58 protein-coding genes and 3 pseudogenes are annotated in these 55,357 nt (G+C 53.5%); 23 read left to right on the top strand and 38 right to left on the bottom strand.

Features of this window, described 5'->3' with window-relative positions; genetic code table 11:
* The 7 genes from cphA to IGQ16_RS10190 all read right to left on the bottom strand — a co-directional run bounded on the left by cphA (window position 1) and on the right by IGQ16_RS10190 (window position 8,098).
* On the bottom strand, window positions 1-2,691 hold the full coding sequence (gene cphA / locus IGQ16_RS10220) for a cyanophycin synthetase (protein WP_297061393.1): 2,691 nt from the start codon (window positions 2,689-2,691) through the stop codon (window positions 1-3).
* Window positions 2,692-2,784: 93 nt separating this feature from the next.
* Window positions 2,785-3,651, bottom strand: coding sequence for a cyanophycinase (locus IGQ16_RS10215; RefSeq protein WP_024125180.1), 867 nt, complete (start codon window positions 3,649-3,651; stop codon window positions 2,785-2,787).
* Window positions 3,652-3,809: 158 nt separating this feature from the next.
* A complete protein-coding gene (locus IGQ16_RS10210; RefSeq protein WP_297061392.1) occupies window positions 3,810-4,085 on the bottom strand; it encodes a Uma2 family endonuclease in 276 nt (91 codons plus the stop codon).
* Window positions 4,086-4,268: 183 nt separating this feature from the next.
* Window positions 4,269-5,078 (bottom strand): phosphate ABC transporter ATP-binding protein PstB, encoded by an 810-nt coding sequence (pstB, locus tag IGQ16_RS10205; protein WP_024125178.1) that lies wholly within the window; start codon window positions 5,076-5,078, stop codon window positions 4,269-4,271.
* Complete coding sequence (gene pstA / locus IGQ16_RS10200; protein WP_297061390.1) at window positions 5,072-6,001, bottom strand: phosphate ABC transporter permease PstA; 930 nt, start codon at window positions 5,999-6,001, stop codon at window positions 5,072-5,074. The genes pstB and pstA overlap by 7 nt, the downstream gene beginning before the upstream one ends.
* Window positions 6,002-7,015 (bottom strand): phosphate ABC transporter permease subunit PstC, encoded by a 1,014-nt coding sequence (gene pstC, locus IGQ16_RS10195; RefSeq protein WP_297061388.1) that lies wholly within the window; start codon window positions 7,013-7,015, stop codon window positions 6,002-6,004.
* Between the two features lie 72 nt (window positions 7,016-7,087).
* Window positions 7,088-8,098 (bottom strand): PstS family phosphate ABC transporter substrate-binding protein, encoded by a 1,011-nt coding sequence (locus IGQ16_RS10190; protein WP_297061385.1) that lies wholly within the window; start codon window positions 8,096-8,098, stop codon window positions 7,088-7,090.
* Window positions 8,099-8,396: 298 nt separating this feature from the next.
* Between IGQ16_RS10190 and IGQ16_RS10185 the strand changes: the two genes are divergently transcribed.
* Window positions 8,397-9,284: an alpha/beta hydrolase gene (locus tag IGQ16_RS10185; protein WP_297061383.1), complete on the top strand. Its 888-nt coding sequence runs from the start codon at window positions 8,397-8,399 to the stop codon at window positions 9,282-9,284.
* Here IGQ16_RS10185 and IGQ16_RS10180 read toward each other — a convergent pair.
* From IGQ16_RS10180 to IGQ16_RS10170, 3 genes are read right to left on the bottom strand one after another with little or no spacing between them, the layout of a single operon-like run.
* Window positions 9,281-10,075, bottom strand: coding sequence for a YdcF family protein (locus IGQ16_RS10180; RefSeq protein ID WP_297061380.1), 795 nt, complete (start codon window positions 10,073-10,075; stop codon window positions 9,281-9,283). The genes IGQ16_RS10185 and IGQ16_RS10180 overlap by 4 nt on opposite strands.
* Window positions 10,076-10,079: 4 nt before the next feature.
* Entirely contained in the window at window positions 10,080-10,811 is a 732-nt protein-coding gene (locus IGQ16_RS10175) for a photosystem II S4 domain protein (protein ID WP_297061378.1), read from the bottom strand.
* Entirely contained in the window at window positions 10,812-11,210 is a 399-nt protein-coding gene (locus IGQ16_RS10170; RefSeq protein ID WP_024125172.1) for a hypothetical protein, read from the bottom strand.
* Between the two features lie 65 nt (window positions 11,211-11,275).
* On the opposite strand from IGQ16_RS10170, the gene rpmI reads away from it, so the two are divergent.
* The 3 genes from rpmI to lgt are packed head-to-tail and all read left to right on the top strand — an operon-like array spanning window position 11,276 to window position 12,694.
* Window positions 11,276-11,473, top strand: a complete 198-nt coding sequence (gene rpmI / locus IGQ16_RS10165) for a 50S ribosomal protein L35 (protein WP_024125171.1) — start codon at window positions 11,276-11,278, stop codon at window positions 11,471-11,473.
* A 49-nt stretch (window positions 11,474-11,522) separates the two neighbouring features.
* Entirely contained in the window at window positions 11,523-11,873 is a 351-nt protein-coding gene (gene rplT, locus IGQ16_RS10160) for a 50S ribosomal protein L20 (RefSeq protein WP_024125170.1), read from the top strand.
* Between the two features lie 14 nt (window positions 11,874-11,887).
* On the top strand, window positions 11,888-12,694 hold the full coding sequence (gene lgt, locus IGQ16_RS10155) for a prolipoprotein diacylglyceryl transferase (RefSeq protein WP_024125169.1): 807 nt from the start codon (window positions 11,888-11,890) through the stop codon (window positions 12,692-12,694).
* Here lgt and IGQ16_RS10150 read toward each other — a convergent pair.
* The 3 genes and pseudogenes from IGQ16_RS10150 to IGQ16_RS11770 all read right to left on the bottom strand — a co-directional run.
* A complete protein-coding gene (locus IGQ16_RS10150) occupies window positions 12,691-13,281 on the bottom strand; it encodes a chromophore lyase CpcT/CpeT (protein ID WP_024125168.1) in 591 nt (196 codons plus the stop codon). The genes lgt and IGQ16_RS10150 overlap by 4 nt on opposite strands.
* A gap of 71 nt (window positions 13,282-13,352) precedes the next feature.
* A complete protein-coding gene (gene cobA / locus IGQ16_RS10145; protein ID WP_297061375.1) occupies window positions 13,353-14,873 on the bottom strand; it encodes a uroporphyrinogen-III C-methyltransferase in 1,521 nt (506 codons plus the stop codon).
* A 3-nt stretch (window positions 14,874-14,876) separates the two neighbouring features.
* Window positions 14,877-15,308 (bottom strand): annotated as a pseudogene (locus IGQ16_RS11770) (M23 family metallopeptidase); the annotation flags it as partial.
* Window positions 15,309-16,813: 1,505 nt separating this feature from the next.
* On the opposite strand from IGQ16_RS11770, the gene IGQ16_RS10135 reads away from it, so the two are divergent.
* Window positions 16,814-17,284 (top strand): hypothetical protein, encoded by a 471-nt coding sequence (locus IGQ16_RS10135; protein ID WP_024125165.1) that lies wholly within the window; start codon window positions 16,814-16,816, stop codon window positions 17,282-17,284.
* On the opposite strand, the gene ribD is transcribed toward IGQ16_RS10135, so the two are convergent.
* Both ribD and IGQ16_RS10125 read right to left on the bottom strand, forming a co-directional pair.
* Entirely contained in the window at window positions 17,256-18,395 is a 1,140-nt protein-coding gene (gene ribD / locus IGQ16_RS10130; protein WP_024125164.1) for a bifunctional diaminohydroxyphosphoribosylaminopyrimidine deaminase/5-amino-6-(5-phosphoribosylamino)uracil reductase RibD, read from the bottom strand. The genes IGQ16_RS10135 and ribD overlap by 29 nt on opposite strands.
* A gap of 9 nt (window positions 18,396-18,404) precedes the next feature.
* Window positions 18,405-18,719: a DUF6679 family protein gene (locus tag IGQ16_RS10125; protein WP_024125163.1), complete on the bottom strand. Its 315-nt coding sequence runs from the start codon at window positions 18,717-18,719 to the stop codon at window positions 18,405-18,407.
* 288 nt (window positions 18,720-19,007) lie between these two features.
* Between IGQ16_RS10125 and dnaK the strand changes: the two genes are divergently transcribed.
* Genes dnaK through IGQ16_RS10105 form a run of 4 tightly spaced genes read left to right on the top strand, consistent with a single transcriptional unit; the run spans window position 19,008 to window position 23,711 of the window.
* Window positions 19,008-21,032: a molecular chaperone DnaK gene (dnaK, locus tag IGQ16_RS10120; protein WP_024125162.1), complete on the top strand. Its 2,025-nt coding sequence runs from the start codon at window positions 19,008-19,010 to the stop codon at window positions 21,030-21,032.
* A gap of 50 nt (window positions 21,033-21,082) precedes the next feature.
* Window positions 21,083-22,063 carry a DnaJ C-terminal domain-containing protein gene (locus tag IGQ16_RS10115; RefSeq protein WP_024125161.1) on the top strand — a complete coding sequence of 327 codons (981 nt, stop codon included), beginning with the start codon at window positions 21,083-21,085 and terminating at the stop codon, window positions 22,061-22,063.
* A 3-nt stretch (window positions 22,064-22,066) separates the two neighbouring features.
* Window positions 22,067-23,152 (top strand): acyl-CoA dehydrogenase family protein, encoded by a 1,086-nt coding sequence (locus IGQ16_RS10110; RefSeq protein WP_297061371.1) that lies wholly within the window; start codon window positions 22,067-22,069, stop codon window positions 23,150-23,152.
* A complete protein-coding gene (locus IGQ16_RS10105; RefSeq protein ID WP_024125159.1) occupies window positions 23,133-23,711 on the top strand; it encodes a DNA-3-methyladenine glycosylase in 579 nt (192 codons plus the stop codon). Before IGQ16_RS10110 ends, IGQ16_RS10105 begins: the two co-directional genes overlap by 20 nt.
* Here IGQ16_RS10105 and IGQ16_RS10100 read toward each other — a convergent pair.
* Complete coding sequence (locus IGQ16_RS10100) at window positions 23,708-25,393, bottom strand: SulP family inorganic anion transporter (RefSeq protein WP_297040421.1); 1,686 nt, start codon at window positions 25,391-25,393, stop codon at window positions 23,708-23,710. The genes IGQ16_RS10105 and IGQ16_RS10100 overlap by 4 nt on opposite strands.
* 293 nt (window positions 25,394-25,686) lie before the next feature.
* On the opposite strand from IGQ16_RS10100, the gene IGQ16_RS10095 reads away from it, so the two are divergent.
* Window positions 25,687-25,986: a DUF6825 family protein gene (locus IGQ16_RS10095; protein ID WP_024125157.1), complete on the top strand. Its 300-nt coding sequence runs from the start codon at window positions 25,687-25,689 to the stop codon at window positions 25,984-25,986.
* Here the strand turns inward: IGQ16_RS10095 and IGQ16_RS10090 are convergent.
* Genes IGQ16_RS10090 through IGQ16_RS10080 form a run of 3 tightly spaced genes read right to left on the bottom strand, consistent with a single transcriptional unit; the run spans window position 25,983 to window position 27,700 of the window.
* Entirely contained in the window at window positions 25,983-26,738 is a 756-nt protein-coding gene (locus IGQ16_RS10090) for a DUF429 domain-containing protein (RefSeq protein WP_297040866.1), read from the bottom strand. The genes IGQ16_RS10095 and IGQ16_RS10090 overlap by 4 nt on opposite strands.
* A complete protein-coding gene (locus IGQ16_RS10085) occupies window positions 26,719-27,483 on the bottom strand; it encodes an EI24 domain-containing protein (protein WP_297040865.1) in 765 nt (254 codons plus the stop codon). Before IGQ16_RS10085 ends, IGQ16_RS10090 begins: the two co-directional genes overlap by 20 nt.
* Window positions 27,484-27,523: 40 nt before the next feature.
* Window positions 27,524-27,700, bottom strand: coding sequence for a hypothetical protein (locus IGQ16_RS10080; protein WP_024125154.1), 177 nt, complete (start codon window positions 27,698-27,700; stop codon window positions 27,524-27,526).
* Between the two features lie 231 nt (window positions 27,701-27,931).
* Between IGQ16_RS10080 and IGQ16_RS10075 the strand changes: the two genes are divergently transcribed.
* Window positions 27,932-28,357: an NfeD family protein gene (locus IGQ16_RS10075; protein ID WP_024125153.1), complete on the top strand. Its 426-nt coding sequence runs from the start codon at window positions 27,932-27,934 to the stop codon at window positions 28,355-28,357.
* Here the strand turns inward: IGQ16_RS10075 and IGQ16_RS10070 are convergent.
* The 4 genes and pseudogenes from IGQ16_RS10070 to IGQ16_RS10060 all read right to left on the bottom strand — a co-directional run.
* Entirely contained in the window at window positions 28,350-28,760 is a 411-nt protein-coding gene (locus IGQ16_RS10070; RefSeq protein WP_024125152.1) for a ferredoxin, read from the bottom strand. The two genes, IGQ16_RS10075 and IGQ16_RS10070, sit on opposite strands and share 8 nt — an antisense overlap.
* Before the next feature lie 24 nt (window positions 28,761-28,784).
* On the bottom strand, window positions 28,785-29,171 hold the full coding sequence (locus IGQ16_RS10065) for a DUF1257 domain-containing protein (protein ID WP_024125151.1): 387 nt from the start codon (window positions 29,169-29,171) through the stop codon (window positions 28,785-28,787).
* Window positions 29,172-29,174: 3 nt separating this feature from the next.
* Window positions 29,175-29,255, bottom strand: coding sequence for a hypothetical protein (locus tag IGQ16_RS11765; protein WP_225871802.1), 81 nt, complete (start codon window positions 29,253-29,255; stop codon window positions 29,175-29,177).
* Window positions 29,243-29,401, bottom strand: a pseudogene (locus IGQ16_RS10060) (DUF2997 domain-containing protein); the annotation flags it as partial. The pseudogene IGQ16_RS10060 and the gene IGQ16_RS11765, both read right to left, overlap by 13 nt.
* A gap of 428 nt (window positions 29,402-29,829) precedes the next feature.
* Here IGQ16_RS10060 and IGQ16_RS10055 point away from each other — a divergent pair.
* On the top strand, window positions 29,830-30,525 hold the full coding sequence (locus IGQ16_RS10055) for a Crp/Fnr family transcriptional regulator (RefSeq protein WP_297061368.1): 696 nt from the start codon (window positions 29,830-29,832) through the stop codon (window positions 30,523-30,525).
* On the opposite strand, the gene IGQ16_RS10050 is transcribed toward IGQ16_RS10055, so the two are convergent.
* The 10 genes from IGQ16_RS10050 to IGQ16_RS10005 form a co-directional block, all read right to left on the bottom strand.
* Entirely contained in the window at window positions 30,522-31,019 is a 498-nt protein-coding gene (locus IGQ16_RS10050) for a hypothetical protein (RefSeq protein WP_297061365.1), read from the bottom strand. The genes IGQ16_RS10055 and IGQ16_RS10050 overlap by 4 nt on opposite strands.
* Window positions 31,020-31,021: 2 nt before the next feature.
* Complete coding sequence (locus IGQ16_RS10045; protein ID WP_024125148.1) at window positions 31,022-31,612, bottom strand: HAD-IIIA family hydrolase; 591 nt, start codon at window positions 31,610-31,612, stop codon at window positions 31,022-31,024.
* Complete coding sequence (locus IGQ16_RS10040; protein WP_024125147.1) at window positions 31,605-32,567, bottom strand: glycosyltransferase family 9 protein; 963 nt, start codon at window positions 32,565-32,567, stop codon at window positions 31,605-31,607. Before IGQ16_RS10040 ends, IGQ16_RS10045 begins: the two co-directional genes overlap by 8 nt.
* 13 nt (window positions 32,568-32,580) lie before the next feature.
* The gene (locus IGQ16_RS10035) at window positions 32,581-33,009 is read right to left on the bottom strand and encodes a hypothetical protein (RefSeq protein ID WP_024125146.1); all 429 of its coding nucleotides are present in this window, start codon (window positions 33,007-33,009) and stop codon (window positions 32,581-32,583) included.
* Complete coding sequence (locus IGQ16_RS10030) at window positions 33,006-34,256, bottom strand: competence/damage-inducible protein A (RefSeq protein ID WP_041429703.1); 1,251 nt, start codon at window positions 34,254-34,256, stop codon at window positions 33,006-33,008. Before IGQ16_RS10030 ends, IGQ16_RS10035 begins: the two co-directional genes overlap by 4 nt.
* 4 nt (window positions 34,257-34,260) lie before the next feature.
* On the bottom strand, window positions 34,261-35,307 hold the full coding sequence (locus tag IGQ16_RS10025; RefSeq protein ID WP_297061360.1) for a glycosyltransferase family 4 protein: 1,047 nt from the start codon (window positions 35,305-35,307) through the stop codon (window positions 34,261-34,263).
* 28 nt (window positions 35,308-35,335) lie between these two features.
* A complete protein-coding gene (glyA, locus tag IGQ16_RS10020) occupies window positions 35,336-36,613 on the bottom strand; it encodes a serine hydroxymethyltransferase (protein WP_024125143.1) in 1,278 nt (425 codons plus the stop codon).
* A 133-nt stretch (window positions 36,614-36,746) separates the two neighbouring features.
* Entirely contained in the window at window positions 36,747-37,889 is a 1,143-nt protein-coding gene (locus IGQ16_RS10015; protein WP_024125142.1) for a CO2 hydration protein, read from the bottom strand.
* Complete coding sequence (locus IGQ16_RS10010; RefSeq protein ID WP_041429702.1) at window positions 37,886-39,361, bottom strand: NADH-quinone oxidoreductase subunit M; 1,476 nt, start codon at window positions 39,359-39,361, stop codon at window positions 37,886-37,888. Before IGQ16_RS10010 ends, IGQ16_RS10015 begins: the two co-directional genes overlap by 4 nt.
* Before the next feature lie 5 nt (window positions 39,362-39,366).
* Entirely contained in the window at window positions 39,367-41,196 is a 1,830-nt protein-coding gene (locus tag IGQ16_RS10005) for an NAD(P)H-quinone oxidoreductase subunit F (protein ID WP_297061359.1), read from the bottom strand.
* Window positions 41,197-41,294: 98 nt separating this feature from the next.
* Between IGQ16_RS10005 and ggt the strand changes: the two genes are divergently transcribed.
* Both ggt and IGQ16_RS09995 read left to right on the top strand, forming a co-directional pair.
* Window positions 41,295-43,022 (top strand): gamma-glutamyltransferase, encoded by a 1,728-nt coding sequence (gene ggt, locus IGQ16_RS10000; protein ID WP_297061357.1) that lies wholly within the window; start codon window positions 41,295-41,297, stop codon window positions 43,020-43,022.
* 9 nt (window positions 43,023-43,031) lie between these two features.
* Window positions 43,032-43,616, top strand: coding sequence for an L-threonylcarbamoyladenylate synthase (locus IGQ16_RS09995; RefSeq protein WP_024125138.1), 585 nt, complete (start codon window positions 43,032-43,034; stop codon window positions 43,614-43,616).
* Here IGQ16_RS09995 and IGQ16_RS09990 read toward each other — a convergent pair.
* From IGQ16_RS09990 to IGQ16_RS09985, 3 genes and pseudogenes are all read right to left on the bottom strand, one after another.
* A complete protein-coding gene (locus tag IGQ16_RS09990; protein ID WP_024125137.1) occupies window positions 43,613-43,798 on the bottom strand; it encodes a hypothetical protein in 186 nt (61 codons plus the stop codon). The genes IGQ16_RS09995 and IGQ16_RS09990 overlap by 4 nt on opposite strands.
* A gap of 70 nt (window positions 43,799-43,868) precedes the next feature.
* Window positions 43,869-44,152: pseudogene (locus IGQ16_RS11760) on the bottom strand (DUF29 domain-containing protein).
* Between the two features lie 289 nt (window positions 44,153-44,441).
* Window positions 44,442-45,245 carry an inositol monophosphatase family protein gene (locus IGQ16_RS09985; RefSeq protein WP_024125136.1) on the bottom strand — a complete coding sequence of 268 codons (804 nt, stop codon included), beginning with the start codon at window positions 45,243-45,245 and terminating at the stop codon, window positions 44,442-44,444.
* Window positions 45,246-45,315: 70 nt separating this feature from the next.
* Here IGQ16_RS09985 and proB point away from each other — a divergent pair, with 70 nt between their 5' ends.
* From proB to IGQ16_RS09945, 8 genes are all read left to right on the top strand, one after another.
* Window positions 45,316-46,425, top strand: coding sequence for a glutamate 5-kinase (proB, locus tag IGQ16_RS09980; RefSeq protein ID WP_297061354.1), 1,110 nt, complete (start codon window positions 45,316-45,318; stop codon window positions 46,423-46,425).
* A 158-nt stretch (window positions 46,426-46,583) separates the two neighbouring features.
* On the top strand, window positions 46,584-47,591 hold the full coding sequence (locus IGQ16_RS09975; RefSeq protein ID WP_024125134.1) for a GntR family transcriptional regulator: 1,008 nt from the start codon (window positions 46,584-46,586) through the stop codon (window positions 47,589-47,591).
* Between the two features lie 589 nt (window positions 47,592-48,180).
* The gene (locus IGQ16_RS09970; RefSeq protein WP_297061352.1) at window positions 48,181-48,933 is read left to right on the top strand and encodes an RNA methyltransferase; all 753 of its coding nucleotides are present in this window, start codon (window positions 48,181-48,183) and stop codon (window positions 48,931-48,933) included.
* A gap of 5 nt (window positions 48,934-48,938) precedes the next feature.
* Window positions 48,939-49,985: a serine hydrolase gene (locus IGQ16_RS09965; RefSeq protein WP_297061349.1), complete on the top strand. Its 1,047-nt coding sequence runs from the start codon at window positions 48,939-48,941 to the stop codon at window positions 49,983-49,985.
* Entirely contained in the window at window positions 49,986-50,756 is a 771-nt protein-coding gene (locus tag IGQ16_RS09960) for an ABC transporter ATP-binding protein (RefSeq protein WP_024125130.1), read from the top strand. It abuts the gene before it with no gap.
* A complete protein-coding gene (locus tag IGQ16_RS09955) occupies window positions 50,749-51,603 on the top strand; it encodes a DUF6671 family protein (protein WP_297061346.1) in 855 nt (284 codons plus the stop codon). The genes IGQ16_RS09960 and IGQ16_RS09955 overlap by 8 nt, the downstream gene beginning before the upstream one ends.
* 99 nt (window positions 51,604-51,702) lie before the next feature.
* Window positions 51,703-52,023 carry a hypothetical protein gene (locus IGQ16_RS09950; RefSeq protein ID WP_024125128.1) on the top strand — a complete coding sequence of 107 codons (321 nt, stop codon included), beginning with the start codon at window positions 51,703-51,705 and terminating at the stop codon, window positions 52,021-52,023.
* A 12-nt stretch (window positions 52,024-52,035) separates the two neighbouring features.
* Window positions 52,036-52,962: an NAD(P)H-dependent glycerol-3-phosphate dehydrogenase gene (locus IGQ16_RS09945; protein WP_024125127.1), complete on the top strand. Its 927-nt coding sequence runs from the start codon at window positions 52,036-52,038 to the stop codon at window positions 52,960-52,962.
* Here IGQ16_RS09945 and IGQ16_RS09940 read toward each other — a convergent pair.
* Entirely contained in the window at window positions 52,946-53,476 is a 531-nt protein-coding gene (locus IGQ16_RS09940) for an anti-sigma factor (protein ID WP_024125126.1), read from the bottom strand. The genes IGQ16_RS09945 and IGQ16_RS09940 overlap by 17 nt on opposite strands.
* 41 nt (window positions 53,477-53,517) lie before the next feature.
* Complete coding sequence (locus IGQ16_RS09935) at window positions 53,518-54,183, bottom strand: sigma-70 family RNA polymerase sigma factor (protein WP_024125125.1); 666 nt, start codon at window positions 54,181-54,183, stop codon at window positions 53,518-53,520.
* 253 nt (window positions 54,184-54,436) lie between these two features.
* On the opposite strand from IGQ16_RS09935, the gene IGQ16_RS09930 reads away from it, so the two are divergent.
* Window positions 54,437-55,300 carry a phosphatidate cytidylyltransferase gene (locus tag IGQ16_RS09930; protein ID WP_024125124.1) on the top strand — a complete coding sequence of 288 codons (864 nt, stop codon included), beginning with the start codon at window positions 54,437-54,439 and terminating at the stop codon, window positions 55,298-55,300.
* Window positions 55,301-55,357: the final 57 nt, after the last annotated feature.

Raw genomic sequence — 55,357 nt, 5'->3', positions numbered from 1 at the left:
CTAATGAGAGATGGAGGGGTTGAGATCACCACTGGTGGGCATTCCCTCACTGTGAAAGCCATTGGTCGTTTCCCCTTGGAGTCGTTGCTGATGCTGGCGAATCAGTTGAATCGTGCGGCTCACTTCCGCTGGAAAGATCACCACTAAGGATCCTTTGGGAGCCCGATCAAGGGCAAATTGAATCGCTGCCACCTCGTCATGGATGATATCGTATTGCCGCTGGACACTGTGGTGATGTACCCCCCGCTCAATCCAATAGGCGGCATCGCCACGGGGCCGGCCACGGGTATCATCATCTTCCTTAATGATGATCCAATCAAAAATTTTCGCCGAGAGTTCCCCCAGTTGTTCCAAGTCTTGATCGCGGCGATCGCCCGGTCCTCCAATGACACCAATGCGCTGCCCCGGCCATTTTTGGACAAATTCACCAATGGCCTCATACCCTGCTGGATTGTGGGCATAATCCACCAAGACACTAAATTGCCCCAAATCAAAGAGGTTCATCCGACCGGGGGTTTGCTCCACCGAGCTTCGGAACGTGGTCAAGGCAGCGCGAATATGCTCAATACTGATGCCTTGGGCAAAGGCGGCTAGACTGGCAGCGAGGGCATTGGCAATCATAAAGCCCGCTCGAGCCCCAAGGGTAATGGGCACATTTTCTGCCTGCTCAATCCGCAGCGTCCAGTCCCCTTTCAAAATTGAGAGATAGCCATTTTCATAAACAGCGGCGAGTCCCCCCTGCTGGATATGCTGCCGAATGATTGGATTGTGGGGATTCATCGAGAAATAGGCCACTTGCGCTTTGACTTGGCGTGCCATTCCCGCCACTAGGGGGTCATCGGCATTCAAAACAGCGTAGCCATTTGGCCAGGCGGATTCCACCACCACTGCCTTTAAGTCCGCCAATTGCTCAACGGTGTCAATATCGCCAAGGCCAAGGTGGTCGGCCTGCACATTGAGCACCACCCCGACATCACAGTGGTCAAAGCCCAAGCCGGAGCGGAGAATACCGCCTCGCGCCGTTTCGAGGACGGCAATCTCAACGGTGGGGTCCTGCAGGATTAGTTGAGCACTTTGGGGGCCTGTGGTGTCTCCTTTTTCCACCAGATAATCCCCAATATAGATGCCATCTGTGGTGGTGTAGCCAACGGTTTGCCCCGTTTGTTTGCAGATATGGGCAATGAGACGGGTGGTGGTGGTTTTACCATTGGTGCCCGTAATGGCAAAGATCGGGATGCGGCAAGGCGTTCCCGGTGGAAAGAGCATATTCAACACTGGTTCAGCAACATTGCGGGCAATCCCTTGGCTGGGGTTCGTGTGCATGCGAAAGCCGGGAGCGGCATTGACTTCCACAATCACACCGCCAACTTTAGGCAGGGGCTGACTAATATCGGGGCTGACAACGTCAATACCGGCAATATCCAGACCAATAATCCGAGCGGCCCGCTGGCAAATCCAAACATTTTCCGGGTGAATTTCATCGGTGCGATCAACGGCAATGCCACCGGTACTCAGGTTCGCCGTGGCCCGTAGATAACAAATTTCCCCCGGTTGCAAGACCGTATTCAGGGTATAGCCCTGTTTTTCCAGGAGTGTCCAAGTGTCGTGGTTGACCTCAATGCGGGTGAGGATATTATCGTGACCGTCTCCCCGCTGCGGGTCTTGGTTTGTTTGCTCAATGAGTTCTTCAATGGTAGAGCGGCCGTCGCCAATGACATGGGCGGGCACCCGTTCAGCAGCAGCGACCACTTTGCCATTGACCACTAGAACCCGGAAGTCGCGACCCGCATGATAGCGTTCCACAATGACTGATTTGGAGATGCTGCTGGCAATTTCAAAGGCTTCTTCAGCGTCTTCTAGGGTGTTGATGTCAATCGTAATCCCCCGACCGTGGTTGCCGTTGAGGGGCTTAATGACAATAGGGTAGCCACCGATCTCCTCAATGGCTTCGGGGAGGTCTTCAATGTAGCGGACCACGGTTCCCTTTGGCACGGGAATTCCCGCATCCTGAAGCAGTCGCTTTGCCCCTTCTTTGTCCCCTGCAAGTTCAACTGCCAAGATGCTACTGCGATCGCTCAACGTGGCTTGTATCCGATGACTGCGGGCACCATAGCCCAATTGAATAATCGAGCGACTGCTCAACTCAAACCAAGGGATATTGCGGGCTTCGGCTTCGCGGACAATCGCTTCCGTACTCGGGCCAAGGGAGGCCTTTGCTTTCAACTGCCGGAGATCGGCGAGATCCTGATCCAGTTCTCGCTGGGGATAGGTGCCCGTATCGATAATGCTTTGGCACAGTCGCACGGCTGCTCGGCCGGCATAGCGGCCTGCTTCTTCCACTTGGTATTCGTAGACTACTTGATACACCCCCGGCGTTGAGGTCTCCCGTGTGCGGCCAAAACCAACGGCCATCCCTGCCAGTTCTTGGAGTTCGAGGGCGACATGTTCGACCACATGACCCAGATAGGTGCCTTCTCGTAGGCGGGTGAGAAAGCCCCCGGCGTGGCCAAGGGAGCAAAAATGATTGTAAAGACTGGGTAAAACCCGCACCAACCCGTCCACAAACCCGGGAATCTGGTTGGAGGGGGTATTGGCCACCTCTTCTAGATCTAAACGCATGACAATCAGCTTATGACGCCGAATGCTCCAGTAATTGGGACCCCGCAGCGTTTGTAATTTCAGAATCTTCATAGAAGAGTGGCTTTTTTAAGGACAACTTACCATTTTTAGTTTTGAGGGGAGTGACGCAATAAGCTGTATCTTAAGCAACACTTTCCCAAAAACTTAGTTTAGGGGAGGCAAAATGCACTTATGCTGCACTTGATGGGTGCGGAGATCGTAGCAGTCACCATCACTAAGAATATGTAGGCGCAAGTTGTAGATACTCAGAGGTTCGTTGACATCCACATGGGCGTAGTTCGTGTAGCTGACATCCCGAGGATCAACAATAGTGACAGAGCCACGACCAAGAACCCGCAGCGTACCATCGGCTTCAAACATGGCACAAGTATCTTCATCAATGCCAACACCTAGCTTGTCGGGATAAGCAGAAATGGCGCTAATCAGGCGCGCCAAACGATTGCGGTTGTGGAAGTGCTGATCCACTAAAATATCGGGAAGAATACCCAAGCCTGTGGCCAAATCTACTAGGGAGCGGTTTGGGGCTTCATTGCTGCCCCCACTGGCAATCATGCACTCACCCATGACAGCGGCACCGGCACTGGTACCCCCAAGGATGGATTTGCCTTCCCAGACTTGATGGCGCAATTGGTACAGGAGGCGGGTTTCATCCAGCAGCGCCGACAAACGCAGTTGATCGCCTCCAGACATAAAGATTCCAGTACAGCGACTCAAGCGAGTCAGCATCTCTTCCTGTTCAGCATCGGCGCGATCGCCTACCAATAGAACGTCCACTTCCCGCACGCCAATATCGCGGAAAATATCGTGGTAGAGCCGCCCCATGGCATCGGGTTCACGGGAAGCAGAGGGAATAACACCAATGACGGCATCTAGGCCGCCAGCCCGTTGACAAAAAGTGGTGAGAATTTGTCGCCCACGTACTTTGTCCTCCGCTCCCCCGATCGCCATCACTAAACCTTTGTGACCAGAATGTTGATTGGTCGTTTTGGAAATGGGGTCTAATTGCAACATAGGGCTACGGTGAATAAAACGTTCAATCGGCAGACAGACAGAATTCCTGGGTTTGGCAAGGGCGATGCCAATACGCCACTATTGACACGGGGATTCTATACAGCATAATGCCAGATTAGGGAAAATTTTTAAGTTTCGATCCAGATTTCTACAAACGCTTAATGTTCAGGAGTGGCCATTCCCTGTTGTAGTCCCCGCAAGACAGTACCCAACTCATGGACAAGTAATGCCTCAGGGGCAAGCCAAAGTCCGGGGAAGTGGCGGCTGCCGATAATCCCCTCAGTATCAGCAGGGAGTGACGGGTATTCCCCTGCTTCTAAGCAAAACCAGTGAATCTGGCGATCGCGGGGACACCAGAGGAGGTATGCCTGAACACCATTGCGGCGGTTCCCCCTGAGCTGATCAGGGCGGTTGTAGGCAGCACTGGCAACCACCAGTTGCGGTGCGCCCTGGATATAACCCTCCTCACTCGTGCAGCAGTTGACCCCAGCGGTGCCAACATCCCTGCGCCCCTAGAGCGAGAAGGAATAACCATTAGCCCTAGGACGGCCATCCATGGGCAATCCCACGTCCCCCTTAGACCCCCTTCTTAAGCAGACTTGCAGTGGCCCAGGGAATCAACCGAAACGACCATTGACGTAATCGGCGGTCTTCTGCTCCACGGGCTTCGTAAAAATAGACATGGTGTCGTTGTACTCCACCAGCTCGCCGAGGTACATAAAGGCGGTGAACTGGGAAATGCGAATGGCCTGCTGCATATTGTGGGTCACAATCAAAATAGTGACTTGATCCTTCAGCTCCGTAATCAGGTTCTCAATACTGACTGTTGCAATTGGATCCAAAGCAGAAGTGGGCTCATCAAAGAGAATCAGCTCCGGATTAGTAGCAAGAGCACGGGCAATACAGAGCCGCTGCTGCTGTCCTCCCGAAAGAGAAGTACCCGGCTCTTTGAGGCGATCTTTAACTTCATCCCAGAGGGCAGCATTGCGGAGCGATCGCTCCACTACCTCATCAAGAACAGCGCGGTTAGTGATGCCACGGATGCGCAGGCCGTAGGCAACATTCTCGTAAATAGACTTAGGGAAAGGGTTTGGCTTTTGGAAGACCATGCCAATCTGCATGCGCACTTCAATGGGATCCATCTCCAAGAGGTTACGCGGGTTTTCATCCCCTAGCCAGATTTCCCCTTCGTAGCGATTACCAGGATACAGATCATGCATGCGGTTGAAGCAGCGCAGCAATGTTGTCTTGCCACAACCGGAAGGGCCGATCAAAGCTGTTACTTGCTTTTCATAAACCGACAGGTTGATATTCTTCAGTGCTTGGTTGCTCTTGTAGTAGAAGTTCAGATTCCGCACTTCAGCCAGCTTTTTTAAGGACTGCTTCGTTGGCGGAACTCCCTGTCCTGAATCTGTTGGTTTTACCATTTGATGCTCTTCCTAAAACGATAACGAAGATAAATAGCTGCCGCGTTGACACCCAAGGTCAAAACAAGCAGCACAATCCCTGCCGCCGCTGCATTTACCTGAAACTCTTCTTGCGGGCGTGACACCCAGTTAAACATTTGAATTGGCAACACGGTAAAGGGTGACCAGAGCCATTTGAACGAAATATAGGGAAACTCCCCCTTTAATGGCGCTTCCGGCAAAAACGTGATAAAGGTTAACGCACCAATGGTTACTAGTGGAGCCGTTTCTCCCAAGGCTCGCGACACCCCCACAATCACACCAGTGAGAATCCCACCCATTGAGTAGGGCAAGATATGATCGGCAATGGTTTGCCAACGGCTGGCTCCCACAGCATAGGCGCCCTCACGAATACCTTGGGGAATCGCGCGAATCGCTTCCCGTGTGGCGACAATGATCACCGGTAAAATCAACAAGGCTAGGGTACAGCCAGCGGTAAGAATACTCTCACCCCACTTGAGAATATAAACAAAAAACCCTAGAGCCAACAGGCCATAAATGATGGAAGGAACACCGGCCAAATTAGTGATATTGATTTCAATGAAATCAAGAATCCAATTCTTCGGCGCGTACTCCTCAAGGTAGATACCGGCTGCCACTCCCAGTGGTACAGCAACCGTAATTGTAACTAGAATAACCAGTAAGCTACCTACCCATGCCGTTAAAATGCCTGCTTCAGCCGCATCTCCACTAGGAGGTGACATGAAAAACCTCCAGTTCAGGAGTGGAGCTCCCCGTAGGAGCAAATCTCCCACTAGGAGTACCAGTGTCAGTAGGGCAATGAAGACAGAAAAGAAGCCCAAGAAAATAAAAAACTTTTCCCAGCGCGTTCGTACCTCTATAGAGGCTCGAATTGCCAGCGGATTCCGTAATATGTCAATCATTTAGTACACCTCCCGATAGCGGCGGCTGATAAAGTAACCGGCCACATTCATGAGGAATGTCACCAAAAAGAGCATGATGCCTGCTGCAAAAATAGATTGGTACTCCAAGGAACCATGGGGCAGGTCTCCAAGACTCGCCGAGACAATATAGGCCGTTGTTGTTGCTGCCCCTTCAAGGGGATTGAAGGTAAATTTAGGCTGCAAACCAGCAGCTACAGCAACAATCATTGTTTCCCCGACCGCCCGTGCTAAACCCAAGATGTAGGCGGCAATTAAACCTGAGGTTGCCGCAGGTAATAGTACCCGCAAAGCTGTTTGTAGGCGAGTTGCCCCCATAGCATAAGAACCTTCCCGTAGGTGTGAAGGAATAGCTTGCAGGGCATCCTCAGACATACTCATAATATAGGGAATGACCATCAAACCAACCACAATGCCAGCGCCCAGCATATTAAATCCGGGTAGCTCGTAGTATTCCCATGGTTCCTTCCCGGGTGCATACCATTGCTGTACACCCAAAATGATTTTCTGGAGCAATGGCGTAACAAATAGGAGGGCAAAATAGCCATAGACCACTGTGGGTACAGCAGCCAATAGTTCCAAAATCGGCTTCAGAATTTCTCGCACCTTTGCCGGAGCAAACTCACTCAGATAAATTGCACCAATCGTGCCAAATGGGATCGCAACAAAGCTGGCAATAGTACAGGTCGTAATTGTTGCCGATAGCAGTGCCCACACCCCAATGCTGACCGGCTCAATTAAAGGGGACCACTCTGTGGTTGTTAAAAATTCTGCAAGGGCACCTATTAGGGACTCCTGATGCACCGCCATCACTTTCTGGAAAAAGATGACAGTTTCACTAAAAAGAATGTAGATGATGATGGCGGTGATCATCACCGATGAAAATGCCGCCACAAAGAGGCCAGACCCAATAATGCGCTCTAACCAGATACGTTTTTGTCGAGCACTTGCCGAAATGGGCAGTTCAATGCGCGGGGCCAGGGGTTGATCGACCATAGGTAGGATTCTGCTACACAAAATCAATTGGGGAAAGGCGCCAAAGTTTGGCTTCCTTCCCCCTATCTTAGACTACTCCTTGGCCTCTAGACTCAGTAACTCATTGATGGTGAGACCAACTGCCTCTTTACCGCCAAAAATGGTGCCAATGCGATTCTTGCTAAAGTTGGCAAGAATTTTTTTATAGGCACTAGCGGGAAGAGGAACATACTTAACTTTCTTGACCATCGCAGGAGCGTTGTTCAGGTAGTAGGTGACAAATTTTTTCACCTCAGGACGTTGTGCAGCTTTAGCGTTGACATAGATAAAGATGGGTCGGGAGAGTGGCTGATAGGTACCGTTAACTACTGTTTTTTCAGAGGGCATCACCGGACCTTTGCCGTTGTCAATGGCCACTGGCTTCAGCTTGTTTTTGTTTTCTGCGTAGTAAGCATAGCCGAAGTAGCCGAGGGCTCCCCGCTCGCGGGATACCCCTTGGACAAGAACATTATCATCCTCGCTGGCAGTGTAATCCTTGCGGCTAGCTTTTGCTTTACCGTTGATGGCCTCAGTGAAGTAGTCAAAGGTACCGGAATCTGCTCCTGCACCAAAGAGTTTTAGAGGAAGATTCGGAAACTCTTTGCGCACTTGGTTCCAGTTGTTGATTGTAGAGCCTGGTTCCCAAATCTTTTTCAGTTCAGCAACAGTCAGGCTTTTCGCCCAAGTATTTTGGGGGTTCACAACTACGGTGAGGGCATCATAGGCAACTGGCAGCTCAATGTACCGGACGCCAGCTGCTTTGCAGGCCTCCATTTCCTTGGCCAAAATGGGGCGGGAGGCATTGGAGATGTCGGTTTCACCGCGGCAAAACTTTTTGAAGCCGCCACCGGTACCGGAGATGCCTACAGTAACACGAATTTTGCCCCCTTCAGCTTTTTGAAAAGCTTCGGCAACTGCTTCAGTGACAGGGTAGACTGTGCTGGAGCCATCGATACGAATCGTGGGGGCTTCTTGGGACAAGGTAGGGGGTATTAGGCTAGCGGAAAGGGCCGCCACAGCGGCAAATATCCCCAGAGGGGCATAGCGTTTTGCAGATGTCAACATGGTACTGTTTCCTAGCGGAGTAAACAACCCTTTACGGTGTACAGTAGCTTCGGGGTGGCGGTTACCCACACGTTTCCAAGTGGTAAGCCGCTACGATGTCCCCATCGCCAGCATAGTCAAACATTTACGGGATGGAGTTAAGAGAAGGTAAAAGTCTGTTTAAAATACCACTGCATATTGGGGATCAACCCTGTTGTTCACGCAGGCCACTTATCTGCTGGGTTCAGTGTTAGACGTTAACTCTGGGCTACGGAAACATTGAAGAAACACTGAAGAAACTATTGAAGGATTGTTTGCAATGCCGTCATTCATCTCTAAAATCTATCAGTGGCAGGGCTTTTCCTGCGCCTATCGCTTCAGTTCTCAAGCAGGAGGCTCCCCCATTCTCTTTATCCATCCCGTGGGGGTGGGGCTTTCTGGGCAGTTTTGGGAGCGCTGTGTCAGCTATTGGCAATCTCAAGGGGCAAGTTATTCATTTTATATTCCTGATTTGCTGGGCTGTGGCCAGAGTGATTTGCCCCATTGCGCCTACTATCCGGAAGATTGGGCAGCTCAGTTACATTTCTTCATTACATCTGAGATCTGCCAACCAGTGATCCTTGTTGTTCAAGGGGCATTGTTTCCCGTAGCGATGGAGCTAGTACATCTTAATCCTCAAGTAGTAAGAGCACTGATCCTCAGTGGCCCACCTGCCCCTGCTTTGGTGTCTGAAAATACTGACCCTAGGTGGCAGAAGGTACGTTGGAATCTTTTTGACTCGCCATTGGGTCGCGTCTTCTATCGCTATGCGCGTCAGAAAAGTTTTCTGCGTCGGTTTTCAATCAATCAACTGTTTGCTAAGGGGGAGGATGTGGATGACGAATGGCTCAGGATGCTGGCGGTGGGGGCTGCTGATCTTGAGAGTCGCCATGCAGTGTACTCTTTCCTCGCGGGTTTTTGGCGGCGGGATTACCGTCAGAAAATGCGGGATATTCGTCAACCGGTGCTTGTGGTGATGGGGGATCAGGCTTCCAGTATCAGTCGCGATGGTGGGGCTGAATCACCTGCAGAACGCCTAGAGTTTTATGCCAAGACATTTCCCAATGTGCAAGGGGAGGTAATTCCGGGGCGCAATGTCCTGCCCTATGAGTCAGCCCCTGCCTTTGTGGAGGTGTGTCAGGCGTTTCTGCGTGCCCAAGCCCTCTAAAGCCAACCGCGCAGCCTATAAATGAGAAGACCTTGATATTCCCGCAGGGCAATAGTGGTGATGTCCACGTTGTAGGGATTGGGGATCAGGCTGAGGAACAGGTTTTGCCAGCTGGGCGATCGCGCGATCGAGGGGTAGCGATAGTCTGTGGGTGCTGGAATGATGTTCATCCCCAAACGATGAAAAATGGCGACGGCGCGGGGCATGTGGTAGGCGGATGTCACCAGCAGTAGCTCTCCCTGAATGGAATGTTTTTCAAGAAGGGCTTTGACGTTCACGGCATTTTCATAGGTATTTAGGGAGGTGGTGTCCAGCAGAATCTTGTCCATTGGCACGCCGCAGGTGGTGGCAATTTCCGCCATATCTGTCGCCTCGCCCCGCTGAAAGGGTTCGCTGAGCCAGTCAATGCGGCCACCACTAAGGATGAGGTGGGGGGCATAGCCTTGGCGAAAGAGGTGGGCACCGTAGAGAATGCGATCGCCTTTTTCTGTGACTTCGATCCAAGGGCGCGGGGCGCTTTGGGGAACAACAGCACCACCGAGAACAACGATGGCTGCAGCTTTGGGCATCGGATCAGGGGGTAAATAATACTGCCGCTCTAGGGAAGCAATAAGAGCGGCTGCCACATAGTCATTCCCGCTCAAGAGTAAAATACCTAGGGCAATGACCAGGGCGATCGCTGCCTGTTTGGGGGCACGCCAAAAGCGCACAATGGCAAAAACTAGCGCCCAACAGGCCAAAGACAATGGATACAGCAGCGGTGGCAGCAATTTCGATAGCAGTAGATCCATCGCTTTAGCGAATCCGCTCCATCTGAATGCGGTAGCGCTCCTTCTTGGTGACTTGAATGGCTTGAATCTGCAATCGCCCTTTGCCGCGAATGGCAATGAGGTCATTGACCTTAAGGAGATGCCGCGGTTGCTGCACCATTTGCCAATTGACCCGCACTAGCCCTTGGCTAATCCACTCGCTCATCTTACTGCGGGAAACCCCAAATCCGGCTGAGGCCACGGCATCCAAGCGCAATGATGCTTCGACGGTACTGAGGGATTTCCGTTGGGGGGGCGCTACGGCCAGTTCTGACCAGTCACAGAGATCAACAGTCACCGGTACTGTGCGCACTTGTTTTAACTCTTTTTGTAGGGTGGAGACTTTCTCAGGGATGAGAATGACCTGTGCTCCCCGTTCTCCCAGGAGAATGACATCCCCATAATCCCCTTCTTCGAGACCCCCATTGGCGATCGCTTGCTCAAAATCACTGTAGGTAGCCGCATCAAAGAGAAAGTTGCCGGTGATTCGCACCAAAGCCAGGGGAGGCTGTTGCTCCTCAAGACGAAGTTCAATGGGGGCGATCGCCAGCCGACAGCGCTCCGCTTGAGGATACCCTCCCCAGGCTAGGCCATGGACATCGGCTCGTTGCTCAAGGGTGCCTAGTACCTCCACCACCCGATCTGGGGGCAAAAAGGGGGTATGCACCACCGACCAGATTTTAATGGCTGTGTCAAGGGCGGTTCCTAGGTCAAACATTTAGGCCTCGAGAAATTGCGGCAGTTCCAGCCATTGGGCTAAGTAGGCTTTCACCTGTTGGCAAAATTGGGGGCGATCGCCAAATTTTTCAGTGCGGATGGTTTTGCGCTGTGCATCCAATGTCCAGCCGTAGTCACTGCTGAGGCGGATTTTCCCCTGCCAGTCGGCAATCGAAAGGATTAATTGCGGTGCCGGACTATTGTCAACCCCCTTGACCCGAAAGACATAGTTAAAGGTGTTTTGCTTGGCAGCAGCCACAGTCGAGGCCTGACCAAACCGCTCTTGCAAGCGCGATCGCACCCGCTCCACAAATGCCGCATCGCCCAAATCTTCGAGGGTACGCATGGCCAGTGTAAGGGCAAAATAAAACTCTTCGACAGGAATAAACTCCAGTTCCATGCAGCTTGCCAAGACTCTCTTCAAAATAGTACACTAGTAAGCTGTGTCTAAAATAGGGCAAAGCTATGCCAAAGCTAAAAACACGTCGCGCTGCTGCTAAACGATTTCGGACGACGGGCAGTGGTAAGTTTGTCCGCCGCAAGGCCAACAAAAATCACTTACTCGAACACAAGGGGAGCGATCGCAAGAATCGTCTTTCCCATAAAGCCCTGGTCGATCCACGGGATATTGAGCGAGTATCGCTGATGCTGCCCTACGCTTAATTTATCAATTTTCAGTTTTTCAGTTTTTGATTAAGGGTGAAGTTGAACTATGGCAAGGGTCAAGCGGGGTAACGTTGCCCGCAAACGGCGTAAAAAAATTCTCAAGCTCGCCAAGGGCTATCGGGCGGGGCACTCGAAGCTCTTCCGCACGGCAAATCAGGTGGTCATGAAGGCACTGTGCAATGCCTATCGCGATCGCCGGCGGCGCAAACGCGACTTTCGGCGGCTCTGGATTGCCCGCATTAACGCTGCTGCGCGTCAACATGGCATGAGCTACAGTCAACTCATGGGTGCCCTGAAAAAAGCAGACATTCAACTGAATCGCAAGATGCTGGCTCAATTGGCTGTCCTGGATGCCGATGCCTTTGCCACTGTCATTCAGACTGCTCGCGCCGTTTAGAACTTGCCCTAGGCATGATCGCCACTTTCCAATCCCCCGGTGCCACCCTTGAGCTAGGGTTTATCACCCTTCGGTGGTACGGGTTATTGATTGCTGTCGCTGTTTTTATTGGCCTCTGGCTGAGTCAGCGCTTGGCACGCCAGCGGCAGATTGACCCTGATCAGATTGCGGATCTATCCATTTGGCTTGTGGTTGCAGCTATTCCCGCTGCACGACTCTATTACGTCGCCTTTAACTGGGGCTTTTATCAAAAACATCTAGATCAAGTGCTTCAAATATGGAAAGGCGGCATTGCCATTCACGGCGCCATTCTCGGTGGCATGGTGGCGATGGCTATCTTTACCTATGTGCAGCGGCTTTCCTTTTGGCAAGTGGCGGACGTGGTTGCCCCTTCATTGGTTTTGGGACAGGCCATTGGTCGCTGGGGTAATTTTTTCAACTCTGAGGCCTTTGGTGCCCCCACTGATTTGCCGTGGAAACTCTATATCCCTGCGCCGCAGCGTCCTCCTCAGCTAATCAACGAAGCCTATTACCACCCCACGTTTCTCTATGAGTCTCTTTGGAATTTGGGGGTTTTTCTGCTCCTGCTGTGGCTCTTTCGTCAACCTCGCTATCAAAAGCCGGGGACGCTTCTGATGGTCTATGCCATCGCCTACAGCTTGGGTCGCTTTTGGATTGAAGGGCTGCGCATGGATAGCCTGATGCTGGGCCCTCTGCGAATTGCTCAAGTGGTCAGCTTGGTAGCGATCGCCCTAGGAGCTTGGGGACTCTTTCGCCTGTATTATCAAGGCAAGCCGTTGCCAGATTGGCAAGCCACCTAGGCAATAATTTCATCGGCAAAGCTCTGCCAGCGGACAAAGTGAAAGGGGCCGGCTACGGATCCCCAAACGTGCTCATCGGTTTCGGGATCCCGTCCGCGATCGTGGCTAATGAAGCGATCGCCGTCAATTTCAAACGTGCTATCGAGATAGGTTTCCCGTCCCTTACGCACGACTTTACAGGCTTTGCCCGGCTCCACTTCACCGCGAAAACTATGCCCTGTCCAGTAGGTGAGCATATTGCAGCCACAGAGGAGTTCAAGATCATCGGCTCGCATGGCCTGAAGCCGCTGGCGATCGCGAGCTGCCCCAAAGAAGCGTTTTTCATCCTTGAGTACATAATTTTTAATGACAATGTGATCATTGGCGGGCACTAGTTCCAAAACCCGTGTGCGGTAGGGGACGCCTAGGAGATAGTCATAGGCCTGTTCCACATAAAGGGCAATACCCTCCAGAACACCACTGGGAAGGGGACGCATACACACCCGAATATGGGCATAGAAGGGAGGATTCTCAAAGGCTTGCGCTTGGTTACTAAAATCCGCCGCCATCCAACGGCCAAGCGTCAACACATCGGTTGCGTGGGTCATGCTCCACAATTGCTTTACAACAGTCCTTTTTTCACACTAGCGGATTGAGGTACCTTCTTTATCCCCAAGTCCTAAGCTATCCGTAATAATGCCTGAAGGAGTCCCTCCAGGGTATGCTCTGTGGCTTCAGTATCCACTCGTCCCAAGAGCTCACGGCAAGTTTGGGAGGTTTGCGGCCCGATACTGGCAATCTGCACATTCTGAAGTAACTCTGCCGCCTGAGGACCCACTAATTGGCAAAAGTGTTTCACCGTCTTAGAACTGGTAAACGTGACCATATCCACTTGACCCGCTTGCAGCGCTCCTAAAACTTGGGCATCAACGGTTTGGGGACAGCATGAATTGTAGGCAGGCACCTCAACCACCTCAGCCCCAGCCGCCGTAAAGGCCTCCCCTAGGACGGGTCGTCCGCCCTTTTCAACCCGTGGAAAAAGAAAACGCAACCCGGCCACAGGTTCTGGGAATTCTACCACTAGGGCATCGGCGACAAATTCCCTGGGGGTGAAGTCAGCCCCTAAGCCGTAACTGCTAAGGGTTTGGGCAGTTTTTTCACCGACGACAGCAATCTTGAGACCCGCGAGGGCACGGCTATCCTTGCCATGACTGTGTAACCGTTTCATAAAAAACGTAACGGCATTGTGGGAAGTCAGAATCAGCCAGTCAAAGGTATCGAGTTCTGCCAGGGCCCGATCGAGGGGCTGCCAAGAACTAGGGGGAACGATTTCCAGTGTCGGCATTTCTAAAACGGTGGCACCGGCTGCTATAAGTTGCTGAGTAAACTCACTCGCTTGAGCTGCCGCACGAGTGACGAGAATCGTTTTGCCGTAGAGGGGAGACATTGATGATGGGGAAATCCTCAAAAATTCAGGAAAGACCAGATCTAGACTAGCCAACGGGTAGCGTTTTTGGGCGATCGCGCCAATGACAACGACCGCAGGAGCCATGTCTGGAAAGTGAGGCGTCTTCAGATAGGTCTCTAGGGTGCCAAACCAGAATTGTTGCTGGGGTTGCCCCGCCCATTGCAGAATCGCCAATCCTTCGGTGGGCGATCGCCCCTGCCGCAGCAATTCCTCAGCAATATATTGCAGGGAACGGGTGGCCATCAAAAAAATCAGCGTCTCCATTTGGGCGATCGCTGGCCAGGGAAGTGTCTCTGGTGCATGCCCCGACAGAATGGCTACGGACTGACTCACGTCCTTTGCTGTCACACAGATGCCAGCCAATAAAGGTGCCGCCAGCGCTGAGGACACCCCCGCAATCACCACAGCCTCTAAACCTGCCCCCAAGACAGCCTCAAGTTCCTGATGCAAACGGCCAAACAGCCCCGGATCGCCACTTTTGAGACGAACAACCCGCCGATACTGCTGGCCGTAGGCCACTAAAAGGCGGTTGATTTCCAATTGCGGAACGGCCTCAGTTCCTGCGCGCTTGCCCACCGCCACCCGCAAGCAATCAGCGGGGGTGAGTTCAAGGAGGCTAGGGGAGAGCAGGGCATCGTAAAGAACCACCTGCGCCTGCTGAAGGCAGGTCCATGCTTCGAGCGTGAGAGAGTCGGGGGTACCTAACCCCGCACCCACAAAATAGACCGTCAATGACTACCCTTGGCTGCGTTGCAGGAAGATCATTGGGTTAACAGCCCCCTGCCCTTGGGGATGCACTTCAAAGTGGACGTGGGGGCCTGTGCTGCGTCCAGTACTGCCCATTTCGGCAATCTGCTGACCCTGCTCAACGTATTGACCCACACGTACCAAGTTGCGATGGTTGTGGGCATAGAGCGTCAGCGTCCCATCGGCGTGGCGAATTTCCACCAGATTGCCGTAGCCACCAGAGTTCCACTGGGAGTAGGTGACCACACCGGCAGCGGCAGCATAAATGGGCGTGCCAATGGGAGCCGCAATATCAATCCCCCGGTGCATCCGTCCCCAGCGGGGGCCAAAGCCAGAAGTCAACACCCCCCGCGCCGGCCAAATAAAGTTCGTGGTTAGGCTCGGCAGGAAGCGATCGGCGTTCGGTAGAGGGGGTAAGTCAAGAGGACTGGGTAACGGTGGATTGATAATTGAGCGTGCCACCTTGACGGGCACAGGGGGCGCAATGGGTTGTACAGCGGCAGGGGTGGGTACCGTTACCGTTGTTGTTTGCGGGCGCCTCACAACGCTAGGCTGGAGTAGAGCCGGGCGAGTAGGGGTTTGCTGGACTGCAAGCAGAGCAGGGCTAGTGCGACGCTGCCGCTCAGAAGCACGCCCAAAGGGGACAGACCCTAGGGTTGAAGTGGAAGTAGGTGCTGCTGAGGAATTCACAAATGTCACCCGCTCGGAGAGGGGCGTGGTTTCCCCCTCGGCGAATTGTGGTTCAACGTTGGCCGTGGTTTGTTCCAAAGAGCCACCCATCCCAAAGGGGGTATCAATGGCCAAGGAAGCAACAACAGAGGTGGTGGCTTGAGTCACCAGATCTGCCAAGCTATTAGTGCGAACCCGACGATCCACCACTTTGAAGGTGGGTTCAAATGGACGACTGAGGTGGTCAAAGGAAGCAGAGGCAGAAAGGGTCAGCGCTGGTCTTCTCAGGGAGAGGGGGGCAAAACTCACCTGCGGCTGGATAGTGCGTTGCCATGCCCCTTGGCTAACATCCACGAGGAAGTTGGTTTTGTCGGCGGATAAAAGATTTTCAAATTCAGCAGGGGAGTCTTGGCTTTCGGGGCTGAAAAGAGAGGGCATGCTGAGAGATTCGGGGCGCACGTCCTTTGAACCCAGATCGTTCGCAAGAGTGGTCAGATCAAGGGCGTGGGTAGGCTGAATCAGAACAAAGGTACCCAGCAGGGGCAGATAGGAACAAAGGGAGCGCAGCGAACGACCAAGCATAGCAGCAGACACAAGCGGTGCATCCTGAGAGGCGGTAGAGGTCAAACTATTGTTGCTCAAGGTAATCCTCCTCGCACACAAAATCTACAGTGATTCAACAAAGCAGTGAACTGAGAACACACATCATGAGCAATGCTTCAAGGTAGCCGGAGGCCACTCGCCGCAGCTATGCCTAAAACTGTCCCAATCTGTTGTTGATGCAAAGGGTGTTTTGGCACCACGACGAAACTTCTAGGTGACTTTACCCAATCCCCAACCAAATGACAAGTCTCCCCTCTGCCTTGCTTTGCCATCTCTGGGGGATGAGTTATCTGCTGTAAAATAAAAATACGAATTTTCTACCTGCTGGCTAATAATCAAAAAACCTGAATTCATCCTGACTTGAGCTGGATTAGTGCCCGTGAAAGAAAAATCGTTATTGCCAATAAATGAATAAGTAGAGTAAAGTTAGCCAATCAGTATTTATAATTTTTTTTAATAATTTAACTGAGTTGATATCCTTCTTATCGTTGGCTGTTACACCCAAATTGTCCTATAACACTTGTGCCAAATTGAGTTAAAAGTGGCACATATTCATCTTTGCTCCTAGGGACAATCAAAGCAAGCTTGCTTGGTAGAATAAACGAGTTTGTAACGATTTTTGGCGATCGCCTTTCTGACGGAGCTTCGTTCCCATGACTTACCACAAGCTGTGGTTTCAACAAACAGCGAGCCACCTCAAAGTTTTGCGCCCTTTTCCTCCATTTAGTGTTGTCCAAAACTTCATTCGCGCACATCTCCCCAACCTGATTGACTATATGGATGGCCAAGGATTGGATCTCAGGGATCCACGGCACTGGTGGGAGAGTATCCACATTGATGCCATTTTGGAATTAGAAAATAGCCAGGGGGAAATCCTGCGGGTCGCCGCTGGAATTATTGAGCAGTGGCGCAATGCCAACGCCGCCTTACGGCTGATTACAACCCCTGCAATGGCCAAGCTGCGGCGCGAGTCCCTCAACGTCAGCCAGCATTGGCTTTTTTATGTCTCTAGCCGTAAGCCTTACCCAGAGTCCCTGTGGATTGATTTGCTCTATGAGCAGGCGGATACCCCCCCCACAGAAACGGGCTGCACCATTATTGAAGTGACGGAACCGGAGGCCTAGACGGTAGGTAGCCCACTACGAGAATGTCCTCGCCCACGGCTTGCCAAGTCACGTCCTCTAGGCACAAGGCCTCATGCATTTTGGTTAAGCCTAAATCGGCCACTGGGGCGGGGGCATCGAAGCCACCGATAATTTTTGGCGCAATAAACGCCCACACCTTCTGTACCATGCCTTCGGCGATCGCTGCCGCTGCGAGGGAACCGCCACATTCCCAAAGCACGGTCATGATGCCCCGTTGATAAAGCAGTGCCATAACGGCGGTCGGTGTTAGCGGCTCTTGGTGCACCACCTCCACACCCTGTGCCTGCAGTTGGGGAATTAGGGGATGCTGGGGCGAAGCGGAAGTAACCACCAAGGTCGCAGCGGTGGTTGTTTCCCACAAAGAGGCATCCCGCGGCAGATCAAGGGTACGGCTCATCACCACCCGTAGGGGATTGTGCTCATGGCGGGAGGTCAAGAGGGGATTATCCAGCCGCACGGTATTGCCCCCCACAATGACAGCATCGCATTCAGAGCGCAGTTGATGCACCATGGCGCGTGCGGCTTCGCCACTCACCCAGAGACTATGACCTGCCCTAGAGGCAATTTTGCCATCGAGGGTCATGGCGTACTTAAAAATGCCAAAGGGACGCTGGTAGCGCACCCGATGGACAAACGCTTCGTTCAGGCGTTGACAGTCTGCTTCCCGCACGCCAACAGTGACTTCTATGCCCGCTGCGCGCAGCCGCTCTACCCCTGCTCCGGCCACTTGAGGATTCGGATCAATCATGCCCACCACCACCTTGGGAATACCAGCAGCAACAATTGCCTCGGTACAGGGGGGTGTGCGGCCATAGTGGTTGCAGGGTTCAAGGTTGACGTAGAGGGTGGCCTTGCTGAGGAGGGGGCGATCGCTCTCGCTGACACTGCGCAGGGCAAAGACCTCGGCATGGGGTTCCCCTGCCTTGGGATGAAACCCCTCCCCAATGACGCGTCCCTCCGCCACAATCACACAGCCCACGAGGGGATTCGGAGCCGTGCGGCCTTTGGCCCGAGCCGCTAACTCAAGGCAGCGCCCCATATACTGGGCATCAATCGTGGCTATTTCCTCCACAACGGGGGCTGAGCGCATGAGTAAGAATTAACGCTCGTGTTCGGTTTCCGAGGAATGCTTCGGCAGTTGCTCCGCCTCTGGACATTCATCAGCAATGGGTAGCTCTGCATAGCCTCGGGGAACTGCTGCGAGCCGCCGTGAAATGGAGCCAATACTTTCGATATTGACGATCTCTTCCCAAGCACACACTTCGTCGTCTTCCTCCGTTTCGTAGCGGATGGTAACCACATTTCCTTCGATGTCCACAATGCGTGCCCGGTCAATCAGGCGTTGTTGATCCCGCAAGTAAATCCAGACTTCTTGGCCGTCGGTATAGAGTTGATAAAGCTTGCGGTGTAGCATAGAACAGTCTCCTTCTCGGAATTGGGCGTAGCAACAGTTGATAAGCTGTGCTGCAACCTCTTGCCTGTCATCTTAACCGTTAGAATCCACAGATGAGCAGCGGTAAAGGTGAGGTGGGGGGACGGAAGTTGTCCATATCGTTGTAGCGATCGCGCAGCACAGGGGAAAGAGTGATTCTGACGGTCTGGGGCAGATCTCGTACAATCGAATAAGCGTAACAAAGGGTAAATAATCCGTTACTATAACGCTATTCATTTATTCTAACCAGTGCGGAGTCGTTCAAGCGGCATGGGCAAAATTGTTGGCATTGATCTGGGGACAACCAATTCCGTCATTGCTGTACTGGAAGGGGGAAAACCCGTTGTGATTGCCAATGCAGAAGGCTCCCGCACCACTCCTTCTGTGGTGGCCTTTGGCAAAGACGGCGAGCGCCTTGTGGGGCAGTTGGCGCGACGGCAGGCGGTGCTCAATCCCCAAAACACCTTCTATGCCGTGAAGCGCTTTATTGGCCGCGAATACAGTGAACTAACGGCGGAGTCCAAGCGGGTACCCTATACGATTCGCCGCGATGAATCGGGGAAAGTGCGCATCAAGTGCCCACGGCTGCAACGGGAATTTGCCCCCGAAGAAATTTCAGCCATGGTCTTGCGCAAGCTGGTGGAGGATGCCAGCCGCTACCTAGGGGAACCCGTCACCGATGCGGTGATTACTGTACCCGCCTACTTTAATGACTCGCAGCGGCAAGCGACCCGTGATGCTGGACGTATTGCGGGTCTCAATGTGCGGCGCATTATCAATGAACCCACCGCGGCAGCGCTGGCCTATGGTCTCGATCGCCAGCAGGAGCAGACGATTCTCGTTTTTGACCTGGGCGGTGGCACCTTTGATGTCTCCATTCTCGAGGTCGGTGATGGCGTGTTTGAAGTGAAGGCCACCAGCGGCGATACTCAACTGGGGGGCAATGACTTTGATAAGTTGATTGTGGACTGGCTAGCCGAAGACTTCCTTGCTAAGGAAGGCATTGATTTACGGCGCGATCGCCAGTCGCTGCAACGGCTCACTGATGCTGCCGAAAAAGCCAAAATTGAACTTTCCGGCCTACTGGAAACCAATATCGATCTGCCCTTTGTCACTGCCACAGCAGAGGGGCCGAAACACATTGAAACCACCCTCAGTCGTCGCCAATTTGAGGACCTTAGCCAAGACCTACTGCAACGGCTGCGCTATCCGGTCGAACAGGCCCTGATGGACGCCCATTTAACCCCCAGTCAAATTGATGCCGTGGTACTTGTGGGTGGTGCGACGCGGATGCCCATGGTGCAGGATCTGGTGCGGCAGATGATTGGCCGTGAACCGAAGCAAAATGTCAACCCCGATGAAGTGGTGGCTGTCGGTGCTGCGATTCAAGCAGGGATTCTCGCAGGGGATGTGAAAGATATCCTGCTGTTGGATGTAACGCCCCTTTCCCTAGGGGTGGAAACCATTGGCGGCGTGACTAAGGTGCTGATTCCCCGCAATACGACGATTCCGGTGCGTCGCTCCGATATTTTTTCAACCTCAGAAAATAACCAAAGCCAAGTAGAAATCCACGTGGTTCAGGGGGAGCGGGAACTGGCAGCCCACAATAAGTCCCTGGGACGCTTTAAGTTAACCGGCATTCCGCCAGCGCCTCGGGGGGTGCCCCAAATTCAAGTGTCCTTTGACTTGGATGCCAATGGCCTGCTCCAAGTGGTGGCCTTGGATCGCTTTAGCGGCCGTGAGCAAAGTGTGGTCATTCAGGGGGCATCAACCCTGAGTGAAGAGGAAATTCAGCAGATGCTCTTGGATGCTGAGTCCAATGCAGCGGGCGATCGCCAGCGGCGGGCCCGCATTGAGAAGCGCAACCGCGCCCAGGATTTGATGAACCGAGCTGAACGCCAATTGCGGGAAGCGGCTCAGGAATTTGGCTATCAATTTGCCGCTGAGCAGCGCCGTGGTATTGAGGCTCTAGTGCGGCAATTGCAGGAGGCCATTCGCAATGAGGACGATCGCCAGATTGACCTCACCTACGCTGCCCTTGAAGAGCGGCTCTACGACTTTGTCCGTCAACTGCGCCTGAGGGAAGAGGAGGCGGAAGACGATGAAGAGATCTTTAAGCTGCCCAACCTTAGGGAAGCGGTGAATAAAGGTCTCGATGCGGTGCGGGGTCGAGAGCGGCGGCGCGATAATTATGAGGATGAATGGGATGAGCCACCCCGCACGCGGCGTTCCCGCAGCTACTCCCAGCGCAGTGATTCAGCCCCATGGGACGATTGGGATGACGACGACTGGTAGGGCTTTTTTGTATTCTTTGCGGCAACTGTGAGTGTAGATTAGGACTGTCGATGCGTAATTTTCGAGATTACTACCAGCTTTTGGGCGTGGATCGGGATGCCAGCCTTGAGGAGATTAAGCGCGCCTATCGGCGGCTGGCTCGGCGGTATCATCCCGATCTGAATCCCGGCGATCGCGCCGCTGAAGAGAAGTTCAAAGACATTAGTGAAGCCTACCAAGTCCTCAGTGATCCGGCTCGCCGTGAGCAATACGATCGCTACGGTGAATATTGGTCACAGCCTGGCTTTCGCACTCGCCCTTCCCAACGCACCCCTATGGCTCGTCGCAATGGTACTAGTGTTAGGGAAGAACCCGACCTCAGTGAAGATAATTTTCAAGAGTTTTTGGATCAACTGTTGGGTCGGCGATCGCCCCGCACTTCTACGGTTTCTGCGGATCCCCCCCGTCGCTCGTCTACCATAGAGACAGACTACTTTCGCCCCGGCACCGTCAAAACCGTCTATACCGCTGTGAGTCGTCGCGATGCTGAAGCCACCCTAGAAATCCCCCTCGAAAAAGCCTACGAAGGAGGACGGGAGCGGATTCGCCTTGGAGATGGGCGCTCCCTAGAAGTGACGCTGCCACCGGGGATGGTTACCGGTCAGCGGATTCGGCTGCGGGGTCAAGGCACTGGTGGCGGTGATCTTTATCTGAAAATTCAAGTGACTCCCCATCCCCTCTTTCGCCTGGAGGACTATGACATTGTCTGTGAACTGCCCGTGACCCCCAGTGAGGCTGCCCTTGGGGGGCAAATTGAAGCTCCGACCCTGGATGGTTGGGTAAAAATGATGGTTCCAGCAGGGGTACGGACAGGGCAGCGTTTGCGACTGGCGGGTAAAGGCTACCCTCGTCCCGATGGCGATCGCGGTGACCAACTGGTGGAAATTGTAATTACGCTGCCGCCCCAACTGAGCGATGCCGAACGGGATCTCTACCGGCAGCTTCAGGCCATTGAGTCCTACAACCCCCGTGCCCATCTGGCCTACTCCTGAGCTATGGATGCCCTAGCTTTTGCTGATTTGGCAGCGCAGCCTCTTCTAAAGGACATTCAGACATACCTCACTGGCGTTGTCGCTCCCATGGCCAACCGCCTTGATCAGCAAAACTCCCTTTTATCGGAGAGCCTGCAAGCCTTAGGAAACTTGGGCATTTTTCGTTTGGGGGTACCCAAAGCAGTCGGGGGATTGGAGTGCGATCGCCGTACGCTGTGGCATTTGAGCTTACAACTGGCACAAACCTCCGGTGCCCTTGCCTTTTTGGTGGCACAACATCAATCCGCCTTGGGCATCATTCTCGAACACCCTGAAGGGAGCGTTGCCCAAGCCTACTTGGCGGACTTAATGAAGGGGCAGGTGTTGGTGGGTATCAGCTTTTCCCATCTGCGCCACAACCTAGGGGAGCTGCAAGCTCAACCCACCAGTGAGGGCTATCTCCTGCGGGGAACGTTGCCCTGGCTCAGTGGCTTTCAGCACATGACAATGTTTATCGCTGCCGCTCCCCTACCGGATCAGCGTATTCTCTTTGCCCTCATGCCTTTTATCAACGCCCAACAGGCCGGCGGCGGCATTTTGCACCTCTCATTGCCCCTACCTCTAGCTGCTGTGCCCTCAACCCAAACGGTGCAGGCAGAGCTGGTGGATTGGTTAGTCCCGCCGGCAGAGGTGGTGGGTATCGCTGCGGCAGATTGGCTGGCTATTCGCGATCGCCAGCAGTTGCTGCGGAGCAGTGCCGCCCCCATGGGCTGTGCCCGTGCTAGTTTGCAGATTCTAGCCGAGAGTGTCGACGCCAAAGACCTCTATCACCACTTGCGCGATCGCTGGCACCGCCTTTACGACCAGATTCAAAGGGAGCTAGAGGAGGTCAATCCCCCCTACCATGCCCAACTGCGCGCCGCCGCCATCCACCTTGCCGTCCAAGCAGCTCAAGCTGCCCTGATTACAACGGGTGGCAGTGCCTTAATGTTGAGTCACACCGTGCAGCGTCTCTATCGTGAAGCAATGCTCTACACCGTCTCTGGCTTGAATGGGCCGCTACGCCATGCCTTGATGGAGGATTTGTGGCTTGAACAGAGTTTCCATTGAGCAAGACCAGTGTCTGCCCCTTGATTGGTTTGCTCGTCCTGCCCCAGTGGTCGCTGAAGAATTACTGGGGTGTATTCTCGTGCGCCAACAGGCCAATGGTCAGCTCTACCGTGGCCGCATTGTCGAAACCGAGGCCTATATGGCAGGGGATCCCGCTTGCCATGGCTACCGTCGCCAAACTGCTCGCAATGCTCCCATGTTTGCGGCACCGGGCACCATCTATGTCTATCAAATCTATGGCATTCACCACTGCTTGAATATCGCTAGCGATCGCCCAAACTTTGCCAGTGCTGTTCTCATTCGTGCCCTAGAGATGCTCAGCCCGCCCTTGCCGCCCCCTAGGGCCGCTGGTCCGGGAAAACTGTGCCGAGTCCTGGGGATCGATCGCCGGCTTTCTGGCCTGATGCTAGGGCAAGAGAGCGGTCTCTGGTTAGAAAAACCACCCCAGCCCCTGACAGACCCGGTGGTGCAGACCACCCGCATTGGCATTTCCCAGGGGCAGGAGATTCCGTGGCGGTGGTATGTGCAGGGAAACCCTGCCGTCTCCCGCTATTCCTAGCTACCCGTTGTCACCTCCAGCAATTCCTTTGGTTGGCGAAGAAACTGGATGGCCTTTTCAAGGGCTTGTCGGCGATCGCTCACCACATGATCAGCGGGCAACCGATCCAAAATGCGAAAGCGTTGGAGCCGCTGTTGCACCTTATCTGCGGAACCATTCACCAGAAAAATCGCTAAACCATGCTTTTGCGCCTCTTGGATGAGTGACTCAATGGCCAGCGCTGCCGTCACCCCCAACAGCGGCACACTGCTGACATCCAGAATCAGCACCCTATAGTCCGCCATGATTGCCTGCCGCTGCGAAATTGCCCAAGCGGAGCCAAAACTCATCGGGCCCCCAAGGTGGAGGAGCAACAGTTGACCCTTAGCTTCGTGGAAGAGTGCTTTTTCCTCGGCGGTCAGGGGTGCTTGATCATCAGCGTGGGTAATCGCCTTCACCTCCTCCGATTGCAGATCCGCCAAGCGCTTGATCGTCAGCATATTGGCAATAAAGACCCCAACCCCCACAGCTACAATTAAGTCCACAAAGACAGTCAGCAGCATCACGCCATACATAATGAAAGCCGCCCGCAGCGACAGGAGGTGGGCACGTTTGAGAAAATTCCAGTCGATGATGTCAATCCCCACCTTGATTAAAATCCCCGCCAAGACCGCATTGGGAATCGGTTCCGTCAACGGTGCAGCCCACAGCACCACCATCAGCAGAATCACGGCGTGGATCATACCCGATAAGCAGGTGCGTCCTCCCGCTTGAATATTCACCACTGTGCCCATCGTGGCACCGGCACCGGGCAGACCACCAAACAAGCCAGACAGCAGGTTACCAATACCTTGGCCAATCAGTTCCTTATTGGAATCATGCTGGGTACGGGTAATGCTATCGGCAATCACCGAGGTAAGGAGCGAATCAATACAGCCGAGCATCCCCAGCATTGCCCCGTCCACAATCATCGTTTTCAGAGCAGGCAGCGTAAAAGTCGGCGGCACAAACTCTGGCAGACCAGTGGGAATTGTGCCAATGCGGGCCAAACCGGCATCCGCAAAAAAGACCACTGATAGAATCGTGCCCAAAACCAAGGCGAGGAGCTGTGGCGGCACAAGCCGACGAATTTTCTGGGGTGTGAAATAAATGAGTCCAAGGGTGAATAAGCCCAAAGTAAGGGCCGCTGGGTTCAGTGTTTGAATCCACTCTGGCAAGTTTTGCACTGCCCCCAAGACCCCACCTTTACTGCTGTGCCCCAACAGTGGGCCAATTTGCAGCAGGATCATGATCAGGCCAATCCCCGACATAAAGCCAGAAATCACGGTGTAGGGCATGAGGGTGATGTATTTGCCCAGCCGCAACAGACCAAAGAGGATTTGAAAACAGCCCGCTAGCATCACCACCGTAAAGGCCATGGATAACCCCTGTTCGGGATATTCACTGGTCAGTCGGGTGATCACTGCCGTAATCACGACGGTCATTGGCCCTGTGGGATTGGAAATGAGTGTTGGCGTGCCCCCAAAAAGAGCTGCAAAAAAGCCAAGAAAGACCACGCAGTAGAGTCCCGCCGTTGCACCAGCCCCAGAGGTGACCCCAAAGGCCAAGGCCATTGGCAAGGCAACAATGGCGGCAGTTAGCCCACCAAAGAGATCGCCACGCCAATAGCGAAAGTGAACTCGATTAACTAAATTGGTTAGCATTTCTGTCCCTTTTGGCGAATTTAGAGAGGGTTTCATAGCTAGAGCATGATTGAGAGGAACCCATAGCCCTGAGGGAGTATCCTTGTACCTTGCTTATAGCTATGATAAGAGGAGATTTAATTGAAGTAATTCTATGCTTTTCTGGGGATAACTTGGCTAGTAAAATGTCAAAGAGTTTCTTATCTCTTCTATAGGAAAAAGCTGGGGAATGGGGACAAGGCAAGGCCTGTTGACTGTAAAACTTTGTTACACTCAGGGATTGAGAGACGCAACCTATGAGGAACGACACTCCTATGAGTCAATCGCCGCTGGAGGCCTTTTTCCTTGGTCGAGCGACCGCAACGCTCCTGCGTGATCAGGCGCAGCATTTGTTTGTCGAATTCCTAAGTCAAGTGGGGCGATTTGATGCCGAGCAGCGGCAGCGGCTCCATGAATTCATGGAAGAGGTACAGACTCGTGCCCGCCAAGAAGCCGAAATGGTGGTGCCGCGGGGGAGCCAACGGGTGGATTGGCAAGCTCTGATTGATGATTTGCGCGCTGAAATTGCGGCCCTACGCACGGAACTGCAGCGCTACCGCAATCGTGAAAGTTAGCGACGGGGAACAACGATATATCCTGTTGTGAGGTAGGCCTCGGTGGTTGCTGGCGCTGGTGAAAATGACTCGGTGCCGAACACCCAGTGGCGATCGCTCCCCCAGTACCACCAATAGGCTGCTGTATAGGCACAGAGAATCGCATCCAGTTGATCTTCCAGCCCTTTGAGATCGCGCCCACTGGTGGGCAGTGCTTCCGGGAACTGCAACCTTAGGGACGGCTCACAGTGGCAAAGGCGGCTTGTCATTAACTCTCGAAGACGAGCTAACCCCCTGCGTCGCTCTGCAAGGCGGCCTTTTTTGTACTTGATGATTTGATCAAGCTCAAAGAGGGCGATCGCCGTAGCATGGGGGAAGACTTCAATTTGAAACCGTCCCGATTGCTGCGGCCCGATGGTAGGGGCATGGTGAAAGCCCCGTTGGCTGAGGGCTTCACTAAAACCCGTGGTGTGGCTTGCAAAGGGGGACTGCTGATTCGCAGGATAACAGCCAGCATGGTAGCGCCCAAGGACTTGATGGGACTGGCGATCGCAGGAGCGCATACCCCTGGGATTGGGAATAATTAGGGGCGCATCCACCGCCACCATTGCTGCTTGCCCAGAGGGTGCATCCCGATCAATCCATGCCAAGAGTTCCTGCGTATCACAGGCGCGATCGAGGGCAACCACCGCCAAATCTTGCCCCTGCCACTGCAAACAGCAGTACCCTGATGCCCCTCCTTGCCAAGCCAGATCAACGCCGAGAAACCGCATTCGCTGCCATCAACTGTTGTTGCGGTGGATGATCTTGAATGAGCAAAGCAGCAGCCACCACCCCCACTGCCGGTACCAGTACCAAACCAACTAAGGGGATCAACAGCCCCAAAAACTGCGCCAAACCAAGGCCATAGATCTGTGGCCTATAGGCACGGGTCAAAAGTTTGCGCTCCCTTAAAGAAGTGCTGTGTTTTTCAAGGAGGTAATCAAAACTGCCGCGCCCTAGAAAGAAACTATTGACGATCGCCATCACGACAGGTTGCAGTGGTCCCGTTAAAAATGAAAGCAGCAGAAAAATCACCTGCACCACCGCATCCCGCAGGGCAAACCAGCTACCGACAACGGCATTCCATAAATCACGCTGCCACCCCACCTCGATTGTTTGTCCCGTGGTAATTTTTTCAACACGGTTAAGCAGGGGGCCAAGGAAAGGAATCACCACAAGGGGAATCAGTGTTTGATAGCCAATCAGGGCTAAAAAGACAGCAAGGAGGGTTGCCAAAATATCAATGAACCCTTGGTAGAGCCACTGCCATTCCTCAGCAACAAACCAATAATTGCCAACGACTTGAACAGCCCAGAAAGCAGCAATGATGAGCGTTACCCCCAGAAGGAGGCTCAAGAAGGCAGGTAACAGCACATAGCCCCAAAGATGATAACGGGCTATAAAAAAAAGACCACGGCCAAAGGCAAAGAAACCCGCCTGAAACTGCTGTGCTGCTGACCAAAGCTGCTTGATCACTCCATTAGCCAGTTCTAGAATCTTCTAGGGAAATCCTCGCCTATCCACGGCGGGGCGGTGTACCTTCATCATCCGGCGGTGGGGCATCGGCAACAAAATTAGGGGTATTGGCCTGTTCAGCACGGGAAATCGGCGTTGCTGTCGGTCGCCATAGCCAACTCGTCAACAGTCCAAGGGTGAAGAGTCCCACCAGCAGGGGGATAAATAGATCCGTCATTGTTGTTTGCCTCATTAAATTCATCAAATTCATCATTGTACAGAATTGGAGGAGTCTCCCTTGAGCGCTAGCTCCCCTGACGCAGGGTCACCCTTGTAAGTTCCAGTAGAGCTCTTTTGACCAGCATTGATCTTTTGACGAGCATTGAAGTATTCAAACTAGTTAAATCCGCCCACTGGATCAGGGAAGTTTAAGCTATTGTTGAAGTAGCCATCTTGGGTGATAAGAGCAATGCCCCTGTCTCCCTTTTTGATTTGGTTAATTCTTGCCATCATCCTTTTTGTGATGGAGCTTGTTTTGCCGACGGCTTTTATGGAAGCCACCATCGGCCTCAGTGCTCTTATTGTTGCATTTCTCTCGTTCCTAATTCCCAGCTTTTCAGTACAAATTCTCCTTTGGATGGTGCTCTCCATTGTTGTGGTCTTTCTGTTGCGGCGCTATCAACCGAAGCGAGTTCCGCCAGTGCTCAAGGAAGCCGCCGAGGCCAAAACAATCACGAGAATTCCCGCTGGCGAAACGGGGCGAGTACTGTACGAAGGGATTTCTTGGCAGGCTCGCTGTGACGATCCCCACTTGGTCATTCCCGAACATCAGCGGGTGATTGTCATTGGCCGGCAGGGAACAACGCTCATTGTGATGCCTGAAGATGCTATTTAGCCCTAGGGGGCGATCGCCGTTTCTTGCGGTGTGTAGTGGCTGGATCAATGGGAAAACCGGCAAGGGGAACTACCTGGTCGAGGCGCTCTTTTTCCAGCCGTTTTAATTCCGTGTAATCTACCCAATGGATGCAATCGACGGGACAAGTATCAATGGCTTCTTGAATCAGTTCAAGGGGGTCACCATCTTGGCGCACCACCCGCGATCGCCCGTAGTTAGGCTCGATATAAAATGTATTTCGCGCCACATGGGCACAGTGTTTGCAGCCAATACAGGTAATTTCATCGACATAGACACCGCGTTGGCGATGGGCTCCCCCTAGTTCAGGTTCATAGCCACTGCGAGATTCACTTTGGCGCAGTTGACCACCAAGCTCTGGTTCTAAACCAAGGGGCTGACCCATCTGCCGATCCATTTGCGTGAGAGGCTAGGAACGCCAGCGTTGCAGCACGACCTTGACACTACCATCGGCCTGCTGTTCTGTGGCCTGCACTTGAAAGCCCTGTTCCGTTGCAGATTGCAGCACCGCATGGTAAGCATAGCGTTGGGTAACTTTATTCAAAAAGCGATCCACTGACCATGCCTGCTGCCAAAACTCCAAATCCGCCACTAGCTCGTACTCAGTGCCATTCCAGCGAAAGCCAATGTCATAGCCATTCTCTTGGGGAACAACCACTTGAGCGGTTTGGGTTTGACCGCGAAACCCGCGCACTTCTTGAGAGCCAGATTGCCACGGTAAGCCCAAGTCCGTTAGGGCAGCTTGTAAAGCAGGTAAACTCCGAATTTGGGTTTTGATTTGGCTGAAGTGCGACATGGATCACCAATCCTCAACGATTACCACTGGGAGGGGACAGATTGAACAACCAATTGATTTTCTTCCTCTTGGGAAGCATAGTATTCTGCGGTGGGCTGTTGGCTAATGACACATCCGAGTTGTGCTTCAATGGCAGCAGTCACCTCAGCACAGGATGCCCCAGCAATTCCCGTCACCGTTTCAACGACGCGGCCATCGGGATAAATAACAAATTCAAGGGTTTCTAGCATTGGCACAACCGACTCACTCGCAGTTATGACAAACCGCTTACGAGGATAAAATTCAAATCCCAACCTATGAAACTCATTGTGACGAAGGCTAACCAAAGGAGTCAAGGTCTTTAATAAACTTTACACTCCGCAGTCGTTTCCCTAAGACCCTGAGTAAAACAGATAATAGGGCAATCTATAGAGCTTTCTCTGCTTCAGGGATTAATAACAGATATGTACATGTGACTGAGAGGGCAGGGAGGGGCAGCATGTCCTAACAGTTCAGATCAACAGTCGTCACTATTGGACCACGGTCGCGTTTTCTAACGTTACAGATACATTTACTGTGATTATAGATAGCAGTGCTAAGATTACAGGTGTTCATTTCGAGCCATATCTGACCACCTATCTGCTGAACCTCTGCCCTCGTTCTTTCGGCCTTGACCTCTATGCAACAACGGCGTAGTTCTCCTGCACCTGAATTATCGTTGCAAAATACGCCCTTTTTTCGGGATTTACCGCAGGCGGTGGTAGAGAAAGCCCTAGCCCATGTGGTGACACGTCAGCATCCCGCCAACCGAGTGATCCTGCTGGAGAATGACTGGGGCACATCGGTTTACTTTATTCTCAGTGGCTGGGTCAAAATTCGCACCTACAACATGGATGGCAAAGAAATCACCCTGAATATCCTTGGCCCTGGGGAACTCTTTGGCGAAATGGCACCCCTAGAGGAAGTGCCCCGCTCAACGGATGTGATTACCCTAACACCGACGGTTGTGGCCAACATGCCCGCGGTGGATTTTGTCAATCTCGTCAATACTGAACCCCAAGCAGGAATACGCCTCGCCAAGTTAATGGCACGACGGCTACGGCAAGTGAATCGGCGGCTGCGGCTGCGGGAAGCCGATAGTATGTCACGGGTGGCGGATATTCTGCTGTTTTTGGCAGATGGTCAAGGGCGACAGGGAACCGATGGCTTAGAAATTCCCAATCTACCCCACCGTGAATTAAGTAGTCTGAGTGGCATGGCGCGAGAAACGGTGACACGGGTGCTGGGGAAACTGGAGCGTAAGGGGATTATTCGCCGCACTCAAGACTGCTTGTGCATTACTAATTTGCGTGCTCTAGAAAACTTACTCCTTTAGGATAGGACGAGAAACGATAATGATTGCTCTGGAGAGGATGGTATGTAGTGCCCAATACTCCGGCCAATGAACACCCCTAAAATCGCCATTTGAATGACCACTAGCATAATTTGCCAGTTCTTGTAGCCGGCGGCTTTCATTTCAATCCGCACGAGAATTTCGGTGCCAATGAGGATGGCAATCACACTAAAGACCCGAAAGGCAATAATGGCAAGGGTCACAGCGGTACTCAGCACCAGCACTGTAAAGAGACTGGGGGTGCCCACGCGCATCATTAAGCTACTAAAGATATTTCTAGGGTTGCTCTGGCGCGATCGCAAGAGGCTAGAGGTGCCACCCACGAGAAACACTGTTAGAATAGCTGCAAAAAAAGAAGCATAGGCCGACCACATCCAAGGATAGGCAGACAAATACCAGCCCACAAGTACGTAGCCCAGAACCACCAGCAACAGTAGGGCAAGGGGAAATTTGGTATACTCCGGCGATGAAGTCATCCCTAACGGGGGGCAAGGTGAGTACAAATCCACTCTACGGCAGCGGCTAAGTCCTCTGCAATGTAATCGGGTTGACTGGCGTGCTGATAACTGCCCTCAAGGACGCGATCGCCAAAGCCGGTTTGTACTAAAATGCCATAGCAGCCAGCATTCCGCGCCAGATCAATATCAGTGGCCTTGTCGCCTACCATCACACTGCGGCTGAGATCTAAGTCATGATCCCAAGCCGCTGCCACCAGCATTCCCGTGTTCGGTTTGCGCCAGGTTGTCCAGCCCGCATAGTCGGCAACCACTCCCCCTTCGGGACGGCTGAGATCAGGGCAGAAATAAACCGCATCCAACACCGCACCGGCACTGGCGGCTAGCAACTCCTGAAGTCTGTGGTGCAGAGCATGGACGTGATCGATGCTGTAATAATCCCGCGCCGGACCTGACTGATTAGAAGCTAAGCAGCAAAACCACCCCGCATCATTGAGCCGTCGGACTGCCTGGGCAACACCCGGAATTAACTGCAAGTCCTCGAGGTGATGAATGTAGCCCACCTCCTGGTTCAGCACGCCATCCCGATCAAGAAAGACCGCCGGTCTAGCCATGGCAAGCCGCCTCAATCACTGCTGAAACGGGAATATCGGCCATGTTGCCTGTGGTGGACTTGACGGCACGAAAACGGGGATCCGCCGGCAGGAGTTTGGCGGGATCCGTAGGGCCAAAAAGCGCCACAAGGGGGGTACCCACTGCCACCCCAAGGTGCATCGGGCCACTGTCTGTACAGAGAATCTGTTGTGCCTGTTGCATGAGAGCCGCCAGTTTGCGCAAGTCTGGAGGATAGCTAATTTTAATGTTGGGTAGCGCCTGCGTCAGTGCCCTCACCCATCCTTGATCCTCAGGCCCACAAACCACAATAAAAGGAAGATGTGGCTCCTCCTGTGCCAGTGTCTGGATGACCTCAACCCAACGGGTGGGGGGGTAAATTTTGTTAATCCCCTTGCTGAGGGCCATTTGACTAGAGCCGCCGTGCAAGAGACGATACCCACCGGAAAGGCCTAGGCGTTGTTGCTCCGCGGTTGCCCACTGCCTATCTGCAGCGGTAATCACTGCCTTGGGCAAGGGACAGGGGGTAGTGATCCCAAAGGCTTTGAGTAAATCGTGGTAGGTGGCGGCACTGTACTGCTCAAGGTTGACAGGGATGGCATCGGTGAGGAATCCCAAGGGATTGAGTTTGGCAAAGCCGACTCGCTTGGGAATCCCCGTCAGCCACAGCAGGAAGCGCACCGCTTTACTCCGCCCTAAGGAGAGAATTGCATCGTACTCTCCCTCCCGCAGTGTACCAATCAGGTTGGCCCAATCCGCCAGGGCATTGCGGTCTTTGAAGTTAAAGGGAATCACTTGGTGAACACTGCCACTCAATTGGTAGGCAGCCACGGCCCGGGGTTCAACCACCACATCCAACTGCGCCTCTGGAAAATGGGCTTTGAGATCATCAAGGGTGGGAAAAAATAAGATTTGATCACCAATGCCGCCGGGCACCAACGCCACGATACGTTTCATAGGGGTTTAGAACTTATGCAAACTCGCCCTCAATTTTACCTGCAAGTTTTGGTTGCAGGCGATCGCGCCATGCGAAGGCAAGGGGCAGCTCTGTGAACGGAATGCGACAGTGCTCTCCTGTGTTGGTTTGCAGCACTAGATGAATGGTGCCCTTGGCAGGGCTGGTATCTGTCTCAATCTCCTGGCCCCTACACTCGACCCAAACTCTTTGAACTGTTGATAAGTGACAGGTTTGCAGATTAACAATGCCCTTGGGGGTTGGTTCTCCCCACGTCAGGCGATCGCCCTGCTGACCAACAACAGCAGCAATATCGTACTTACTGGCTTCAAATTGCTGTGCCCACTGGCGATAGTGTTCCAGCTTGCGGTACTCGACCCAACCCAACCCTGCCAGCACAATAAAAACCGCCAATAGGGGTAACCAGAGCAGACCGTGACTCATGGATTCACCAACAACTGTCGCCGCAGGAGATCTAGGGCATTCATAGTGCTCAGATAGCGTATCCAATCCCGTCCCCGTTGACCGCTAATGCGAAATTCCCGGGTCATGACCTCACCATTGGGCAGTGCGACACCAATATAGACCAGTCCCACGGGTTTAGTGAGCGTCGCTCCCCCCGGACCAGCAATGCCGGTAATACTGACACCCCAATCACTGGCCAAGCGCGTCTTGACGCCTAGCGCCATCTGGGTGGCCACCACCGCACTCACGGCGCCCTCTTGCTCTAGATCCTGAGGATTCACTCCCAATAAGTTCACCTTAACTTCGTTGGCATAGGCAATGACGCCCCCTTTGAAATGGAGAGAACTCCCTGGCAAGCGCGTCAACATCTCCCCCAGACCACCCCCTGTGCAGGACTCTGCCACCGCCACTGTTTGGTGTCGTTCCTGCAGCAGCCGCCCCACCACACCGGCAAGGGTATCCTCATCGGCACCATAGCAGTCTAAACCCACAATTTGGCGAATCTCGGCTTCGACGGGCTGAATCAGTTGCTGAGCTGCCGCTTCGTCCTTGGCACGTGCGGTAATGCGCAGACGGGCTTCACCATTGCTCGCATAGGGAGCCACAGTGGGATGCTCGCGGGCAATTTGGGCAGCCACTTTTTCTGCAAGCACGGATTCTGGAATGCCCCAGAAACGCAGTACACGGCTGTAAATTACTTCCTTGCCCCAGCCTTGGGAGCGCAAAAAGGGCACGGCGGTTTCGTGCCACATCTGCTTCATTTCAGCGGGGACACCGGGAAAGGTGAGAATCGTTAAGCCAGTGCGCGGCTGCCAGATCATGCCGGGGGCAGTCCCCAAGGGGTTGGGGAGAATCTGCGCCCCCACAGGCAGGAGAGCCTGCTTGCGGTTACTGGGACTAAAGCCGCCCCGCTGGGCATATTTGCGCTCTAAATCAGCAAGAATTTCGGGACGTTCTTCTAGGGGGGCTTGAAAGAAATCCGCTAGGGTTTCGGTGGTGAGATCATCGGGGGTGGGGCCAAGGCCACCGGTAAAGATGAGGAGGCGGGCGCGATCGCAGGCAATGGCCACCACTTTTTTAATGCGAGTCGGATTGTCGCCAACCACCGTTTGGTAGTAGTGGGGAATACCCAAGCTCGCCAGTTGCTGGGCCAAAAATTGGGCATTACTGTTGAGAATCTCCCCCAGCAGCAATTCTGTCCCTACGCAAATAATTTCTGCACTCATTGTTTCAGTCATTTTCGCTGCTGCGCACCCGTTGCCACACATACCACGAGGCAAAGCCCATCAGAAGAGACGCTGCCACGGCATAGCCCCATCCTCCCGGCAAACCCGCCAAAGCTATAGCAAGACTGCCCACCCACAGGGTTAAGCAGTAAATAAAGAGCACTGTCACCCGCTGCGAAAGTCCTGCCTTGAGAAGGCGATGGTGCAAGTGTCTCTTATCCGGTGCAAAGGGAGATTGCCCCCGCCGCAGCCGGCTGAAAACCACCGTTGAGGTATCCACAATGGGCACCGCTAGAATCAATAGGGGCAGGAGAATCGCCACCGCTGTGTAGGCCTTAACAAGGCCAATGATCCCCAAGCCAGCAAGGGTAAAGCCCATGAAGTAGGCACCGCCATCGCCCATGAAAATTTGGGCTGGATTGAAGTTATAGCGCAGAAATCCCAAGGCCCCCCCTGCCAGGGCTGCGGCCAATAGTCCCGCCTCCGGCTCCCCCATGAGCATACACACAAAAAACATTGCCAGGGCAGCAATGCCGGATACCCCTGCCGCTAGCCCATCCACACCATCAATAAAGTTAATGGCATTGGCAATGCCGACAAGCCAGACGGTGGTGAGGGGCAAACTCAGCCAACCTAAGTCCACGGTGCCGACAAAGGGCACAGTGATAATGCGAATTTTGACGCCCACTGCCCAAACAATTGCCGCCACAAGAAATTGCAGGGCAAGGCGCAGGAGCGCCGGCAAAGTCAATAGATCATCAGCGAGGCCAATGAGAAAAAAGGCCACCCCTCCTAAGGTCACCCCCCAAATTTCATACTCCGCCGGCTGCGGCAGAACACCAAACCCCCCCGCATTCCAAACAATCAGCAGCCCCACTAGATTGCCCAAAAAGATAGAGACGCCTCCCAAGCGCACCATGGGACGGTTATGAATCTTACGTTCATTGGGGTGATCCACAAACCCTGCTTTATGTCCAAGGTCATTGACAAGGGGGGTGACCAAGAGGACAACGGCAATGGCAGCAAGGAAGGCAATCAGGTGGTACAGCATCTGCTCAGGGTATTGGCAGCATCCCCTCTTAGGCTAGCACTGGTTGCGGCAATTGCAAGTGGGGATAGAGGGGAAATTTAGCGCAGAGGGCAGCCACCCGGTCGCGGCAGCGATTTTTGATGGCTTCATCCTCTGGGGCATGCAGGCGATCGCTAATGATGTCAGCCACTTCTGCAAACTCGACTTCTGTGAAGCCACGGGTTGTCAAGGCTGGCGTTCCCAAACGCAGACCACTGGTCACAAAAGGAGAGGCAGGGTCAAAGGGAATGGTGTTTTTGTTGGTGGTGATGTTGATTTCCCCCATCAGGCGATCGGCCTCTTTGCCTGTTAGATTCACCGATCGCAGGTCAATGAGCATCAAATGGTTATCGGTGCCCCCAGAGACAAGGCGCAGTTGCCGCGCTTGCAGCCCCGCAGCGAGGGCTTGGGCATTGCGGATCACTTGCCCAGAATAGGCTTTGAATTCTGGTTTGAGAGCCTCACCAAAAGCCACGGCCTTAGCGGCAATAACGTGCTCCAGTGGCCCCCCTTGGGTACCGGGAAAGACCGCTTTATCCAACTTTTTGCCCAACTCTTCATCACGGGTAAGAATCAGGCCGCCGCGAGGACCGCGCAGGGTTTTGTGGGTGGTGGTTGTCACGACATCGCAGAGGGGTACGGGATTGGGATGGTAACCACTGGCTACTAAACCGGCAATGTGGGCAATATCGGCCATGAGGTAGGCCCCCACTTCATCGGCAATTTGGCGAAACTCAGCAAAGGGAATAATGCGAGGATAGGCGGAATAGCCACAGATAATTAGCTTAGGACGGTGCTGCCGTGCTAAATCCCGCACCTGATCCATATCGAGGCGTTCCGTTTCAGGATGAACACCGTAGTGAACGACGTTAAACCATTTACCGGAAACGTTGACGGGAGAACCGTGGGTTAGATGGCCACCATGGGACAAATCCATCCCCATAATCGTGTCGCCGGGATTGAGCAGTGCCAAAAAGACGGCAAAATTGGCTTGGGCACCGGAGTGAGGCTGAACGTTGGCATGGGCAGCACCAAAGAGTTCCTTGGCGCGATCGATGGCCAGTTGCTCCACTTCATCCACAAATTCGCAGCCACCGTAGTAGCGTTTGCCCGGCAATCCCTCGGCATATTTATTGGTGAGAACCGTCCCTTGAGCGGCCATCACCGCAGGGGAAGTAAAGTTTTCGCTGGCAATCAGTTCGAGGTGTTGCTGCTGCCGCTGGACTTCCCGCTGTACCATTTCAGCAACCAACGGATCCGTTTGCGCAAGCCAATCAATATGGGTCATTTTATTGTCAGTGTGAAGGAAGATGAACTGCTTTACTATCTTATCGCGGTCACACCTTTAATTCCTCCTTAGGGCACGCAGATAGTTTTCCAGGGGGGTATTCCAGGTTCTCCTCAGGGGCTAAAAGCGTGCCCTAGCTAACTTGAACATTCCAGAGGCGAGAGGTTTCGAGGCGATCCAGCCACGTTTCGTAGAATGCTCGATTGGCGGCTTGCTCTTGGGGGTCGGTGGTTGTCCAGGGATAGGGAGCTAGGGCAGTGATTGCTGCTGTGGTGACGCAAAACATTGATTTTTGGAAGGTTTGGCAAATTTTTACTCGCAGATCATCTTCACCTCGGCCTTGGCAACGATAGAACGCCAAAAGATAGGAGGGGAGATAGTGGCGCATATCCTGCATTAGCAGCGTGGGGGGAATACCAGCCGCGCCTGTGGGAATGGGATCTGCAAACAGGGCGCCATAGCCAAACTCCGCTGGATCGCGGGAAATTTGCTGGGCTTGGGCATTGAAGGAAATGAGGCCAAAGAAGGGGGTGCCCCGTATAAACACAGCTTCGACATAGGGAATCGCTGTGTCTGGCAAAAAGGTGAGTCCAGCACTGGCGGGGAGAATCTCGTAGGTCTGGCCGTGGAGCTTGACGCGATAGGTAATGGGGCGATTGGCAGCGGCAATCAGACCGGCCCGAATGTGATCTACCACATCGGGAATGCTGCGAATCTCGCCCGCATCATAGCGATCGCTCAAGGTGAGAAAGATGGGATACATTACTGTCCAAAACTGCCCCAAGCCACTGTAGTAGCAGAGCATCCGCACCGTTTCCAGCAAAAACTCTGGAAAAAGCCGATTCACCAGTTGCATTAGGGGGTTGCCCCGCAGCTTGGCGGCGATCGCCTTGCCGGCTAATTGCCGAAATTCTGCCGAATCGAGGAAGGCATCAAGACCGCCACCCCCATGCCACATCATGGCACGCATACAGTACTCAGCATATTCATAGTTAATGCGGTCGTGCCACCAGTGGCGCAGCAGCTTGGGAATGGTAATCTCGCCATTGAAGTATTTGAAAAAGGGAAAGAGAACAAGAAACTGCCGCTCACTAATGTCGCAGAGATTTTCTGCATAGGCCTTGAGCACTACCCCATAGCTTTTGAGGATGCCCACCACTTCCATTACATGGGTTGGTGTATCCGGTAACAGGGCTTGACCGTGGAGCAACCGCTCTAGGATGGCGGTACGCAGTTCTTGATGTAGGGAGGTTGGAGTAACGGTAGTCAGGGTCATGGTGTGGGCAGCGTAGCAACAGCAGTAACAAGAAGGCTAACCGTGGTTTTACTCCAATGGATCAACCAGTTGGGAACAACCCCTAAGATCAAAATTAGCGCGGCTAATAGGAGGCTCGGGAGGCGATCGCCCCAAGCAACGGGCGGCAAATCTGTCAACTCATTGGGCAGACGACCAAAAAAGACGCGGTTCACCAGCAGAAGAAAATACACCGACGTTAGGCCCGTACCCACCATACATAGGAGCGTTTGCCCTGGGAAGGCGGGAAAACTACTGCGGAAGATCAGGAACTCCGCCACAAAGCCCACCATGCCGGGGATACCACCACTGGCCATGACCCCAACAATCATCAGACTACCAATCAGGGGCAGCCCCCGCTCAGGGTTCAGCAATCCCCGCAGTACCTCAATGTTGCGGCTGCCGGTTTTTTCATAGACAACCCCCACCAGCAAAAAGAGAAGCGCAGAAATTAGCCCGTGGCTCATCATTTGGGCAATAGCGGCCAACATGCTCAAGGGTGTGGCAGTGGCAGTGGCTAAGAGGACAAACCCCATATGGCCAATGGAACTGTAGGCCACCATTTTTTTCATATCGGTTTGGGAGATCGCCATCAGAGAACCGTAGAGAACACTGACCACCGCCCAAGTGGCCAACCCAGGCGCCAAGACCTGCCATGCCTGCGGGAATAACTGCACCCCAAAGCGCACTAACCCATAGGTCCCTAGTTTCAGGAGCACCCCTGCCAGCAGCACAGAAACGGGAGTGGAGGCTTCGACGTGGGCATCGGGTAGCCAAGTATGGAAGGGCACTAGGGGAATCTTGATGCCAAAGCCCACTAAAATCAGCCCCAGCAGAACAAGTTGTGAGCTTAGGGGCAAGAGGGTGGATAATTGGGCGTCAAAGTCAAAGGAGGGGGCATGGGCTAGCCACACTAGCCCCAGAAATCCAGCCAAGAGCAGAACCCCCGAAATGGCCGTGTAAATTAGAAACTTGGTGGCTGCATAACTTCGCCGCGCCCCACCCCAAATGGCAATCAAAAGATAGAGGGGAATCAACTCCAATTCATAGAACAGGAAAAACAGCAGCAAATTATCGGCCAAAAAGGCGCCACTGACACCCGCATTCAACAGCAGTACCAGTGGGTAATACAACCGAGGACGGGGCAAGTGGACAGAAGTGGCCAATAGGGCAATCAGCGTCAGGAAATTATTTAAGACCAATAGCGGCAGCGACAGGCCATCCACGCTCAGGCGATAGCTCAAGCCCAATGGCTCTAGCCAAGGAACTACCTCGGTTAATTGCGGGGCTGCATTGCTGGGATCAAATAGACGGGCGATCGCGAGACTGACCACCAGGGCGATCGCCATCACCACAGCGGCTAAACTGCGGTACGTCCGCCCCAAACTCCCAGCGGGCAGCAGGCTGAGGGCAAGGGCACCCAACAGGGGCACCCAGAGGAGGAAACTCAACAGCGGCATTACAGCAGTAGCCACGCGATCGCCCCCCCAAGAATCGCCACACCAATAAACACCAGCAGTAAGTAGGCTTGGGATTGACCGCTGGCACTGTATTTCAGCAATTCACCCCCAACGAGGGACGCTGCACCCGTTGTATTCACAATCCGATCCACAATGTGGCGGTCTACCCAAGCGCTCAACTGCGAGAGCGATCGCACTGCCCAGACCACGGTATAGCGATACAACTCCTCAATGTAAAAATCGTAGGCCAGCAGATCCTGCACAAAGCGCAATGGTACCTTGATGGGGCGCGTCCAACTGCGTTTGAGGTTAACAAAGCCGCCCAAAAGAATACCCGCCAATCCCGAGACCACAAGCAGAGCCACAATTGTCCAATCCATAGTCTCTGGTAACAACTGCACCCGCTGCAAGATAAAAGGCACCAGCATATTCAAAATACTCAAAGTCACCATCGGCACTGCCAGAGGCCAAGGCACTTCAGGGGCACGGCGGGTTTTGGGTTGAGCAGGCCCTAGGAAGACCAGGCGAAAGACACGGGTGAGGTTCACAGCCGTCAGCACATTGACGACTAAAATCAAACCCACCAACCAAGGCATTGTTTGCCAGTAGTAGCTAATGCCGCGATAAAACGACCAAAAGGCCCCCAAGGGCAGACAGCCAATCAGGGATAGACCGCCGATAACAAAGGCCGAACTCGTGGCCGGCATCCGTTCGCCTAACCCCCCCAATTCCGTCAAATCCTGAGAGTTGGTGGTCATAATCACACTGCCAATACTCATAAACAGCAGTGCCTTAGCGATCGCATGGGTAAGCAATACAAACAGGGCGAAATCTGTCCAATTCGTGCCGACCCCAATAAACACCAGTCCCAGATAGGCACTCGTTGAGTGGGACAGTGCCCGTTTAATGTCAATTTGGGCAATCGAGACCAGGGATTCACTGATGGCGGTGACTGCCCCGATCGCAATCAAGGCAATGTTTGCCCCTGGGCAGGCTACCAGAATCGGCTGTAGCTTAATGAGAATATAGGCTCCCGCAGCCACCACTACCGAGTTCCGCATAATGGAGGCGGGGTTGGGTCCTTCCATAGCTTCATCGAGCCACAGATGCAAAGGTACTTGAGCACATTTACCAGTGGGCCCCGCAATCAAGGCTAGGCCCAGTAAAAAGCCCCAACCTTCTGGCAAATTCACCTGCTCTGCCCATTCATAGAGATTGGGAAAATCATAACTCCCCGCCAGGCTGCCAACCGCCACCACCCCCATCAGCAGGAGAATATCCCCCACCCGTTTGGTGAGAAAGGCATCCCTTGCTGCTTTGACCACAAGGGGCTGAGCATACCAGAAGCCAATCAGTAAATAGGTAGAGAGGGTCAACATCTCCAACAGGCCATAGCTCAGGAGCAGCGAGTCACTAATTGCAATGCCACTGAGAGCCGCCTCAAAAAAGCCCATTAAGGCAAAGAAGCGGGCCATGCCCCAGTCCTTTTCGAGATAACCCAAGGCAAAAATCTGGGCGAGGATACTCAGACCTGTCACCAATTCCATGGCAGCTGTGGTGACACTGTTAATAAGTAATGAAAATGAGAGATCGAGTCCCGGCGCCTGTAGCCAATGCCAAACAATCGTTGCGGTGGCACCACTGCGAGTTTGTTGCAATAGGAAAAACCCATGCACAAAAGCAACAACCGTCATCAGTAAATTGAAATAGGCTGCGGGTCGCGGCCCTGTGCGCCGCACATAACCGGTGGCCCAAGGCAAGGTCAGGGCTGCCCCCACTAAGCCATAACAGGGCACCCACCAACTGGTTTCTAATAGTGAATTTGACATGGCAAAAGTGAACCTTGACGGTTGAGGACGTTTGCAATCATGCTCCCTTCGTGTATTTTACAAGCTGGGGTTCTGCAGCAGTTTTGAGTCAATCAATCATGGGGCAAGGGTTCACTCTAGGGAAAGTTGAGCAGTGGGGGCGATCGCCCCTCCTCGTGATTGTCCTAGCAGTCACACTTTTTCCTACTCCCCCTGCCCCCGCTCAAACGCTTAGCCAGCGGGGAATGGTTACAGCGGCTCAACCTGCCGCAGCAAAAGCAGGTAGAGACATTCTCAAAGCAGGGGGCAATGCTGTGGATGCAGCGGTGGCAACTGCATTGATGATTGCCGTTGTTGAGCCCTATGCGGCGGGGCTGGGCGGTGGTGGCTTTGCCCTTGTGTATCACGCCCAATCCCAAACCATTCGTGCCCTTGATTTTCGGGAGCGGGCACCCCTGCAAGCGACACCAACGATGTATCTCAACGAGAAGGGGGAGGTGATTCCCCGTGCCAGTTTGGATGGGGTCTTAGCCGCAGGCACCCCCGGCACCGTTGCTGGCCTAGCTGCTTTGCACCAACGCTATGGTCAACTGCCCTGGTCTCAGGTCGTCACTCCCGCCATTCAGGCCGCTCAGCAGGGATTTGCCGTTACTCCCTCTTATCGGCAGTGGGCGACAATGCGCCAAGCCGTTCTGCGGCAGGATGCTACTGCCGCGCGTATTTTCCTCAGAGATGGCCAAGTTCCCCCCTTGGGTACGGTGATTCAACAGCCAGACTTGGCAAAAACCTTGGCGACGATCGCCCGCAATCCGAGAAGCTTTTATGAGGGTTGGATTGCTAGAGCGATCGCCGACTTTATGGTGCAGCAAGGGGGCAAAATGACCCAAGAGGATTTACGAACCTATCGCCCCGTTTGGCGAGAGCCAATTTGTGGCACCTACCGTGCGTTTCAGGTCTGTTCGATGCCACCCCCCTCTTCTGGTGGCGTTACCCTTGTGCAAATGCTCAACCTCTGGCAACTGTTGCCCCCTGCTCCTATCGCCAGCGATCGCGGTCACTACCTAGCCAGCGTGATGCAAATTGCCTATGCTGATCGCGCCCGTTACCTCGGAGATAGTGACTTTGTGCCTGTGCCTGTCGCTGCCCTCACCGGTCGTCACTATGCCCAACAGCGGGTCACTGAAATTCTTCCCCGTCGTGCCCGTCCCCAAAGTGCTGTGAGCGCGGCAACCCCGATCCAACTCGCAGAGTCGGACAATACCAGTCACCTAAATGTGGTGGATGCCCAAGGGAATGCCGTCAGCTTGACATTTACAATCAATGGGCCCTTTGGGGCGGGTGTGGTTGTGCCGCAAACGGGGATTCTGTTGAACAATGAAATGGATGATTTTGCCATTGCCCCCAATCAACCCAATCTCTTTGGTGTTGTCGGTATTCAATCGGACAAGACTCCCCTAGCCAATGGTATCGAACCGGGTAAGCGTCCCCTCTCAAGCATGAGTCCAACAATTGTGCTAAAAGACAACCGCCTCAATATGGTTTTAGGCTCCCCCGGCGGCAGTCGAATTATTAGCACTGTGCTGCAACTGTTTTTGAACGTCGTTGATTTAGGGCAGGATGCCGCCACCGCCATTGCTAGTCCTCGGATTCATCAGCAGTGGACACCGGATATCCTCTTTGTCGAGCCAACCCTGCCTGATGCTTGGATACAAACGTGGCGGCAGTGGGGCTATCGGGTAGAACAAACCCGTCCGTGGGGCAACGCCAGCTTAATTCGCGTTTTGGAGCATGGACAATTAGAAGGGGCAGCCGATCCTCGAGGGGAAGGTGCTGCCATTGGCTGGTAGAGGAGGGGTATGGCACAGGTGAGTATGGCCGCCTTGGTGGCCGCAGTGCGCACAGGCAATTGGTTGATTAGTTTTCCCACAGATACAGTGCCCGCCTTGGCCAGTCGTTGCGATCGCGGGGAATTGATCTATACCGCCAAGGAACGTCAACCGGATAAGCCCTTGATCCTCATGGGCGCTAATCCTGAGCAACTCTGGCCCTTTGTGCGTGGCAGTGCTGCTGAATGGGAGCAGTGGTTGGCAATGGCGGCGCGTTATTGGCCGGGGGCAGTGACCTTCGTGCTGCCCGCTGCTGAACTGCCGCCGGGTTTGAATCCCCTGGGTACAGGCACAATTGGCTTACGAGTTCCCGACTGGCCGCCTGCCCAAGCCCTCCTCCAGCAAACAGGACCGTTGGCCACCACCAGTATTAACCGCTCAGGTCAGCCGCCACTCGTTGAATTGGGGGCGATCGCCCGCGAATTTCCCCAAGTTTTAACGCTCCACCCTTGGCAGTTACCCCCTAGCCCTGCGGAACCCTCAACCGTGGTGCAATGGCAATCGGGGCAGTGGCACATCCTGCGCCAAGGGCGAGTGCAGATTGAAACCCCCTAGTATTGGGAATCAATTTCCCCGGAGGCAACCCGTTCGAGGAGTTCCTGTAAAATTTTTTCCTCTTCCTCGGAAATTTGGCCATCGGAAAGCACCGCGTCAATAATTTGGCCATGCTCTTCGAGGGTAAGAATTTTATCTTCTAGGGCTTTTTCCACTAAAGCTTTAATTTGGGCCATGTCCATGATTGCGACTCCACGTCGTCACTGCCAGTATAGCCTCACCTTGGATCTTGGATCAGGCTGAAGTTTGTCTCTATGGGCAAGGAAATTGGCTATCTAAGAGTTTCTCCAAGGTGTAGGGGCAAGTTTCGGGGAGATCTGGGTAGTCCAAGGGAGTTTCATGAACCACTAAATCTTTGCCAGACTGAATGGGCCTTGCCTGCGGCAGATAGGGCTGAAGGCTTGGGTTTTGATGAATCAATTTCTCCAGGCTCGCCGTTGTTCGCGAATGGTTGCTCGCCAGCTTTTACGGCGTTTTTCGGGCTGATAGTTCCCCTTCAGGAGATGCCCAATCCAGACTCCTAGGCAATTCTTCAGCTCTCGAGGCTCCTACCGTGCCAAGGCTTTGATTTCCTCGACAAAGCGGGCAGTATCAAGGTAGCCCAAGTCTGCTGCCTTGAGCAGCTGCACCTATGCGAGTGTTCAGGTGGAAAAGTCGGTTTCATAGAAATTCATTTGCATAATTTTTATTGTGTTAGTCTATTTATTTTGTATTTATTTGAATTTAAATTTTTTGAATTTATCGTATTTAATTGTATTTAATTTATCTTTAACTTATCGTATTTAAATCCTACTTAATCGTATTTATTTGAATTTGATTTGCACATCAAACAATGTACGCTGCAAAAAATTGTCCCAAGCTGGAACTGGCACTCACCAGTGTATGAAAGATCCGACTCCCGGCCTCATGTCCCGGCTGCAGGGGAAACATTCTTTGCCACGGTTCTGGTGGGTCCAACCATTGCCAATGACCACCGGCCGCATGGACAATTGGCCAAGCGGGGGCAAGATCCCAAATGCGAGGTGTGCGCTCAACGGCCCCGAGCGTATAACCAGCAGCAACGGTCAGCAAATTATAACTGGCGGATCCCAACATGCGAATTTTGCAGGGAAAGGAACGCTTGAGCACATCGGTGCTGCGGGCACAAAGACTAAAAAACGTCTGCAAATTTGGCTCACTGACCTTGACGCGAATGGGTTTCTCATTCAAATAGGCACCGTTGGCGTGATCAGGCGCTTGATAGAAGCCATGAAACGTTTGCTGCAAGCCGGGAACGTGCACATAGCCAAATACGGGTGTGCCTTGGTAGAGCAGACTTAGGGCAATACACCAAATGGGTAGACCATGACTATAGTTGGTCGTGCCATCAATGGGATCAATTATCCAACACCACTGTTCACCACCGTAGGTATGGTTTCCCTCTTCGCTCAGGTAGCCATGGTGGGGAAACTGCTGTTGCAGCATCGCAGTGATTTTCTGATCGGCCCAAAGGTCGGCGCGGGTAACAAGGCTGCCATCGGCTTTGCGATCGCTGGGGGACTGCCCTGCCCACTCCAGCAGACGAGGGGCAACCACCTGTTGAATCTGTTGACAAGTTTCCAGCACCTCAGACCAAAACCCTGAGTTCATTGGCTGTCTTCCACCGCGATACAATGAGCACGATCCTATACCCACTAGGCAATCTTCGTCCTGACTCCCCATGGCACAAACACTGGTCGTCAAAATTGGCACATCGAGCTTAACGGGGGGCAAAGAAGGAAACCTGGCCTTGGCCACCATTGCCCAACTGGTGGAGGTTCTGTGTCACTGTCAACGGCGGGGCGATCGCGTGGTGCTCGTCTCCTCTGGGGCGGTGGGCGTGGGTGCTATGCGCTTGGGCCTGACAGAACGTCCCCAACAATTAGCCCAAAAACAAGCAGTGGCAGCAGTGGGTCAAGGGCACCTGATGCGGATGTACGATGATCTCTTTGCGGTGCTGCGTCAGCCCATTGCCCAAATCCTGGTGACACGGCAAAATTTTGTCGATCGCCAGAGCTACCTGAATATCTACAACACGTTTCAAGCGCTGTTTGAACTGGGTGTCATTCCCATCGTCAATGAAAACGATACAGTGGCGGTGGATGAACTCAAGTTTGGTGACAATGATACCCTCTCAGCCCTTGTGGCGAGCCTTGTCGAAGCCGATTGGTTATTTCTGCTCACAGATGTCGATCGCCTCTATTCAGCGGATCCACGCATTGATAAGACAGCCGTTCCCATTGAGCGGGTGGTCTCCTTAGCCGAGTTAGCACAAACCATTCAAATTGGGTCTGCTGGCTCCCCTTGGGGCACCGGCGGCATGGCCACCAAAATTCGGGCTGCGGAAATTGCCACAGAAGCCGGGGTGCGCACCGTTATTACCGATGGGCGATCGCCCACCAACCTCCTGAAAATCCTTGCGGGTGAAGCCTTGGGCACCCACTTTGAACCTCGTCCCAAAACCATCAATGCCCGTAAACGCTGGATTGCCCGTGCCCTCATTCCCAAAGGCGAGTTATGGCTAGACGAGGGTGCCGTTAAGGCAATTACCGTGGGTGGCAAGTCCCTCCTAGCAGCAGGCATTACCCGTGTGGAAGGGGAGTTTCAGGCTCAAGATGCCGTTAAGCTCTGTGACCCCGCAGGAGCTGAAATTGCCCGTGGCCTTGTCAACTACAACAGTGAAGAAATTCGTCGTGTGCAGGGGCAACAATCCACGGAATTGGCCAACATCCTCGGCTATGCCGGTGCCGATACAATTGTCCACCGTGACAACCTAGTGCTGACCCTGTAACCTTGTTCGGTTGCGCTAAAAAGGACGATAGGCAGTAGGTGCGGTAAAATTACTTACCAACTGTGACCGTTTATGCAGCGATTGGGGGTAGGTTTTGCATCTGGCATAGCCCCACCAAGGAACGCGTATTAAGACAGTACCTGATTGGTAGAAAAAGTATGGTTCAGTTCCACATCCAACCAGATAGCGAAATTCCTGCTTCAACTCAGCTCTTTAATCAAATTAGTTTTGCGATCGCTGCACGGCAATTTCCCCCAGGCTATCGTTTGCCCAGTACGCGGCAGCTGGCTATGCAAACCGGGTTGCACCGCAACACGATCAGCAAAGTTTACGAACGCCTTGAAGCCGCTGGTTTAGTCGTACCCCAAGTGGGGTCTGGCATTTATGTCCGTGCCCTTGGCCAAGAGGAAACCCGTCCCCGCCAGCGCCGACCCGCTGTTGTGCCTGTACACCGCATTGTTCAAGAAAGTGTGGACACCCTCCTCGAAATGGGCTATTCCTTAGGTCAAATTCGCGAGTTATTCCTTGCCGAGATTGATGCTCGCCAGAAAGCTGGGGTGAGGGTTTTGGTGACAGTGCCCCGCCACGATCAAGGGGCAGGTGAGCTGATTGTTCAGGAATTGCAACAACTTCTGCCAATTCCTGTGGAACTGGTTTTTCTTGAAGATTTAGCAGCAGTTCTCGATGGTGACACCTCGGCAACGGTAGTTACGGTGCGCTATTTTGCCAGCATGACGGAGGCCGTCACCCGCAATAGGGACGTGCGGGTATTTTTCATCGACATTTACAACTACCAGCGGGAACTGGAAGTAATACGGCAATTGCCGAAGGGCTCCTGCTTGGGGTTGGTCAGCCTCAGTTCCGGTACACTGGGTGTCGCAGAGGTAATGATCCACAGCCTGCGGGGGGATGAGCTCCTCTTGATGACGGCTCAAGCCAACGATAGCTATAAGCTGAATGCCCTTGTCCACCGCGCCCAGACAATCATTAGCGATCGCGCCAGTGGCGAACGAGTCAAAGCAGCCATTGCGGCGGCTCGCCATGAGTTGATTCGTATTCCCCGTCTCATTTGCTGCGAAAGCTACATTGATCCGCAGTCGGTTGAACTCCTGAAACGGGAAATTGGCCTGACGGAGGATCTTCCTCTCCAAGCCAAAGCCTCTTGACTCAGGGATTGAGAGCATTCAGCCTATAGGACAATTCCAGGGGGACTAGCTGATTTTGTGCTTGACCTTGCATTGCATCCAGTTGTAGGTTCGTAAGATGACCTAGGCCAGCAGCTAGACCACAGTACAGGAGGCAGACAGCACTGAGTTTTGGCCAATGCAAGCTCATAAAACGCCACATGAGTTGACTCCTCATTTGCAGAACTAACCACTCAATCAAGACCCCTGCCGCCAACTCACACCACAGCTCTTTTCCCAGGGATGGAACACAGTTGAAGCCGTCAAAGTCTCTAGAGGAGTGAAGCACCTCCCCCTTGGCTGCCCCACGTTTTAGAACGCTGTACCTAGGAAATCCCTTGAGAACTTCCTAGACTTGGGAAGTTGGCTTGAAAGGAGGGGTCACACCTAAAAAATTACTTTCAATTTTACTGACTGCCCTAAAAAGCCTACAGAGAGTGTTACAGTTGTTAAATTTATCAAATATGCGGCCAAGTCCTGAATTTCTAAGGACTTGAGAAAGATCAAGAAAGTCTTCTAAAATCATCTAAAAAATGTTAATTGTTTTTTTATTTTGGCTCAGCCAGCAAGCGTGGATACCCTTCCTGCAGTGCGGATTGTCCTCGTTGAACCCCAAGGGGAGATCAATATCGGCAGCATTGCCCGCGTCATGAAAAATATGGGGTTACAGCAGTTGTGGATGGTCAGTCCCCGCTGTGATCCGAAGGGAGAGCTAGCCCAGCGCTGGGCAGTTCATGCAGAGGATGTGCTGCAGCAAGCAAAAGTGACCGATTCCCTTGAGGCAGCGCTGGCGGATTGTCAGCGCGTCTTTGCCACCGTGGGGCGAGATGTGGCGGATTTGGCATTACCCTGTTGGACACCGCGTCAGGCAGCACCGCAACTCTTGGCTGTAGCGCAGTCGGCACTGGTGTTTGGGCGCGAGGATCGGGGGCTCACGAATGCAGAATTGGAGTGTGCCCAGGGTTTGGTGAAAATTCCTACGGCCAATACCTATCCATCTTTGAATCTGGCGCAAGCTGTTGCCGTATGCTGCTATGAGTTATGGTTGACGGCCTGCGACAGTGTGGGAACTTTTCCCCAAGGGGATGCTGTTCCCTTTGAGCGGTTGCAGGGGTTTTATGACCATTTAGAGCAGGTGCTGCTCCAGATTGGTTTTTTGTATCCCCATACCGCTGCGAGTCGTATGACCAAGGTGCGATCGCTCCTCGGGCGCGCCTACCCCACGGAGGCCGAAGTGGCACTATTGCGGGGCATGGTTCGTCAGGTGGAGTGGGCGATTCAGCACGCAGCCACGATTCCTTCAGAGACCTTTCCTCTAAAGTAAATGGCATGGTTGCTCAGTCTCGTTCAATGGTTCAGTCCTCCGGTCTTTCCTCACTCCCTCGGCCAGTCACACCCCCGCCGCCGCCCCGTCCCAATTTGTTCTTGATTACTTTTCGCTGTGGCGTTAGTGGGGTGGCCCTTGCTGCGATGGTGGGCACACTCCTCTCTGTAGTGCACCCTCAGGATTTGTCCTTAAAGAACACAGCAGTGCAGGCGATCGCTCCTGAGGCACCAAGTCCAACCTTGCCCCCCGAACGCCCACTGACCAGCCTGCAACAGCAAATTCAACAACTGGTTACGCGTCAACCCAATCTGACGGCGGGGCTGTACTTTTTTAATCTAGATTCCGGTGCTTCCCTCAATGTCGGCGGCGATGAGGTCTTTCCTGCTGCCTCTACGATTAAGTTTCCCATTCTTGTTGCCTTTTTCAAGGCGGTGGATGAGGGACGAGTCAGGCTCCACGAGCGCCTCACAATGCGCCCCGATCTCATCGCCCCTGAGGCCGGTACATTGCAATACCAAAAGCCCAACTCCCAGTACTCCGCCCTTGAGGTGGCAGAGTTAATGATTACGATTAGCGACAACACGGCAACGAATATGATCATTGATCGCCTTGAAGGCACCGCCGCGCTGAACCAACAGTTTCAGGAATGGGGCTTAGAAAATACGGTGATCCACAATCTGCTGCCCGATATGAAGGGCACCAACACCACTAGTCCTCGGGATTTGGCAACGCTGATGCTCAAAATTGGTCAGGGGGAAATTCTCTCGCCCCGTAGTCGCGATCGCCTGCTAGACATTATGCGGCGCACGGTCACTAATACGCTCTTGCCTGCTGGTCTTGGCAAAGGGGCCACCATTGCCCACAAAACGGGAGATATTGGTATTGTGGTTGGGGATGCGGGCATGGTAGATATGCCCAATGGCCAACGCTATGTAGCTGCAATGATGGTGAAACGCCCCTACAATGATCCCCGAGGGAGTGAACTGATTCGCCAAGTCTCGCGGATGGTTTACCAAGCCTTTGAGAAACTTTCTCCCGCTCAGCTTTAGATGGTGCAGCCCCTCCTAACCTTAAGGAATGTGTGCCGCTCCTTTGGTGGCCTCAAGGCTGTTGATCGGGTATCCTTTAGCGTTGAAACGGGTGAAATTTTCGGCATTATTGGCCCCAATGGTGCCGGTAAAACCACCCTTTTTAACCTCCTGACGGGGTTAATTCCTCTTACTTCAGGGGAAATCCTGTTTCAGCAGCAGCCTTTGCACCGGCTTAAGCCTCACCAGATTGCTGCTTTGGGGATTGCCCGCACGTTTCAAAATATTCGCCTCTTTCCGGAGATGAGTGTTTGGGAGAATGTTCGCCTGGGACAGCATCTCCATGCCCCTGCCAGTTTTCGGGCCAACCTTTGGGGGGCGCCCTCTGTACGCTATGCTCAGGAACGCTTGGAGAATCGCGCCAAGGAACTCCTCTACTGGGTCAATCTCTACGAGCGGCGCCACGAGCGAGCAGGCAACTTACCCTATGGTGAACAACGCCGCCTTGAACTGGCGCGTGCCTTGGCACTGCAACCACGCCTGCTCTTGTTGGATGAACCGGCTGCGGGCATGAATCCCAAGGAAAAGCAAGAGCTCTGTGAGTTGATTCGCCGCCTCAAGGAGACCTTTGAACTGACCGTAATTCTCATTGAGCACCATGTGCCCTTGGTGATGAGTTTGTGCGATCGCTTGGCCGTATTAGACTTTGGTCAACTCATTGCCCTAGGAGATCCCCTGAGGGTGAAAAATGATCCCAAGGTGATTGAGGCCTATCTTGGCGGTGATGTTTAAGTCAACAGAGTCCTATTTCCAAGGCCGAACGGCCCTTCTGGCCACGAAGCACGGCAAAGAACAGGTGATTGCCCCTGCCCTTGCCCGCCTAGGGGTGACGGTTGTGGTTGCCAGTGATTTTGATAGCGATCGCTTTGGTACCTTTAGCCGTGAAATTCCCCGCTGTGGCACCCAAGCGGAGGCGGCGCTTGCTAAGGCAGAAGCGGTGCTGACGCAAACGAATGCCGACTTAGTCATTGCCAGTGAGGGGAGCTTTGGCCCCCATCCTCAATTTCCGATGCTCCCGAGCGATCGCGAACTCATCCTTCTTTTAGATCGCCGCCATGATCTGGTACTGCGGGGGGAGGTCCTCTCCCTAGACACTAACTTTAGCCATGCCACCGTCAGTAATCTTGAAGAGGCCTTGGCCTTTGGAGCCCGGGTCGGCTTTCCATCCCATGGTTTAATTGCGATGGCCCAGGCTGAGCCGCTGCCCAATACGCCAATTTTCAAAGGGATTCAAAGCGAGGAACAGTTGCAAAGGGCGATCGCCACCCTGCAAACCCATAGCTCCACCCTTCACCTTGAAACCGATATGCGTGCCCACATGAACCCCACGCGCATGCAGGTGATAGCTCAAGCTGCTGCTGACCTTGTTCAAGGAATGGCTCAGGGCTGTCCCCAGTGTGGTTCGCCGGGGTTTGTGGCTCGTGAGCACCTGCCGGGGCTCCCCTGTGAACTGTGTGGGGCACCCACAAGTGCAATCAAAGCTAGCCGTTACCGCTGTCAACGCTGTTTATACGAGCTCACGCTACCTGTCCCGGAAACCGCTGCCGATCCCAGTCAATGCTACTTCTGCAATCCCTAGGCAAAGACTTGGTATAATCCCTATACAGTCCCTTCTACTTCGGCACCGATGGAGTCATCCTATCGTCTGCATTCCTAGCGCATGTTTGAGGAGTGATCCATGACACCTCGCTATCTGCCCGCTCTTGCCCTTGCTGCAGTAATTCTCAATCTTGGGAGTATAGCCTTTGCCCAGAGTGCAAACACGAATAACCCAATGGAGGGCTGGCAGCAAAACGGCAATGCCAACGATCTAAGCACCATTCTCAATCCCCAGAATGGTAGCTTTTCTGTGCCCGGACTGATGAATCGGCTGCGTTTGATGGATGGTCGTGATCCCAACGAAGTGATGGCAGATCAAATGGAAAATCTCAATGCTGAAGCGGAGGCCTTTCGCAAACGGCAGCAGCAACAATTCCAAAATCTAACGCTGACGCCCTAGGACGGGGATGCTATGTCCCCAAGGGTATTGATTTTGGGCTTAGGTCATTGGGGACAAACACTGGCATACCTATTTGAGCAACGGGGGTGTAGAGTTTCCTGCTGGGGGCGATCGCAGGGGGCGCTTTCGGCTGCTCTTTTCCAGGACATTCATTTGCTGGTTTCGGCTCTCCCTATCAAAGCGGTACGGGAAGTGGCTGCCCAAGTTAGCCGCCTTCACCTCCCCTTGGGAATCATTCTTGTGAGTGCCACAAAAGGCCTAGAATCAAAAACCTTTGCCACAGCGGCGGATATTTGGCAAACTTACTGTCCACATCACGATCTTGTGGTGCTTTCGGGACCCAACCTAGCCAGTGAAATCCAGCAGGGATTGCCGGCAGCAGCCGTGGTGGGGGGCAATCTAGCAGCGACCAAGCAGGTTCAAGATTGCTTGGGCAGTCCCACGTTTCGCCTCTACAGCAATGAGGACCGGCGGGGTGTTGAAATGGGGGGCATCTTCAAAAATGTGATTGCGATCGCCTGTGGCGTCAATGATGGCCTCGGTCTTGGCGTCAACGCCCGCTCTGCCCTGATTACCCGAGGACTGGTGGAAATGGTGCGGGTGGGTACCCACTGGGGCGGACAAGTGGAAACCTTCTACGGCCTTTCAGGATTAGGGGATCTGCTTGCCACCTGTACGAGTGCCCTCAGTCGCAATTATCAAGTGGGGTGGCATCTTGCCCAGGGTAAGTCCCTCTCCCAAGCCCTAGCCTTGACCAAGGGCACTGCTGAAGGGGTGAACACTGCTCAGGTGCTCTGCACCTATGCTCAGCAGCATCAGTTAGATATTCCGATCACTGCAATGGTGAATGCTGTTCTAGGTGGCTCTCTCACGCCTCAGGCTGCCCTCAATTGTCTTTTGGAGCGTCCCTTCAAGCCTGAGGTTATTCCTGGACAGTAGTTTTCGGCGTTGGTTCTGAGCTGGGTTCCCCTAAGGCAGCAGGCGCGGTTTCACTCACAGGGATGGCCACGGGAGGACGGTCAAGGCTGAGCATCAAACCGGTTGCCGTTGGCTCAACAGGTAGAGGAGATACCTCTGGCTCAATGCGGGCAGGACTTGTGATAGCCACCGGCAGACTGGAAAAGGGATTGGGCATTAGGCCGCTCAGCATTGCCACGAAGGATGCCGCTAGTGTTACCCCGGCACTCCCCAGGACCCAAATGCGACGGCGGTGATTGGCCTTAGCAATGACTTGGGCTGCTAAATGATCCGCCGGGCAGGGGGTTAAGGGCACTGGCAATTCCTGCATCTGCTGCTTGAGGTTCAGGAGTCGCCGATAGAGGTGTTGGGCTTCCGAATCAGTAGCCAGCCATGCTTCCACCTGTTGCCGTTCTGCAGCGGTCACTTCACCATCAAGGTAGGCGCTCAGGAGTTCAAAGGTATCGCGTTTGCAGTGATCAAGTTCGTCCATCATAGAGGTCTGTCCTTGCAGGAAAAGGGTAGGGGTGATTCGCCTTAGGTTGAAGGGAGATCCAGGTGAGCTTGGAGTTCGAGTTGGAGTCGCTGTCGGGCCCGGGCAATTCGCGATTTCACGGTTCCGAGGGAAACCCCGGTGATTTGGGCAATTTCTTCGTAGGAGAGGCCTTCAATTTCCCGGAGGACAATCGTTGTCCGAAAGGCTTCCGGTAGGTTGGCGATCGCTCGCCGTAATTGATCATAGAATTCATCCGTGCGCAACCGCTCATCGGGACTGGCATCACTGGCGGCAAGTTCCCAGCTCATTTCACCCTCTTGGGTTTTCAGGGGCGCATCCAGCGAAAGGGGCGGTTGATGGCGTTTGCGTTTGCGCAACTCATCGTAAAACAAGTTGGTGGCAATGCGACTGAGCCAACCCCGAAATTTACTAGTGTCTTGCAATTTGTGAATGTTGCGATAGACTCGAATCCAGACTTCTTGCACCAGGTCGGCGCGATCGTCCCAGTCGGGTGCAAGGTGATAGATAATTCGCTCCACATGGGATTGGTATCGCCGCAACAATTCAGTAAAGGCAGCGCGATCTGGGGTTCTGCCGGCTTGACAGCGCACAACCAACTCTTGGGCTGTAAGTTTTGTCAGTGGCACCGTCACCCGAGCACTGGTCTCCTCACCACGTGTCCAAGCAAGGGGAAGACTGGATGTCATGAATACAATCGACCTCAGACCCATCGCTTTTCATGACGCCCTTGCCCCTAGGATGTTCCTTGATCCGTTATAGCTTGCCAAGGACATTTTCATGGGTTCTATTTTGGCTGCGCCTCTGTTAATGTTTCCTTAACGTTGGTGAATCTAGATTAAAATCTTTATTGTAGCGGCGATCGCTCTTTGGACGCGCTACACAAGCACTCAACGCGCGGCTCAATGTAACCCCTTTTCCTAATTACCGCCCCTCACCACTATGCTCTGGATCCGCATTGCCAGTGGACTTGTCGCGATCGTCCTTACGCTGCTGATGACCTTCCTAGGTGGTTGGTATTTTTGTCTGGGGATTGGGGCGCTAATTTATCTGGGGCAGCTGGAATATTTTGAACTAGCCCGTGCGAAGGGGAGTGCACCGGCCGCTAAAACGACGCTAGTCGTCAGTCAGGTGCTTCTGATGACTTCCCTACTGCGGCCTGATCTTGCGGACGCCGTCTTTCCGGTGGCGGGCACCTTCATTTGTTTTTACCTATTGTTTCAACCCAAGCTGGCCTCGATCGCCGATATTTCCACCTCAATCATGGGGTTGTTTTATGGCGGCTATTTGCCCAGCTATTGGGTGCGCCTGCGGGGGCTAGAACAGCAGTCAACCCTGCCCTTAGGGGGCTTCTGGCCAGAACGGTTGCAACTGACAGCCTTTCCCTTAGGATTACAAGTGACGCTGTTGGCCTTTGCCTGTATTTGGGCGGCAGATATTGGTGCCTATGCGGTTGGTAAGCTCTTTGGCCGCACCCGCCTCTCTCACATCAGTCCCAAGAAAACCGTGGAAGGAGCTATGTTTGGTGTCTTGGGGAGCGTAGGCGTCGCCCTTTGGGGAGCGTACTCCCTCGCCTGGCCCCTCCCTTGGCTTGCGGGAGCCCTGTTTGGTCTGATGATTGGGATTGCCAGCCTATTGGGCGATTTAACCGAATCAATGATGAAACGGGATGCCGGCGTCAAAGATTCTGGGCAGTTGATTCCGGGACATGGCGGCATTTTGGACCGCGCCGATAGCTACGTATTCACAGCACCCTTGGTCTTTTATTTTGTAACGCTCCTCTTGCCAATTTTGGCTTTCCATTGATTTTTCCATTGATTCGGCTGGAGGCGCTCCCAGCACACTCGATCGCTGCCCCCATAG

This window comes from Thermosynechococcus sp. M3746_W2019_013 (assembly GCF_015296045.1).
GTDB lineage: Bacteria > Cyanobacteriota > Cyanobacteriia > Thermosynechococcales > Thermosynechococcaceae > Thermosynechococcus.
Note: the sequence above shows the minus strand (reverse complement) of the source record. Positions and strands in the feature narration are given on the sequence as shown.

What these genes read in the sequence shown, in the direction of transcription:
- IGQ16_RS09940 (WP_024125126.1), bottom strand. Translation starts at nt 53,476, where the DNA reads ATGATGGACGAACTTGATCACTGCAAACGCGATACCTTTGAACTCCTG.
- IGQ16_RS10185 (WP_297061383.1), top strand. Translation starts at nt 8,397, where the DNA reads ATGCCGTCATTCATCTCTAAAATCTATCAGTGGCAGGGCTTTTCCTGC.
- IGQ16_RS09990 (WP_024125137.1), bottom strand. Translation starts at nt 43,798, where the DNA reads ATGGACATGGCCCAAATTAAAGCTTTAGTGGAAAAAGCCCTAGAAGAT.
- IGQ16_RS10015 (WP_024125142.1), bottom strand. Translation starts at nt 37,889, where the DNA reads ATGACCCTGACTACCGTTACTCCAACCTCCCTACATCAAGAACTGCGT.
- IGQ16_RS10190 (WP_297061385.1), bottom strand. Translation starts at nt 8,098, where the DNA reads ATGTTGACATCTGCAAAACGCTATGCCCCTCTGGGGATATTTGCCGCT.
- rpmI (WP_024125171.1), top strand. Translation starts at nt 11,276, where the DNA reads ATGCCAAAGCTAAAAACACGTCGCGCTGCTGCTAAACGATTTCGGACG.
- IGQ16_RS10040 (WP_024125147.1), bottom strand. Translation starts at nt 32,567, where the DNA reads ATGAAACGTATCGTGGCGTTGGTGCCCGGCGGCATTGGTGATCAAATC.
- IGQ16_RS10075 (WP_024125153.1), top strand. Translation starts at nt 27,932, where the DNA reads ATGCCCCTGTCTCCCTTTTTGATTTGGTTAATTCTTGCCATCATCCTT.
- IGQ16_RS10180 (WP_297061380.1), bottom strand. Translation starts at nt 10,075, where the DNA reads ATGGATCTACTGCTATCGAAATTGCTGCCACCGCTGCTGTATCCATTG.
- IGQ16_RS10125 (WP_024125163.1), bottom strand. Translation starts at nt 18,719, where the DNA reads ATGCTACACCGCAAGCTTTATCAACTCTATACCGACGGCCAAGAAGTC.
- glyA (WP_024125143.1), bottom strand. Translation starts at nt 36,613, where the DNA reads ATGACCCATATTGATTGGCTTGCGCAAACGGATCCGTTGGTTGCTGAA.
- IGQ16_RS09995 (WP_024125138.1), top strand. Translation starts at nt 43,032, where the DNA reads ATGGCACAGGTGAGTATGGCCGCCTTGGTGGCCGCAGTGCGCACAGGC.
- pstA (WP_297061390.1), bottom strand. Translation starts at nt 6,001, where the DNA reads ATGATTGACATATTACGGAATCCGCTGGCAATTCGAGCCTCTATAGAG.
- IGQ16_RS10005 (WP_297061359.1), bottom strand. Translation starts at nt 41,196, where the DNA reads ATGTCAAATTCACTATTAGAAACCAGTTGGTGGGTGCCCTGTTATGGC.
- IGQ16_RS10065 (WP_024125151.1), bottom strand. Translation starts at nt 29,171, where the DNA reads ATGTCGCACTTCAGCCAAATCAAAACCCAAATTCGGAGTTTACCTGCT.
- IGQ16_RS10090 (WP_297040866.1), bottom strand. Translation starts at nt 26,738, where the DNA reads ATGCGGTTTCTCGGCGTTGATCTGGCTTGGCAAGGAGGGGCATCAGGG.
- IGQ16_RS10070 (WP_024125152.1), bottom strand. Translation starts at nt 28,760, where the DNA reads ATGGGTCAGCCCCTTGGTTTAGAACCAGAGCTTGGTGGTCAACTGCGC.
- IGQ16_RS10025 (WP_297061360.1), bottom strand. Translation starts at nt 35,307, where the DNA reads ATGCTGTACCACCTGATTGCCTTCCTTGCTGCCATTGCCGTTGTCCTC.
- IGQ16_RS10030 (WP_041429703.1), bottom strand. Translation starts at nt 34,256, where the DNA reads ATGAGTGCAGAAATTATTTGCGTAGGGACAGAATTGCTGCTGGGGGAG.
- IGQ16_RS10170 (WP_024125172.1), bottom strand. Translation starts at nt 11,210, where the DNA reads ATGGAACTGGAGTTTATTCCTGTCGAAGAGTTTTATTTTGCCCTTACA.
- ggt (WP_297061357.1), top strand. Translation starts at nt 41,295, where the DNA reads ATGGGGCAAGGGTTCACTCTAGGGAAAGTTGAGCAGTGGGGGCGATCG.
- cphA (WP_297061393.1), bottom strand. Translation starts at nt 2,691, where the DNA reads ATGAAGATTCTGAAATTACAAACGCTGCGGGGTCCCAATTACTGGAGC.
- IGQ16_RS10095 (WP_024125157.1), top strand. Translation starts at nt 25,687, where the DNA reads ATGAGTCAATCGCCGCTGGAGGCCTTTTTCCTTGGTCGAGCGACCGCA.
- rplT (WP_024125170.1), top strand. Translation starts at nt 11,523, where the DNA reads ATGGCAAGGGTCAAGCGGGGTAACGTTGCCCGCAAACGGCGTAAAAAA.
- IGQ16_RS09965 (WP_297061349.1), top strand. Translation starts at nt 48,939, where the DNA reads ATGGTTGCTCAGTCTCGTTCAATGGTTCAGTCCTCCGGTCTTTCCTCA.
- pstB (WP_024125178.1), bottom strand. Translation starts at nt 5,078, where the DNA reads ATGGTAAAACCAACAGATTCAGGACAGGGAGTTCCGCCAACGAAGCAG.
- IGQ16_RS10110 (WP_297061371.1), top strand. Translation starts at nt 22,067, where the DNA reads ATGGATGCCCTAGCTTTTGCTGATTTGGCAGCGCAGCCTCTTCTAAAG.
- IGQ16_RS10135 (WP_024125165.1), top strand. Translation starts at nt 16,814, where the DNA reads ATGACTTACCACAAGCTGTGGTTTCAACAAACAGCGAGCCACCTCAAA.
- IGQ16_RS10055 (WP_297061368.1), top strand. Translation starts at nt 29,830, where the DNA reads ATGCAACAACGGCGTAGTTCTCCTGCACCTGAATTATCGTTGCAAAAT.
- lgt (WP_024125169.1), top strand. Translation starts at nt 11,888, where the DNA reads ATGATCGCCACTTTCCAATCCCCCGGTGCCACCCTTGAGCTAGGGTTT.
- IGQ16_RS10080 (WP_024125154.1), bottom strand. Translation starts at nt 27,700, where the DNA reads ATGACGGATCTATTTATCCCCCTGCTGGTGGGACTCTTCACCCTTGGA.
- IGQ16_RS09930 (WP_024125124.1), top strand. Translation starts at nt 54,437, where the DNA reads ATGCTCTGGATCCGCATTGCCAGTGGACTTGTCGCGATCGTCCTTACG.
- IGQ16_RS09950 (WP_024125128.1), top strand. Translation starts at nt 51,703, where the DNA reads ATGACACCTCGCTATCTGCCCGCTCTTGCCCTTGCTGCAGTAATTCTC.
- dnaK (WP_024125162.1), top strand. Translation starts at nt 19,008, where the DNA reads ATGGGCAAAATTGTTGGCATTGATCTGGGGACAACCAATTCCGTCATT.
- IGQ16_RS10215 (WP_024125180.1), bottom strand. Translation starts at nt 3,651, where the DNA reads ATGTTGCAATTAGACCCCATTTCCAAAACGACCAATCAACATTCTGGT.
- IGQ16_RS10035 (WP_024125146.1), bottom strand. Translation starts at nt 33,009, where the DNA reads ATGAGTCACGGTCTGCTCTGGTTACCCCTATTGGCGGTTTTTATTGTG.
- IGQ16_RS09985 (WP_024125136.1), bottom strand. Translation starts at nt 45,245, where the DNA reads ATGAACTCAGGGTTTTGGTCTGAGGTGCTGGAAACTTGTCAACAGATT.
- IGQ16_RS10150 (WP_024125168.1), bottom strand. Translation starts at nt 13,281, where the DNA reads ATGACCCACGCAACCGATGTGTTGACGCTTGGCCGTTGGATGGCGGCG.
- IGQ16_RS09945 (WP_024125127.1), top strand. Translation starts at nt 52,036, where the DNA reads ATGTCCCCAAGGGTATTGATTTTGGGCTTAGGTCATTGGGGACAAACA.
- IGQ16_RS09975 (WP_024125134.1), top strand. Translation starts at nt 46,584, where the DNA reads ATGGTTCAGTTCCACATCCAACCAGATAGCGAAATTCCTGCTTCAACT.
- IGQ16_RS09955 (WP_297061346.1), top strand. Translation starts at nt 50,749, where the DNA reads ATGTTTAAGTCAACAGAGTCCTATTTCCAAGGCCGAACGGCCCTTCTG.
- pstC (WP_297061388.1), bottom strand. Translation starts at nt 7,015, where the DNA reads ATGGTCGATCAACCCCTGGCCCCGCGCATTGAACTGCCCATTTCGGCA.
- IGQ16_RS10050 (WP_297061365.1), bottom strand. Translation starts at nt 31,019, where the DNA reads ATGACTTCATCGCCGGAGTATACCAAATTTCCCCTTGCCCTACTGTTG.
- IGQ16_RS10175 (WP_297061378.1), bottom strand. Translation starts at nt 10,811, where the DNA reads ATGTTTGACCTAGGAACCGCCCTTGACACAGCCATTAAAATCTGGTCG.
- IGQ16_RS09960 (WP_024125130.1), top strand. Translation starts at nt 49,986, where the DNA reads ATGGTGCAGCCCCTCCTAACCTTAAGGAATGTGTGCCGCTCCTTTGGT.
- IGQ16_RS10100 (WP_297040421.1), bottom strand. Translation starts at nt 25,393, where the DNA reads ATGCTAACCAATTTAGTTAATCGAGTTCACTTTCGCTATTGGCGTGGC.
- IGQ16_RS10045 (WP_024125148.1), bottom strand. Translation starts at nt 31,612, where the DNA reads ATGGCTAGACCGGCGGTCTTTCTTGATCGGGATGGCGTGCTGAACCAG.
- IGQ16_RS09935 (WP_024125125.1), bottom strand. Translation starts at nt 54,183, where the DNA reads ATGACATCCAGTCTTCCCCTTGCTTGGACACGTGGTGAGGAGACCAGT.
- ribD (WP_024125164.1), bottom strand. Translation starts at nt 18,395, where the DNA reads ATGCGCTCAGCCCCCGTTGTGGAGGAAATAGCCACGATTGATGCCCAG.
- proB (WP_297061354.1), top strand. Translation starts at nt 45,316, where the DNA reads ATGGCACAAACACTGGTCGTCAAAATTGGCACATCGAGCTTAACGGGG.
- IGQ16_RS10115 (WP_024125161.1), top strand. Translation starts at nt 21,083, where the DNA reads ATGCGTAATTTTCGAGATTACTACCAGCTTTTGGGCGTGGATCGGGAT.